This is a genomic window from Xanthomonas sp. WCS2018Noco2-27 (assembly GCF_031843525.1).
Classification (GTDB): Bacteria; Pseudomonadota; Gammaproteobacteria; order Xanthomonadales; family Xanthomonadaceae; genus Xanthomonas.
Genome location: NZ_JAVTIK010000012.1, coordinates 57672 through 115342 on the forward strand (window position 1 = coordinate 57672; position 57671 = coordinate 115342).

At 66.7% G+C, this 57671-nt stretch carries 42 protein-coding genes, 2 other RNA genes and 1 pseudogene (1 of these 45 only partly in view); 36 read left to right on the plus strand and 9 right to left on the minus strand.

The window, feature by feature from the left end:
* Positions 1–257 precede the first annotated feature (257 nt).
* The 3 genes from RQH86_RS17490 (at position 258) to RQH86_RS17500 (ending at position 2150) form a co-directional block, all read left to right on the plus strand.
* Complete coding sequence (locus RQH86_RS17490) at positions 258–644, plus strand: DUF4124 domain-containing protein (RefSeq protein ID WP_311239920.1); 387 nt, start codon at positions 258–260, stop codon at positions 642–644.
* Between the two features lie 99 nt (positions 645–743).
* Positions 744–1340, plus strand: coding sequence for a CPBP family intramembrane glutamic endopeptidase (locus RQH86_RS17495; RefSeq protein WP_311239926.1), 597 nt, complete (start codon positions 744–746; stop codon positions 1338–1340).
* Between the two features lie 75 nt (positions 1341–1415).
* Positions 1416–2150, plus strand: coding sequence for a hypothetical protein (locus RQH86_RS17500; RefSeq protein WP_311239919.1), 735 nt, complete (start codon positions 1416–1418; stop codon positions 2148–2150).
* 204 nt (positions 2151–2354) lie between these two features.
* On the opposite strand, the gene RQH86_RS17505 is transcribed toward RQH86_RS17500, so the two are convergent.
* Complete coding sequence (locus RQH86_RS17505) at positions 2355–2510, minus strand: hypothetical protein (protein WP_311239918.1); 156 nt, start codon at positions 2508–2510, stop codon at positions 2355–2357.
* A 97-nt stretch (positions 2511–2607) separates the two neighbouring features.
* Between RQH86_RS17505 and RQH86_RS17510 the strand changes: the two genes are divergently transcribed.
* The 10 genes from RQH86_RS17510 (at position 2608) to tagH (ending at position 13777) form a co-directional block, all read left to right on the plus strand.
* On the plus strand, positions 2608–3135 hold the full coding sequence (locus RQH86_RS17510) for a hypothetical protein (protein WP_311239917.1): 528 nt from the start codon (positions 2608–2610) through the stop codon (positions 3133–3135).
* A gap of 340 nt (positions 3136–3475) precedes the next feature.
* Positions 3476–3850, plus strand: coding sequence for a DUF2147 domain-containing protein (locus tag RQH86_RS17515; protein WP_311239916.1), 375 nt, complete (start codon positions 3476–3478; stop codon positions 3848–3850).
* 139 nt (positions 3851–3989) lie between these two features.
* A non-coding RNA gene (locus RQH86_RS17520) (sX9 sRNA) lies at positions 3990–4065 on the plus strand.
* 81 nt (positions 4066–4146) lie between these two features.
* Positions 4147–4686, plus strand: coding sequence for an ECF-type sigma factor EcfK (ecfK, locus tag RQH86_RS17525; protein ID WP_311239915.1), 540 nt, complete (start codon positions 4147–4149; stop codon positions 4684–4686).
* Positions 4665–7178, plus strand: coding sequence for a serine/threonine-protein kinase (locus RQH86_RS17530; protein ID WP_311239914.1), 2514 nt, complete (start codon positions 4665–4667; stop codon positions 7176–7178). The genes ecfK and RQH86_RS17530 overlap by 22 nt, the downstream gene beginning before the upstream one ends.
* A gap of 111 nt (positions 7179–7289) precedes the next feature.
* Positions 7290–7535 carry a PAAR domain-containing protein gene (locus tag RQH86_RS17535; protein ID WP_236699248.1) on the plus strand — a complete coding sequence of 82 codons (246 nt, stop codon included), beginning with the start codon at positions 7290–7292 and terminating at the stop codon, positions 7533–7535.
* Between the two features lie 315 nt (positions 7536–7850).
* On the plus strand, positions 7851–9203 hold the full coding sequence (locus RQH86_RS17540) for a tetratricopeptide repeat protein (protein WP_311239913.1): 1353 nt from the start codon (positions 7851–7853) through the stop codon (positions 9201–9203).
* A 150-nt stretch (positions 9204–9353) separates the two neighbouring features.
* The gene (tssI, locus tag RQH86_RS17545) at positions 9354–11318 is read left to right on the plus strand and encodes a type VI secretion system tip protein TssI/VgrG (RefSeq protein ID WP_311239912.1); all 1965 of its coding nucleotides are present in this window, start codon (positions 9354–9356) and stop codon (positions 11316–11318) included.
* Entirely contained in the window at positions 11315–11863 is a 549-nt protein-coding gene (locus tag RQH86_RS17550) for a hypothetical protein (RefSeq protein ID WP_115563340.1), read from the plus strand. The genes tssI and RQH86_RS17550 overlap by 4 nt, the downstream gene beginning before the upstream one ends.
* A 588-nt stretch (positions 11864–12451) precedes the next feature.
* Entirely contained in the window at positions 12452–13777 is a 1326-nt protein-coding gene (gene tagH / locus RQH86_RS17555) for a type VI secretion system-associated FHA domain protein TagH (protein WP_311239911.1), read from the plus strand.
* Between the two features lie 130 nt (positions 13778–13907).
* On the opposite strand, the gene RQH86_RS17560 is transcribed toward tagH, so the two are convergent.
* Entirely contained in the window at positions 13908–14789 is an 882-nt protein-coding gene (locus tag RQH86_RS17560) for a LysR family transcriptional regulator (protein ID WP_311239925.1), read from the minus strand.
* Positions 14790–15015: 226 nt separating this feature from the next.
* Between RQH86_RS17560 and RQH86_RS17565 the strand changes: the two genes are divergently transcribed.
* Both RQH86_RS17565 and RQH86_RS17570 read left to right on the plus strand, forming a co-directional pair.
* Positions 15016–15912: an aldo/keto reductase family oxidoreductase gene (locus RQH86_RS17565; RefSeq protein ID WP_311239910.1), complete on the plus strand. Its 897-nt coding sequence runs from the start codon at positions 15016–15018 to the stop codon at positions 15910–15912.
* A 208-nt stretch (positions 15913–16120) separates the two neighbouring features.
* Positions 16121–16196: non-coding RNA, sX9 sRNA (locus RQH86_RS17570), on the plus strand.
* 120 nt (positions 16197–16316) lie between these two features.
* Here RQH86_RS17570 and RQH86_RS17575 read toward each other — a convergent pair.
* Positions 16317–17342 (minus strand): hypothetical protein, encoded by a 1026-nt coding sequence (locus RQH86_RS17575; protein ID WP_311239909.1) that lies wholly within the window; start codon positions 17340–17342, stop codon positions 16317–16319.
* Positions 17343–17459: 117 nt separating this feature from the next.
* Here RQH86_RS17575 and tssK point away from each other — a divergent pair, with 117 nt between their 5' ends.
* The 10 genes and pseudogenes from tssK to tssA all read left to right on the plus strand — a co-directional run bounded on the left by tssK (position 17460) and on the right by tssA (position 39369).
* Positions 17460–18794, plus strand: coding sequence for a type VI secretion system baseplate subunit TssK (gene tssK, locus RQH86_RS17580; protein ID WP_055850177.1), 1335 nt, complete (start codon positions 17460–17462; stop codon positions 18792–18794).
* Positions 18776–20064 (plus strand): annotated as a pseudogene (icmH, locus tag RQH86_RS17585) (type IVB secretion system protein IcmH/DotU). The gene tssK and the pseudogene icmH overlap by 19 nt, the downstream one beginning before the upstream one ends.
* Entirely contained in the window at positions 20061–23591 is a 3531-nt protein-coding gene (gene tssM, locus RQH86_RS17590; protein ID WP_311239908.1) for a type VI secretion system membrane subunit TssM, read from the plus strand. Before icmH ends, tssM begins: the two are co-directional and overlap by 4 nt.
* Complete coding sequence (gene tagF / locus RQH86_RS17595; protein ID WP_311239907.1) at positions 23588–24163, plus strand: type VI secretion system-associated protein TagF; 576 nt, start codon at positions 23588–23590, stop codon at positions 24161–24163. The genes tssM and tagF overlap by 4 nt, the downstream gene beginning before the upstream one ends.
* A complete protein-coding gene (locus RQH86_RS17600) occupies positions 24160–24876 on the plus strand; it encodes a PP2C family serine/threonine-protein phosphatase (protein ID WP_055846949.1) in 717 nt (238 codons plus the stop codon). Before tagF ends, RQH86_RS17600 begins: the two co-directional genes overlap by 4 nt.
* Positions 24877–24880: 4 nt before the next feature.
* Positions 24881–28567, plus strand: a complete 3687-nt coding sequence (locus RQH86_RS17605; protein WP_311239906.1) for a bifunctional serine/threonine-protein kinase/formylglycine-generating enzyme family protein — start codon at positions 24881–24883, stop codon at positions 28565–28567.
* A complete protein-coding gene (locus tag RQH86_RS17610) occupies positions 28564–29001 on the plus strand; it encodes a hypothetical protein (RefSeq protein WP_311239905.1) in 438 nt (145 codons plus the stop codon). Before RQH86_RS17605 ends, RQH86_RS17610 begins: the two co-directional genes overlap by 4 nt.
* Positions 28998–30677 (plus strand): ShlB/FhaC/HecB family hemolysin secretion/activation protein, encoded by a 1680-nt coding sequence (locus RQH86_RS17615; RefSeq protein WP_311239924.1) that lies wholly within the window; start codon positions 28998–29000, stop codon positions 30675–30677. The genes RQH86_RS17610 and RQH86_RS17615 overlap by 4 nt, the downstream gene beginning before the upstream one ends.
* A gap of 11 nt (positions 30678–30688) precedes the next feature.
* Positions 30689–38278, plus strand: coding sequence for a filamentous hemagglutinin N-terminal domain-containing protein (locus RQH86_RS17620; RefSeq protein WP_311239904.1), 7590 nt, complete (start codon positions 30689–30691; stop codon positions 38276–38278).
* Positions 38279–38325: 47 nt separating this feature from the next.
* Entirely contained in the window at positions 38326–39369 is a 1044-nt protein-coding gene (tssA, locus tag RQH86_RS17625) for a type VI secretion system protein TssA (protein WP_115555161.1), read from the plus strand.
* 293 nt (positions 39370–39662) lie between these two features.
* Here the strand turns inward: tssA and RQH86_RS17630 are convergent, their stop codons facing one another.
* The gene (locus tag RQH86_RS17630) at positions 39663–39953 is read right to left on the minus strand and encodes a DUF2782 domain-containing protein (RefSeq protein ID WP_055846968.1); all 291 of its coding nucleotides are present in this window, start codon (positions 39951–39953) and stop codon (positions 39663–39665) included.
* A 78-nt stretch (positions 39954–40031) separates the two neighbouring features.
* Between RQH86_RS17630 and polA the strand changes: the two genes are divergently transcribed.
* On the plus strand, positions 40032–42812 hold the full coding sequence (polA, locus tag RQH86_RS17635) for a DNA polymerase I (protein ID WP_311239903.1): 2781 nt from the start codon (positions 40032–40034) through the stop codon (positions 42810–42812).
* 626 nt (positions 42813–43438) lie between these two features.
* On the opposite strand, the gene hemF is transcribed toward polA, so the two are convergent.
* The 4 genes from hemF to RQH86_RS17655 all read right to left on the minus strand — a co-directional run bounded on the left by hemF (position 43439) and on the right by RQH86_RS17655 (position 49110).
* Positions 43439–44338: an oxygen-dependent coproporphyrinogen oxidase gene (hemF, locus tag RQH86_RS17640; protein WP_311239902.1), complete on the minus strand. Its 900-nt coding sequence runs from the start codon at positions 44336–44338 to the stop codon at positions 43439–43441.
* Positions 44339–45061: 723 nt separating this feature from the next.
* Positions 45062–45622 carry a hypothetical protein gene (locus RQH86_RS17645; protein ID WP_311239877.1) on the minus strand — a complete coding sequence of 187 codons (561 nt, stop codon included), beginning with the start codon at positions 45620–45622 and terminating at the stop codon, positions 45062–45064.
* Positions 45619–46335 (minus strand): hypothetical protein, encoded by a 717-nt coding sequence (locus RQH86_RS17650; RefSeq protein WP_311239876.1) that lies wholly within the window; start codon positions 46333–46335, stop codon positions 45619–45621. The genes RQH86_RS17645 and RQH86_RS17650 overlap by 4 nt, the downstream gene beginning before the upstream one ends.
* Before the next feature lie 408 nt (positions 46336–46743).
* A complete protein-coding gene (locus RQH86_RS17655; RefSeq protein WP_311239878.1) occupies positions 46744–49110 on the minus strand; it encodes a prolyl oligopeptidase family serine peptidase in 2367 nt (788 codons plus the stop codon).
* 945 nt (positions 49111–50055) lie between these two features.
* Between RQH86_RS17655 and RQH86_RS17660 the strand changes: the two genes are divergently transcribed.
* The gene (locus RQH86_RS17660) at positions 50056–51399 is read left to right on the plus strand and encodes an AMP-binding protein (protein ID WP_193552641.1); all 1344 of its coding nucleotides are present in this window, start codon (positions 50056–50058) and stop codon (positions 51397–51399) included.
* Positions 51400–51540: 141 nt separating this feature from the next.
* Entirely contained in the window at positions 51541–51840 is a 300-nt protein-coding gene (locus RQH86_RS17665; RefSeq protein WP_311239875.1) for a hypothetical protein, read from the plus strand.
* Positions 51841–52018: 178 nt separating this feature from the next.
* Here RQH86_RS17665 and RQH86_RS17670 read toward each other — a convergent pair whose 3' ends face one another.
* Positions 52019–53026, minus strand: coding sequence for a pteridine-dependent deoxygenase (locus RQH86_RS17670; protein ID WP_311239874.1), 1008 nt, complete (start codon positions 53024–53026; stop codon positions 52019–52021).
* Between the two features lie 588 nt (positions 53027–53614).
* On the opposite strand from RQH86_RS17670, the gene xanC reads away from it, so the two are divergent.
* From xanC to RQH86_RS17710, 8 genes are all read left to right on the plus strand, one after another.
* A complete protein-coding gene (xanC, locus tag RQH86_RS17675; RefSeq protein ID WP_011260626.1) occupies positions 53615–53884 on the plus strand; it encodes a xanthomonadin biosynthesis acyl carrier protein XanC in 270 nt (89 codons plus the stop codon).
* 37 nt (positions 53885–53921) lie between these two features.
* Positions 53922–54605, plus strand: coding sequence for a ketosynthase (locus RQH86_RS17680; RefSeq protein WP_082473429.1), 684 nt, complete (start codon positions 53922–53924; stop codon positions 54603–54605).
* 53 nt (positions 54606–54658) lie between these two features.
* On the plus strand, positions 54659–55408 hold the full coding sequence (locus RQH86_RS17685; protein ID WP_311239873.1) for a lysophospholipid acyltransferase family protein: 750 nt from the start codon (positions 54659–54661) through the stop codon (positions 55406–55408).
* 71 nt (positions 55409–55479) lie between these two features.
* Positions 55480–55707, plus strand: a complete 228-nt coding sequence (locus RQH86_RS17690) for a hypothetical protein (RefSeq protein WP_236699212.1) — start codon at positions 55480–55482, stop codon at positions 55705–55707.
* Positions 55704–56678, plus strand: a complete 975-nt coding sequence (locus RQH86_RS17695; RefSeq protein ID WP_055847003.1) for an acyltransferase — start codon at positions 55704–55706, stop codon at positions 56676–56678. The genes RQH86_RS17690 and RQH86_RS17695 overlap by 4 nt, the downstream gene beginning before the upstream one ends.
* Entirely contained in the window at positions 56602–57249 is a 648-nt protein-coding gene (locus RQH86_RS17700) for a LolA-related protein (protein WP_311239872.1), read from the plus strand. Before RQH86_RS17695 ends, RQH86_RS17700 begins: the two co-directional genes overlap by 77 nt.
* 133 nt (positions 57250–57382) lie before the next feature.
* On the plus strand, positions 57383–57607 hold the full coding sequence (locus RQH86_RS17705; protein ID WP_311239871.1) for a hypothetical protein: 225 nt from the start codon (positions 57383–57385) through the stop codon (positions 57605–57607).
* A protein-coding gene (locus RQH86_RS17710) for an MMPL family transporter (RefSeq protein ID WP_311239870.1) crosses the window boundary here: on the plus strand, positions 57597–57671 show its 5' end (the start). The gene runs 2292 nt beyond the window's last position; only the first 75 of its 2367 coding nucleotides appear in the window; its start codon is at positions 57597–57599; its stop codon lies off the right edge, out of view. The genes RQH86_RS17705 and RQH86_RS17710 overlap by 11 nt, the downstream gene beginning before the upstream one ends.

Consider the following 57671-nt stretch of genomic DNA (forward strand, 5'->3'; position numbering starts at 1 on the left):
TCGTTTGCGCTTCCATCGCCGGATGGAGCTGTATTTGGCGCAACAAAGGGTGCATGCGACATTGGTCGGCAAGCACTCTGCTTCCGCTTCGCGCTGCCATTGGTAACGCACAGGCGTTGCGACTATCCAGGCCGGTCGGTAAAGCTGCCAGGTACGCTTTACCCATGCTGGCGATTGAATAGCCAACATGTACGACTCCGAGGAATGAAGCCTCATTCCCTGCTATCGGTAAGCTATGCCGTTCCGGGGAGGGGCAAATGAAAAGAAGTCTTGCGGTGGTGATCTATCTGTTGGCGTTGCCGGCGGCGGCGCAGTCTGCCTACAAGTGCAGCGATGCAAAGCTGGGGACTGTTTACCAGTCCACGCCGTGCGCCAACGGCGCCGAGCAGAAGCGTTGGACCAAGCAAGCCGCGACGGCTCCGATGGCAACGTCGGCGGCGCAGGCAGGTGCACAAACGGCATCTGCCACGGCCCAGGAATCGAACCTGGGTTTACGCCTGATCAGTTACGAGCGCCAGCCCAGCCCGGAGGCGTGTACGCGCGCCACCCATGTGCGCGATAGCGCCCGCGTCGACGCCACGATGCGTCGCGATTCCGATTTCATGCAGGCCGTCGAGCGGGCGGTCGTACAGACCTGTCGTTAAACGGTCTCTCTAACTCGGGCGTGGGCAATTAAAGCAATCCAGGGAGGATCGATGTAGGGACGTGAGGGTGCCTCTTTCAGGTGGGGCGAGTTGTTGATCGTGGTGAAAGGCGCGTTCGGGCTGTCGATCTGGTCCAGTGTTTCGGCGCTGGCGCGGGATGCCGTCGAGCCTGTCTTTTCCGACGCGAGTCTGTGGGGCATGGTGCTCTATGAACTGCTGTTGCTGGCGATCTTGCTGCCGGTGCTGCGGTTCCGCGGCTGGACGCTGCAGTCGCTGGGGCTGCAGTGGCAGCTGCGCGAGGTGGTGATGGGGCTTAGCTTGCTGGTGGGTTGCCTGGTGGCCACCTATCCGCTGACGCAATTGAACGGGCCCATGGGTGGAGCCGGGAGTTCATTCGGCGCGATGGTCGCCGGACAACTGTCGATCACGGCTGTGCTGGCGATCTCGCTGATCAATCCGATCTTCGAGGAAGTGTTCGTATGCGGTTACGTCATCCGCGCCCTGGAGCCGCGCCATGGCCGGGCGTTCGCGGTGAATGTGAGCGTGGCGATCCGCACGTCGTATCACCTCTACCAGGGCCCGATAGGCTCCATCAGCATATTGGTGATCGGGCTGATCCTGGTTGGCGGGTGGCCCGACGCGGGCGGCTGTGGCCGGCGATCCTGGCGCATGGAGCGCTCGATCTGCTGGGGTTGATGGTCTACACCTGACTGGCCTGGCGTCGCCGCGATGTCGCACACTTGCCACTCTGGTCGAACACAGGACGCGGCGATGGCACGGCAATATGGATGGAGCGGGATACTGGTGTGGCTGGCAGCCTTCGGTGCGGTGGCGGCCGGTCCGACGCCGGGCGAATACAGCACCAAGCAAGGCTGGGGCAGCCTACAGGTCAGCGACAAGGGTGGGGCGCGCCAGTTCGAAATTCTCACCATGGGCGCCAACGGCCACAGCTGCACGCTATCGGGCACCCTGCACGGCGACAAGGCGGAAGTGAGCGATGTTGTCGATGCGCCCTGCAAGCTATCGTTCGAACCTGTGGCGGGCGGCTTCACCATCGCCGCACTGACCCAGGACAGCTGCCGCGACTACTGCGGCATGCGTGCCCATTTTGAAGGCGACTATCTGCAGTTGCCGGCCGGTTGCACGTCCGCTGCCAGCAGCCGACGACGTGAGGCGTACCTGCGGGACTATCGCGGCAAGCGCTATGCCGAAGCGCTCGCCGGCATGCAGGCATTCGCAGGCGAGTGCGGCGAGTTTCTCACCTGGCTCGATCGCGACCGTTTCGCCAACGACAGGGCCCTCACCCTGCTGCGCCTGAACCGCCCGCAGGAGTGCCTGGCGGCGCTGGACCAGACCATGGCGGGTCGTAGCCACGACGAGGCCTCGTTCCAGGCGGAGCTGGATCAGAACAGCACGATGCTTCCGCCCAGCGACTGGGACGCCTACCTGCCGATCGCCAAGTCCACCTGGTTCAATCGCAAGCTATGCGAGGCGGCCAAGCGCTGAGCATGAGATGGGCTGTGTTGCTGCGCGTGGGTCAGCGCAGTCAGACGGCGTCGCGATGATTGAGACGTTGTGTCGGGTGTGTGTTCTACCGCTCGCTAAGGTTGGCTTGAGCCCTACCGGTGCTTGAGGACAGCATGAGCCCTGTTGCTAGATCAAGTTTCTGTCGATGCTCTCCGGTCACGTTTTATCGTGACTCTGGAAGCATCAATCAATGTCCCTGACGCTGTAGGCATGGATAAGACGGTGGCGTTGAGTTTCCGGCATCAGAGCTTCGGCATGGCGCTGGCCAACTGCTTCGGAAGGATATTGGAAATCAGATACGTCAGGAAATGTTGCGCTGAATAACAAGGTGTCACGCACGCTGCGTCCAACGTTGTGCCAGGGTGCCGGTTGATCGGTCATCCATGGCGAGAGGCGACTCGGGGCGGCCTTCCCAGCCCCCAAGAGGGTAATTATCATGGCTATCACGATCCTTTCCGCTGTGTACGGCACCAGCAAGGCAGGAGTCGATGTCACCCAGGTGTGCCAGAACGTCGTCGACACAGGCAACGACGATATCACCGCAAGCAATGCCTTCTTCGGAACGGACCCCGACCCGGGTACGGTCAAGAGCTTTGCGCTTCTGTATAAGAATCCCGCGTTGAACAACGGCAATCCCATCGCGCTCGGTTGCGCGGAAAATGGGCAGATCGATCTGGTTCCCAATCCGCCTACTGCCACGACGCCCGTTCCAGTGCCGGGTAAACCCAGCTTTACAGTCGTGCGTGCACTGTACGGCACCGGTAACAACGGGTACGACGTCACTGCCACATGCCAATGGCTGATCAACAACGGTGGTACCGCGATCACGGTGAGCAACGCAACGTTCGGCGGGGATCCCGATCCCAATGTCAAAAAGAACTTTGCCATCGTTTACACGGCTGTCGGCGGCGGCGCGCAGCAGTTTCGTGCCTGTGCAGAAGGCTCGACATTGAACTTGAGTTAGCCGGTTGCTGAGCAGAGTGCGTTGCGCTGATGTGGCCCAAGATTGGCCATGATTAGTAGTTCTCCAGTCCTTCTCCCGTCAGTGGGGAGGGACAGGAGATTATGTAGCGCAGAAGACGCTGAGGATGAAGATGGTGCCTTGTCGACCAAGTCGTGGCTAACCATGTCCCAAGATTGCGCCAATAAGATCGGATTAGCCGGCTCTGATTCTTTCATGAATCAATCGCCGGTCATCGGCCACTGCGGCAAGCCGCTTTGGTTTTCCCGTCTTGTTGAAGGTTGAACGAATCGTGCACCCGCCAATCTCTGCCGCACGCTGTCTCCTCCTCGCATTGGTTGCATTGAGCGCAACCGCATTCGCCGCCGAACCAATCACCGGGAAGTGGTTCACCGATAACCAACAGGCACTGGTCGACATCCAGCCGTGCGGTACATCGCTGTGCGGCACCATCGTCAAGGTGCTGCGTGTCAAGCCGGGTAGCGCAAAGATCGATGTGTTCAATCCGGATCCGTCAAAGCGCCACAACCCGATGGAAGGAACAGTGATTCTGAGCGAGCTGGTGGATGCGGGGGATCTGTGGAAAGGCAAGATCTACAACCCTGAGTCGGGCAAGCGCTATAACGCCAAGGTCAAACGCGATGCCGATGGCTCGTTGAAGGTGGAGGGATGTGTGGCCTTCATCTGCCAGGGCCCAACCTGGCAGCCTGCCAACTGATCGCCGCGCAGACGCACGGTCGGGGAAGCCAGCCAGCTCGATACAGCCAGCCCGTTGCAACCTGGGCCGGGCATCCAAGCGCGGCTAACCAAACGAGTGGGTAGCCGCCTGGCAGGCGCAGCCGATGTTCGACCTCGGCCGGCCCAACTCGGACACTACGGTTCCTGCGCGCCGTCCACGCTCACCTGATGCCTGTCCGGACGGCGTTGTGAGCCGTCTAAATCGTTACGTATTCAGCCGCCCACCCAGCCGCCAATGCGGGATACTGCGCTCCCACGCAGGCGAGATGGGCCCCGATGTCCGAGCTGCCGATCACCGAGTTGTTGCAGGCCTGGCAGCACGACGCGCCCGGGGCGGGCGACGCCTTGGCGCGGCAGGTCTACGAGGTGTTGCGCAGCACCGCACTGCGCGAGTTGCGCCGCGATGCACGCGGCGGGCTTCAGGCAACCGAGCTGGTGCACGAGGCGTGGATGCGGCTGGAGCAGGGCCAGCAAGGGTTTCGTTCGCGCGCGCATTTCTATGCGGTGGCGGCGCTGCAGATGCGCCATCTGTTGGTGGATCTGGCGCGGCAGCAGGCCAGCGCCAAACGGCTTGGGCAGGCGGTGACGCTGACGATCAGCTTGTCCGACGGCGCAGCGCGACCGGAAGCGTTGATGGTGGTGGCCGATGCCTTCGACAAGCTGGCGCGGGTGGATGAGCGCAAGGCCAAGGCGTTTGCGTTGACCGAGCTGGTGGGCTTGAGCGTGGCCGAAGCGGCCGAGCAGCTGGAGGTGTCGGTGCCCACGCTGGAGCGCGATCTGCGGTTTGCGCGGGTGTGGTTGGCGGCGCAGCTGTGAGCGTGGCGGCCACTGCCTGGCAGCGGCTGGAGGCGCTGTTCCATCAGGCCTGTCAGTTGCCGGTGCGCGAGCGCGAGGCCTTTGCGCATGCCCAGGCAAGCGACGATGCGGTGTTGCGCGATGAATTGCTGGCGATGCTTGCAGTGGAATCGCAGGCCACGCTGCGCGTGCGTGGGCCACTGAAACAGGCCGCCGCCGCATTGCGCGCGCCGTTGCCGGAGCTGCCGGCCGGCACGCGCTTTGGTGCGTGGGCGATCGACCGCCTGATCGGTGCCGGCGGCATGGGCCAGGTGTATCTGGGCCATCGCGCCGACGGTGCCTACGAGCGCGAGGTGGCGATCAAGCTGGTGGCCGCCGACGCGCTGGATGTGCAGGGCCGTGCATTGTTCGAGTTCGAATGCCGGTTGCTCGCGCAGATGGTGCACCCGGCGATCGCGCAGATTCACGATGTGGGCACCGATGCGCACGACCGCCCCTACCTGGTGATGGAGTACCTGCGCGGCGAGCCGATCACCTGGTGGTGCGATGCGCATCGGTTGTCGTTGCATGCGCGCGTGTTGCTGATGTTGCGGGTGAGCGAGGCGGTGCAACACGCGCATCAGAAAGGCGTGATCCATCGCGACCTCAAGCCCAGCAACGTGCTGGTCAGCGAGATCGATGGGCGGCCGATGCCGGGAGTGATCGACTTTGGCATCGCCATCGATGCCGCCAACCCGGGCGTGACCTCGGCGCATGGGCGCGGCACTCCCGGCTACATGAGCCCGGAGCAGGCGCGCGGCGCGCAGGAGGTGGACGCGCGCAGCGACATCTACGCATTGGGGGCGATGTTCTACGAACTCAGCTGCGGGCTGGTGCCAGTGGCCGGGCGTGACGGGTTGCCGCAGCCGCCATCGCAGCGCGTGGCAGCGGTGCCGCCCGATGCGCGTGCGCGCATCTGCGCGGCGCGTGCGACCACCCATACGCGTCTGCAGCAGCAACTGCGCGATGGCCTGGATGCGATCGTGCTGCGCGCGTTGTCGCCGGAGCCGGTGGAGCGCTACGCCTCGGTGTCGGCGCTGCTGGACGATCTGCATCGCTGGCTCGATGGCTACCCGCCGCGCGCGCTACGCGCTGGCCGGTTATTGCGGTTGCGCAAGTTCACCCAGCGCCATCGCAGTGGCGTGCTGGCCGGTGGATTAGTGGCGATGGCGGTGGTGACCGGCCTGGGCGCCACGCTGTGGTCGCTGCAGCAGGCCGCGCGCGACGCGCAACGTGCGCGCGTCACTGGCGATTTCATGGCCTCGGTACTGTCCAGCGTGGACCCGGCGATTGCCAAGGATCTGGACAAGACGCTGATGCTGCGTGTGCTGGAGCAAGCCTCGCAGCGCGCCGCGCGCGAACTGGCCAGCCAGCCCGATGCGCGCACCGATGTGGAAAAGACGCTGGGCGGCACCTTGATCGCGCTGGCGGATTTTCCGCAGGCGGTGCTGCATCTGCGCACCGCCCACGCACTGGCGCAACAGAGCATGGGCGCGGGCAGCAGGCCGGCGTTGAAGACGGCTTCCATGCTGGGCCAGGCGCTGCGCGGTGCAGGCAAGCGTGACGAAGCGGTGCAGGTGCTGCGTCAGGGCATTGCGCAGGCCGAGCGTGGCGATTTGCAACAGCAAGCCATTGGCAATGAAATGCGCGCCTGGCTGGGCTGGACGCTGCGCGATCAGGGCCGCATGGCCGAGGCCATGACCGAGAGCCGGCGCGCTTATGTGGCGGCGCTGGCCAATCCTGCGAGCAGCGCAGATCAACGCATCGATGCCGGCAATGTTTATGCCGCGCTGCTGGCCGATAGCGGGCAACTGCTCCCGGCGATCGCCTTGCAACGCAGCCTGCTGCGCGAGCGCAGCGCCCTGCATGGGGCCGAGCATCCGCTGGTGCTGTCGATGCGCAACAGCCTGTCGGTGTATCTGTTGATGCAACGCGATTTTGCCGGCGCCGAGGCCGAACTTGCGCCGCTGCTGCAGATCAATCGCAGGCTCTACGGGGATAACGCCATGGATACCTTGATGGTGGAAGGCAATCTGGCCGGCGCGCTGCGCCAGCAGGGCAAGGTGGCCGAAGCCGGCCCGCATTATCGGGGGGCGCTGGAGCGCACGCGCGCCGTGTTTGGAGACGATGCGCCCGCCACCATCAGCATGCGCAGCAATCATGCGTTCTGGCTGCTGGACGCCGGGCAGGCGGCAGCCTCGCTGGCCGAGCAGCGTGCCGCATTGGCCACCAGCCTGCGCGTGCTGGGCCGCGCGCATCCGCAGACGGCCGAGATTCTGCGCGGTATGTCAGAAGCCGAGCGCGTGCTCGGCCAGGCCGCCGCCGCGCGCGCGCATGCCCAGCAGGCGGTGCAGGTGCTTACCGGCATCTTTGGCGATGCCGAAGAGCCGCTACGTGCGGCGCGGCAGACCCTGGCGTTGGCGGAGCCGGCCGCCTCCAGCGTGGAGACGACAACGTCGGTGGCGCGGCGCTGAGACGAATCGTCGGGTAAGCCGCGCCACGCGGCGCGATAGTGCCCGCACTGCCAGCGCCGGAGCGCACCCGTGCAACCTGCCGCACGCCTGACCGATCTGCATGTCTGCCCGATGGTCACCGGTGTGGTGCCGCATGTGGGTGGGCCGATCATCGGGCCCGGCGCACCGACGGTATTGATTGGTGGCCTGCCGGCCGCGCGCATCGGCGATTCGGCGGTGTGCGTCGGCCCGCCGGACAGCATCGTGATGGGCGCGCCCACCGTGATCATCAGCGGCCAACCAGCCGCCCGCCTGGGCGACAGCACTGCGCATGGCGGGGTGATCGCCTTGGGCTGTTTTACGGTGTTGATCGGCTGATGACGTGGCCGGGGGATGTGCGCGGCGGTGGTTTGCATGGGCGTCACGCGAGGTCATTGCATGCGACACCTCAGTGATCTTCGATGCGTACTCAGCACTGCCATTGCACTGCCCGTTGCGCGCGCATGCAGCTGAGTGGCTGTAATGCAGCGGCCAATGCACAGCGTGAGAGTGGTTCAAACGCCGCTAGAAGCAGTCACGCGCAGCGATTGCAGATACCCATGCGCAGATGCATCGCCAGAGATTGCGCGCCACCGTTCCGTTCCGCCGTCATTTGACGCAGCCCCTGCGTCCAATCCTCCTAGGAGATGTCACATGCAGCCTGCCCGTCACGCGACCGCCGAGATGCACGCCGATCTGGATACCGTGCTGCAGACCGCGATGCAGGCGCATCGCGCCGGCAAGCTCGACCAAGCCGCGCTTGCGTATGCCCAGCTGCTGGAGGTGCAGCCCGGCCATGCGCAGGCATTGCATTACCAGGGCGTATTGCTGCATCAGCAAGGCAACAGCGCAGCAGCGGTGGAGGCCATCAGCCAGGCACTGCAACTGGCGCCTGCGCAACCAGATGCCTGCAACAACCTGGGTAATGTGCATCGCGAATGCGGCCGGCTGAGCGAGGCCGAGCAGTGCTATCGGCGTGCGCTTGCACTGGAACCTGCGCATGCCGATGCGCTGGCCAATCTGGCCGCCGTGCTTGAAGCGCAGCGCCGCCTCGAGGAAGCCTTTCTGACCTACGCCGCGTTGCTGCATATCTATCCCGAATCGGCGCATGCGCACTACCTGCTCGGCTTGTTTCTACGCAACAACGCGCAAGCCGCCGAGCACCTGCAGCAATCGGTGGAGTGCCTGCAACAGGCTTGCAGCCTGGCACCGGAGCATTTGCACGCCCGCGAAGCGCTGGGCACCGGGCTGTACCTGCTCGGCGAACATACCCAGGCGCAGGCGGTCTACCGTGCATGGCTGGCGCGCGACCCGGGCAATGCCGTGGCCGCGCACATGCTGGCGGCCTGCGGTGGCGCTGCACCGCCGCCACGTGCGGGCGACACCTATGTGCGCGAGCTGTTCGACGGCTTTGCTGACAGCTTCGACGAGCAACTGCTGCATAACCTGGAGTACCGCGCGCCGCAGCGGCTGACCGAGGCGCTGGCTGCGTGTCTGCCTGCGCCGCAGGCTGCGCTCACCATGTTGGATGCCGGCTGCGGCACCGGGCTGTGCGCACCGCTGCTACGTCCATATGCGCAGCAACTGGTCGGGGTGGATCTGTCACCGGGCATGGTCGCCAAGGCGCGGCAGCGCGGCGGTTACGACGTACTGGCCGTTGCCGAACTCACCGCCTACCTGAAGAGCCGGCATGCGCATTGGGATGTCATCGCATCGGCAGACACGCTGGTGTACTTCGGTGCGCTGCAACCGGTGCTCGGCGCTGCAGCCGCTGCGCTGCGGCCGGGCGGGGTGCTGGGCTTTACCGTCGAGGCGCTGGAGAGCGACGCCGATGCGGTGGAACTCGATGCCAGCGGCCGCTATCGGCATAGCCATGCGCATGTGCTGGCTGCGCTGCATAGCGCAGGTCTGCAGCCGATTGCCATCGCGTTGGATGTGCTGCGCAGCGAGCGTGGCCAGCCGGTGCATGGCTGGGTCGTGACCGCACGCACAGCTGCACAGACCTGAGACGAAATGTCGGCTTTGCCGGCTGCACGCGTGTGAGCATGACCCTGGCAGCAGTGGTCCGTTGCCGGCCCGCGGTGGTCTTTGCAGGCCGGTACTGCGGGGCTGCCGGTCAGCGCGTTGTGCGTTGCTCACTCACCTGTGGATGCTTCGATGCCGCGCACCATCACGCTGCACTCCGATCTTGGCGAGCGCCTGCTGCTGCACCGCATGCAGGCCAGCGAAGCATTGGGGCAGCTGTTCGAGTTCCGCATCGAAGCGTTGTGCACGGACGCGCAGCCCAACCTGCGCGCGCTGCTGGCCACACCGGTCGCCGTCCAGCTGGCCGACGACAACGGCGAGCAACGCTGGTACCACGGCATGGTGGCCACGTGCACGCAGGCCGGCTCCACCGTGATCGATGCGCTCCCCTACACCGTGCTCGAGCTGCACGTGGTTCCGCGGCCGTGGTTGCTCACACAACGCCGCGATTGCCGCATCTATCAGGACATGAGCGTGCCGGAGATCGTCAGCAGCGTGCTGGGCGAGAGCGGCTATAGCGACATCCAGCAGCGTCTCAGCGCGCAATACCCCAAGCGGGTGTATTGCGTGCAATACCGCGAAGATGACTTCAGCTTTATCAGCCGGCTGCTGGAGCAGGAAGGCATCTATTACTACTTCACGCATGCGCGCAACGCGCACACGCTGGTGCTGTGCGATGCGCTTGGCGCGCATGCGGTGCGCAACGGGGTGGACACCTTGCCGTACGTACCACCGGACATGCAGCACCGGCGTATCCTGCGCTCGGTGGTGAGCCAGTGGCGCAGCGCCCGTGCGCTGCATTCCACACGTCACGCACTCGCCGACTACGACCCGCAGCAACCACGCGCCTCCCTGGCGGCACAGGTCGCCGCCAGTGGCGACGATTTACACGGGGCCGACGGGTTGGACGTCTTCGATTATCCAGGCCCGCATGCGTTGCAAGCCGATGCCAGCCGCTACGCGCAAGTGCGCAACGAGGCGGTCAACGTGCAACGCGCCAGCCACCACGCCACCACCAATGCCTGCGGGCTGATGGTCGGTGCGCTGTTCACCTTGCGCGAGCATCCGTGCGCTCCGCTCAACCAGGAATATCTGGTGCTGTCGGCACACACCACGCTGGCCGCACCGGAGCACGGCGATGAGGCGCCGTTTTCCAGCACCGTGCAGGTGATGGAAAGCCGGCTGCCCTTCCGTAGCCTGCGGCGCACGCCCACGCCCAGCATCGCCGGTCTGCAGACGGCCGTGGTGACCGGCGAGACCGACGAAGACATCGTGGTGGATGCGCATGGCCGTGTGCAGGTGACCTTCCATTGGGCCAACGCTGCACGCCCGCACGCGGCGCCGTCCTGCTGGGTGCGCGTGGCCTCGATGTGGGCAGGCAAGGGCTGGGGCGCGATGAGCCTGCCGCGGGTGGGGCAGGAAGTGGTGGTGAGCTTTCTGGAAGGCGACCCGGACCGCCCGCTGATCGTTGGCAGCGTCTACAACGCCGATCACGCCGTGCCGTTCGCCTTGCCGGAAAACAAGACCCAGAGCGGCATGCGTAGCCGCAGCCTGCTCGGCGGCAGCGCGGATTTCAACGAGCTGCGTTTCGACGACAAGGCCGGCAAAGAAGAAGTCTATCTACGCGCGCAACGCGATCTGCGCGAAGAAGTGGAGAACGACCACACCGCCACGGTGACCAACGACCAGGTGCTCACGGTCAACCACGATCGCAGCGCACGTATCGACAACAACGACAGCGTGGACGTGGGCAAGAAACTGTTGCTCAAGGCCGGCGAAGAGATCGAACTGGTCACCGGCAGTTCGCGCCTGGTGATGAAGCGCAACGGCGACATCGTGCTCAGCGGCATCAAGATCCTGATCGATGCGACGTCCGAAGCCAAGACCACCTCGATGGCGATCAAGTTGATTGCCGATGCGCAGCTGCAGGCCACCTCGCCGGCCACCGAGGTGGTGGGCGACGGCACGCTCAAACTGTCGTCCGGCGGCATGCTCAGCGCCGAAGCCGGCGCGTCGGCCACCGTCAAAGGCCCGCTGGTCAACATCAAGGCCGACGCGCTGGTGCAGGTTGCCGGCGGCCTGATCATGATCGGATGAGCGCGCCCGATCTCTCGCTGGCGCAGGCGTGTGCGGACATGCAGCTGTCCGCACCTGCACGTGCGCAGCTGGGTGCGCCGATGGCGCCGCAGGCCGCGGTGCGTGCGTTACTGGCGCAGGGGTATGGCGAGGATGCGATCAAGCTGCTCGCGCGCCTGTTACCCAAGCGCTACGCGGTGGCCTGGCTGTGCCAATGCGCGCGCGGCGAAACGCTGGACGAGGAAGACCGTGTCGGCGCCGCGCTGGCCGAGAAGTGGGTACGCGACCCCAGCGAAGCGCATCGGCGCGCCGCGCAGGCGTTTGCGCATGCAGGCGGCTACGTCTCGTTGGGTGCCTGGCTTGCGGCGGCCGTGGCCTGGTCCGGCGGCAGCCTGGCGCCACCGCAGCAGGCCACGCCGGTGCCACCGCCCGAGCACCTGACCGCACGCGCGGTGGCCGCCGCAATCACCTTGCTTGCGGCACGTGAGCCGGCGCAGCTACAGGCGCGCCGCAACGGGTATGCCGCACATGCGCTGGAGTTGCTGACCAGTGCGCGCGCGCCATGACATCGCCCGTTGGTCATTGCGGCGTGTGCCAGGCAGACATGCCGTCCTTGAATACGCCGGCCACCTCTACCTATTCATTGTTCGCAAGGTTTTCCAGCCACTTGAACATCTTGAGATGTCGATTGTGTGTAGGGCGATGACTGCGCCGGTGGCAGAGCGGATGATCTGCGCCGCCGCTGCAGAGCCCTTGCCCGCCCACCATCGCAGGACATGCCGCACGTATGTCCTCGCAGGCTCTTACGCGGTATCCGTGCCGCGTAAGGTCCTGCGACGGGGGGCGGGCAATGAGCAGTCGAGACGGTCGGTGTGCGTAGATCTTCTTAACGCGGCCGACCTACTCCCTGGCGCGGTGTCCTCACCGCTTGCGGGACCGTGTGACGGCATGGATGCCGCCACCGAGCCTGCATGGATGGATCCAGAGCGTGTCCGGCGAGCGGTGAGGGCACCGCGCCCTCGACCAACCCCGCTCAGGACCACCTGGGTGACGCTGAGGATGGCTAAACAATCACTGCGTGGCCGCTCGCGACGTTCCATCAACCGCACCACGTTTTTCCCTGATATCGATCATCATTTGCAGGAGCCTGTGTCGTGTCCAGTTCGCAGTTGATCCTCACCGTCGGCGGCGCGCAGGCCGCGCAATTCGGGGCCAGCGCGCAGAAGCGTTTTGCCGGCAGCGGCGGCAGCATTGGCCGCTCCGATGAAAGCGATTGGGTGCTGGCGGCGCCGGGCATCTCGCGCACGCATGCGGTGGTGCGTTTTCTCAATGGCATGTATTTCATCGAAGACCGCAGCACCAATGGCATGTCGCTCAATGGCGTGGGGTTGACGCGTGCCGACCCATGCGCGCTGAGCGATGGCGACCGCCTGCAACTAGATAGCTTCGAGATCCAGGTACAGGTGCACTCACAGACCGCCGCGCCCGATCTGGCACCTGCGTTCGATCCGTTGCTGGACGCCATGGACGACCGTACGCAGGTCGCGCCGCCGCCATCGCCGATGCGCACCGCCGCGCCTGCCAACGCGCACGCGTTCGACCTGCTGGACTTCGGTGCCCCGCTTGCGGCGCATGCTGTCACCGACGACCCGCTGGACGGCCTGCTGCTCGGCAGCACGCCACGCGAGCTCGATCCATTACGTCTGCTCGACCCATTGCCGGCCCCACCGCCAAGCGTGGTGCCCAGCGCATGGAATCACAGCAACGCCAGCCACGATCACTTCCGCCCGCCGAGCAATGGCGACACGCGCGCCACGTTGCCGGAAAACTGGGACATGACGATGGGCGACTTTGCACCGCCATCGTCGGCGGTGCCCGCGCCCACGCCTGCGTCACCCGTTGCAGCGCCCGCGCCGCAGGCATCCGCCAGTGCGCCCGTCTCCACGCTGGCAGTGCCAGCGGAGCTGGATCGCATCTTCACCATCGTCGTCGATGGCGTCATGGATGTGCTTCGCGCACGCGCCGAGATCAAGAACACCTTCCGTTTGCCGGTGACGGTGATCCAGCGCTCGGAGAACAACCCGCTCAAGTTCGCCGCCACCGCCGAGGACGCGTTGCAGAAATTGCTGGCTCCGCCAAGCGCTTCGTTCTTGTCCGGTGTGCCTGCATTCGAGGACGCTTTCGACGACATCCGCTGTCACCAGATGGCGATGCTGGCCGGCATGCGCGCCGCCTTCGACGCGATGCTGTTCCACTTCAGCCCCGACCGACTGGAACAGGAAGTCGACGCCGGCGGCAAGCGCCTGAGCTTCGGCGGCAAGGGCCGCTATTGGGAGCGCTATCGCGACAACTTCGAGCAACTGCGCGGCGACCCGGACGACTGCTTCCGCCGTCTGTTCGGCGACGAATTCGCACGTGCGTACGAAGCGCAGTTGGCGCGGTTGAAATCGGCGCGGCGGCAGCCGGCGCGCGAGCGGTAACCCGATCCAGCAGCGGTAGGAGCGTGCCTGAGCGCGACCGAGCCATCCCGGTAACGCCCCGTCGCGCTCAGGCACGCTCCTACGAAACGCCGCCTGTTTGGCGACTAGTTCGCCCGCGCCTCGCGCACGCTCAGTCCGGCAGCTGCTTGACGAACTCGATGAACGCCCTGAGCGGCGGCGGGGTGAGAGTGCGATTGGGGTAATACAGGTGCGGTCCTTGAAACGGCTGCCACCACGGGCGGAGTACCGGTTCGAGCGCGCCCGAATCCAGATGCGGCTGTAGCCATTGCTCGAACAGATAGATGATCCCGCTGCCTGCGATCGCCGATTGAATGGCAAGCTCGATCCCTCCGCCGATTTCCACCAGCAATTGCCCGCGCGGCACAATGGTGATCACTTCACCGTTGCGCTCGAACTCCCAATCGGCGATCGCACCGCTTGGGAAGCGGGCACGGATGCAGTCGTGGTCGACCAGCGCGCGGGGATGCGTCGGCCGGCCGCGTCGCGTCAGATAGCCGGGCGCTGCGGCGGTGGCGCTGCGCTGCACACGTGGGCCGATCGGGATGGCAACCATGTCTTGCTGCAGTCGCTCGCCGTAGCGAATGCCCGCATCGCATCCGGCGGCGACGACGTCGACAAAACTTTCTTCGGTCAGGATCTCCACGCTGATATCCGGATGCGCCGCCATGAACGGTGGAATGATCCGCGGCATCACCAGGTTGGCGGCACTGATCGGCACGTTGAGCCGAAGCGTTCCCGTTGGCGTGTTGCGGAACGCGCTCATCACGTCGTTGGCGCCATCGAGTTCGATCAAGGCAGGCTCGACCCGCGCCAGCAATGCCTTGCCCGCGTCGGTCAGCACGACACTGCGCGTGGTGCGGTTGAACAGCCGCACGCCGAGCCAGGATTCCAGGCGCTTGATCGCATCGCTGAAGTTGGAGGCGCTGCCGCCCGCGCTCTTGGCGGCCTGGCGAAAACCGCCCGCCCGCGCTACGCGCACAAAGGCCTCCATCTCTGCCAGGCGGCTGCTCATTGTTCGAAATTCCGTACAGGCTGTCCAGTTTGTACCCGATTGTCGCACAGGCGCGGCGCCCGTAGATTGGCCATGCACCTCGCAGCCGAGGTCTTTCATCGCCGCAGTCAGCGCGCCGCAGTGGCTCGGTTTCGCAGCGCGTTGTAGCCCCGCTCCCGGGGAGATCCGGCACAGCCATTCCGCTCACGCAATCCAAGGACATCCCATGCACAGCACAACGCGTCTTGGTGGCAGCTTCACCCTGCCCGGCACACCCCTCAGCCTGAAGCGGGTGGGGTACGGAACCATGCAACTGCCTGGCCCGCACGTATGGGGGCCGCCGCGCGACAAGGCTGCAGCCCTGTCGGTCTTACGCCAGGCCATTGCGTCAGGTGCCAATCACATCGATACGGCCGCGTTCTACGGGCCGCATATCGCCAACGCACTGATCCGCGAGGCGCTGCATCCTTACAGCGACGAATTGGTGATCGTCACCAAAATCGGCATCAGCCGGGGAAGCGATGCCTCCTGGAACATCGATCTCTCGCCCGAAAGCCTGAAGCGGCAGGTGCACGACAACCTCGCCAGTCTCGGCCTGGAGGCGCTGGATGTCGTCAACTTGCGGCTGGGCGCACCGACGCAGACCGACGAGCGCTCCATCGCCGAGCCGGTTGCGTGCCTGGCCGAGCTGCAACGTGAGGGCCTGGTTCGGCATATCGGTCTGAGCAACGTCACTGCAGGGCAAATCGCACAGGCGCAGTCGCTGGCCAAGATCGTGTGTGTGCAGAACCACTACAACCTGGTCAAGCGTGACGATGACGCCTTGATCGATTCGCTTGCGCAACAAGGCATCGCCTACGTTCCGTTTTTTCCGCTGGGCGGTTTTTCACCGCTGCAGTCCGACCGACTGTCGGCCGTGGCCAAGCAGGTCGGCGCAAGCCCCAAGCAGGTGGCGCTTGCCTGGCTGCTGCAACGCTCGCCGAACATCCTGGTGATCGCCGGCACCTCCTCCGTGCCTCATCTGTGGGAGAACTTCGCGGCTTCCGAGCTGAGCCTGTCCGCAGAGCAGGTGGCAATGCTCGACGGTATTGCGAACGAGGCCGAGGCCAGCAGCTCCCCTTGAGAAAAACCGGATGCGTCGTCTCCAGTAGCGGTTTCAGAGACTGCAAGATGAGGCGCCAGGCGCGTCTTGGTGACGCGCTTAGCAGATGCCTGCAGCGCTGACGGTCACGACGGTGTCAGTGCGTTGCGGGCCAACGGTGGTCTTGCCAAGAGCGGCTAGCAAAAACTGTACTCACCGCCAGGCAGGCGCGGGTGGTGCTCGGTGCGGCATGGTCCACGCGTACGCGCCGGTTCCTCCGCGCCGTCCACACCCACCTGCCGACTGTTCGCGACGTATTCTTTGCCACTTTAAGTCGCAGCGCCATTCGAACGCAGGGGCAAGCTCACCGCGACACGCATCGAATCGCCAGCCGCGCTGTTGCTCCACCCGCAGCTGTCGCAATCAGGTCGGGCAACAGCGCGCCATCACGCCGGCCGCCGCCAGCGCGCATCCTCGTCGGCCGACGACGCCTGAATTTGCCCAGGCCACCTGGCGGGTGCAAGCAGCCGGGCAATCGTATCCAGCCAGGCAGGCGTGAGGCGACGCCAATGACGCAGCGGGCCGCTGCGATGGTCTGCCAGTGCGAGGGTCAGTTCTTCGCGGCTTGGGGAAAGCCCGGCAACGGCAAGTGCGAACGCCGGAAGAATCTTGCGTTCAAAAAACTGTTTGCGTGCCCGTCGAGATACCCACAGCACCAGCCCCACATAGGCAGTGAACGCGGCAAACGCGATCCACGGGCCAGTCTGTGCAATGGGGACGCCGACGCGTTCGAGCAGGAACTCGATGGGCAGCAGGAGCAGCAGCACGCATGGCAGGCCAAACACCAGTGCCGCCAGTTGCCGCCAATCGAGTTGGGTGGTCGCAAAGCGCTGATCAAGCTGCGGGGACAGCAGTACGAAAGGGGCGTGCAACAGGTCGGCGCGTATCGCTGGATCCAGCGACGCGGCCGAGTCGCGAATCTGCTCTTCGATCTTCAGCCGGCGCGCATGGCGTACGGCGAGCGCCGGCTGCGTGATGTCGATCAATCTGTCGACGGTCTCTGGCGCTGACGCGCGTTGGGTGAACCACGCTGGATCGTGCGGGAGTGCTTGCCGGCAGCGTTGGCACACCTGATGTTCATGCGTGTAGGTCGCCGCGCCAAGACGCAGACCAAACATCGACCACGCCAGGCCGACGCGCTGGACCTCGAATGCCCGGGCGGTGCGGCAGATCAAGCAGAAGTCCGCGATAAAGCCGCAGCCTTGCGTGACGGGACGCTTTTCGACAACAAACACCACGATCAAGGCGCTCTCCCCAGCGACGAATCCGCAGCGCATGGCACCTTTGGTGATGTCTGCCGTGCGGGTGCGACAGAGCGTACCGATATCTCCGATGGCAGTCGATTGCCTGAGACATTTTGACGGGTGCACCTGGCAGGTGCGCCGCAGAATCGCTCCATCGACGCGATCCATCGGGGCCTGGCGACTGCAGCCATCGCGATCGCCAGCGGCATGCAACCGACCAACAACATGACGATCGCGCATGGCACGCCGTGCGGTGGCGCGCGGCGTTTCCCTAGCGAGTGGATCATGCAGAACAACAAGGTCGTGTGGAGCGAGGGGCTGTTTCTGCGCCCTCAGCATCTGCAGCAGCAGGAGCGGTACCTGGAGCGCTACGTCGATCTGCGTGCGGCACGGTTGCGGCCGTATGCCTGGGGATTGAGCGAGCTGGAATGGGAAACCGATCTGTTGGCGGTGGGCAAGCTGGGCTTGCGGCGTGCGCGTGGCGTGTTTGCCGACGGCACGCCGTTTGCGATGCCCGGCGACGACCCGCTGCCGATGGCGCTGGAGGTAGACCCCAACTGCCGCGATCAGATCGTGTATCTCACGCTGCCGTTGCGGGTGCCTGCGCAGCCGGAACTGGGGCGCCCGGAATCGCCGGCCGATCAGCTGTTCCGCTACCGCGTACGTGAAACCGAAAGCGGTGACGCGTCGGGCAGCACCAGCGAGGCGGTGCTGATGGAAGTCGGCGGGTTGAGTACGCGCCTGCTACCGCAATCGCAGCCACTGGACGGGTTGGACCGCATCGCAGTGGCACGCATCATCGAATCGCGCTCGGACCGTCAGGTGATCCTCGACCCGCACTTCATTCCCAGCGCGATGGTGTGTCAGGCCGCCTCAAGGCTGACCACGTTTCTGACCGAACTGCTTGGCTTGTTGCATCAGCGCGGCGAGGCGTTGGCGGCGCGGGTTACGCTCACCGATCGCGGCGGCGCTGCTGACATCGCCGATTTCCTGCTGCTGCAAGTGGTCAACCGCTGGCAGCCGCAGATTGCGCATTGGGCTGCTGCACCACTGGCGCACCCGGAAGAACTGTTCCGTGCGCTGGTGGCGCTGGCCGGCGAACTCAGCACATTCACCGCACCGGGCAAGCGCCCGCCGGCATGGCCGGCCTACCGGCACGAGGCGCAGCAGGACAGCTTCGAGCCGGTGATCGGCGCACTGCGCTCCAGCCTGAGCGCAGTGCTCGAACAGACCGCCACCCCGTTGCCGATGCAGGCACGCAAATTCGGGGTGTGGGTGGCGATGGTGCCCGACCCGACCTTGCTGGACAGCGCCGCGTTCGTGCTTGCCGCAAAAGCCGACATGCCCAGCGAAGAGTTGCGCCGGCAGTTGCCTGCGCACGCCAAGATCGGGCCGGTGGAGCAGATCCGCGATCTGGTCAATCTGCAGTTGCCCGGCATCGTCGCAACGCCGATGGCGGTGGCCCCGCGGCAGATTCCGTACCACGCCGGCTATCTGTATTTCGAGTTCGACAAGAGCGCCGCGTTGTGGCGAACGCTGAAGACCTCTGGCGGCATCGCATTCCACTTCGGCAGCGAATTTGCCGGGCTGGACCTGCAACTGTGGGCGATCCGGAGTTGAACGCATGAGCCGTCCCGTTACCGACTTCGATGCCGCGTTGGTCGCGCCGCCAATGGCCAACCCGGTCGCTGCCGAACCGGTCGCTGTCGAAGACGCCGACATCAGCGAGCTGCTGGGCCGCAGCGTCAACCCGTTGGTGCAGGCGGCCACGCCGCTGTTGCTGCTGGCCGTGCAATTGCGCCACAGCGCGCAACTGCCCGACGTGGCCCGCCTGCGCGAGCAGGTGATGGCGCAGATCCGCCGTTTCGAGCAACGTGCCCGCGATGGCGGCGCGCCGGTTGAAGCGGTCACCGCCGCGCGTTATGTGTTGTGCGCCTTGCTCGACGAGGCGGTGCTCAATGCACCGTGGGGCGAGCGCAGCGGCTGGTCGCAGAAGACCTTGTTGGTGGTCTTTCATAGCGAATCGTACGGCGGCGCCAAGTTCTTCCAGATCCTGGAGCGGCTCTGCGCCGATGTGCCGCGGCATCTGGACCTGATCGAACTGATGTACCTGTGCCTGGCGCTGGGGTTCGTTGGCCGCTATCAGATCGAAGCCGGCGGGCTGGCCAAGCTCGGCGAGATTCAGGACGACCTGTTCCGCCGTATCCGCGCCGCGCGCGGCGCCGCGCCGGACAGTCTTGCGCCGCATTGGCGCGGGGTGGAAGACCGTCGCCGGCTGGGTCGCTTCTTGCCGCTGTGGGCCGCTGCGCTGCTGGGGCTGAGCGTGCTGGTGGTGGCCTTTGTGTGGATGCAGACGCGCTTGAACGCGTTATCGGCGCCGATCAGTGCGCAGGTCGCGCAATGGGGGCTGGCGCCGGCCACGCCACCGGATGCAACCCCGTTGCCGCCGCCGCAGGTGCGCCTCAAACAATTACTGTCGACCCAGGAGCGCGCCGGTCTGCTGAGCGTGGATGAGCAGGCCGATGGGCAGACGCGCGTGCGCTTGAGCAGCGCGGCGATGTTCGCCTCCGGCGGCGTCGAGGTGGAGCCGGATCAACGTGGCCTGATCGCACAGATCGCTGCGGCAATCGATCAATTGCCGGGCCGGGTGATCGTGGTCGGGCACACCGACGATGTGCCGGTGCGCTCGCTGCGCTTTGCCGACAACTACGCCTTGTCGGGGGCGCGTGCCGACGCGGTGGCGCAGCTGTTGCGCACGCATCTGCGCACGCCGGGGCGGGTGGAAGCGCTGGGCGCCGGTGACTCGCAACCGGTGGCGCAGCCGGTGCAATTGCCTGCCAATCGCGCGCGCAATCGCCGCGTCGAGATTCTGTTTCAGCCTGGGGAATGACGATGAAAACGCTGTTGTCCAAGCTGAGTGCCACGTTGGTGGTGAGCGTGCTGGCGCTGTGCCTGCTGTCGTTGCTGTTGTGGGTGGGCGGGCCGTATGTCGCCATCGATGGCTGGAGCCCGCTGACCGGTGTGGCGGCACGGCTGTTGGCAATCGTGACCTTGATCGGTGTGTGGCTGGGGGTGTTGGCATGGCGGCGTTGGCGCGCGCAGCGGCGCGCCGGCAGTTTGTCCAGCGCATTGGCCGCCCCGGGGCGCGATGACGACCGCGAACTGCGCAGCGGGCAGGAGCGCGCGCAGTTGCAGGCGCGCTTTCAGCAAGCCATTCAACTGTTGCGCAAGCGACGCGGCGGCAGCGATCTGTACACGCTGCCTTGGTATGCGCTGATCGGCCCGCCCGGCTCGGGCAAGAGCACCTTGCTGCAGCATTCCGGCCTGCAGTTTCCGCTGGCCGCGCGCATGGGCGATGCCGCGCTGCGCGGAGTGGGCGGCACCCGCGATTGCGAATGGTGGTTCACCGACGAAGCAGTGTTTCTGGACACCGCCGGGCGCTACACCACGCAGGATTCCGATCAAGCCGTCGATGCCGGCGCCTGGCGCGATTTCCTGCGCCTGCTGCGGCGCCATCGCCCACGCCGGCCGCTCAATGGCGTGCTGGTGACCATGAGCATGTCCGACCTGTTGCTGCTGGACGATGGCGAACGCGACACGCACATGCAGGCGATCCGGCGCCGCCTGGACGAGCTGGCCGAGCAGTTGCAGGCCAGCGTGCCGGTGTACCTGATCTTTACCAAGTGCGATCTGGTCGGTGGCTTCGGCGAGTTCTTCGACGATCTCACGCCTGCGCAGCGCAGCCAGGTCTGGGGCATGTCGTTTCCGCTGGCGCACACGCTCGATGGCCGCGCCGCGCGTGGTTTTGCCGACGAATTCAACCTGCTGCAGCAGCAGTTGAGCGCACGCCTGTTCGAGCGTCTGAATCTGGAGCGCGACCGTTTGCGGCGTGCAGCGATCCTGTCGTTTCCACAGCAGGTCGCCGCGCTCGGCGAGCGTGCACGGCAGTTTGTCGAAGGCACCTTCGCCGGCAACGTCTACGGGCCGGCACCGCTGCTGCGCGGGGTGTACTTCACCTCCGGCACGCAGGAAGGTACGCCGATCGATCGCATGATGGGCGCGGTGGCACGCACCTTCGGTGTGGACGATGCGCGGGTGCATGCTCCCGGCGCGCAACGCCGTACGTTCTTTGTCGAGCGATTGCTGCGCGAGGTGGTGCTGCGCGAATCCGGGCTGGCCAATACCCCGCCCACGCAGCAGCGCCGCATGGCGTGGTTGCAGGCGGCCGCCTATGTAGGCGTTGCGGTGTTGAGTGGTGCGCTGCTGGCCGGGTTGAGCGTCAGTTATCTGGGCAATCGCGCCTATCTCGACCAGGTGCGTCAGGCGCTGGATGCACGCCCGGCAATGCCCGACCCCAATGCCGCCACCGCCATGCCCGAGTACGTGGCGCGCACGCTGCAGCAGGCCGCAGCCACGCAGGCGGTGGTGCGGGTGGCACGGCAGTACCACGCGCACACGCCGTGGTCGCTGCGGATGGGATTGTTCCAGGGCGCCGCGCTTGGCGATGAAATGCAGGCCGGCTATCTGCGCCAGCTCAATGCCACCTTGTTGCCGGCGCTGGCGGTGCGCTTTCGCAACGGTCTGGTCGACAACGCGCAGGCGCCGCAGGCGTTGTACTACACGCTCAAGGGCTACCTCATGCTCGGCCAGCCGCAGCATCTGGATGCGGCACAACTCAGCGCGCTGGCGGCCATCGAGGCCGGCAAACTGTTTCCGCGCGATGTGGCGCAGCAGCAAGCGCTGAGCACGCAGTTGCAGGCCTTGCTCGATGCGCCCGAGCGCGTGCGTGCGCTGTCGCTGGACGGCGAGCGCATCGCACAGGCGCGCGCCAGCCTGCGTGCGGCCGATCTGTCTACGTTGATCTACGGCAACCTGCTGCTCACGCCGCCGGCCGGCACCCCGCTGCGGTTGGACAAGGCGTTGGGGTTGCTTGCCGATACCTTCGTGCGGCGCAGCGGCACCGCGCTGTCCACCGCGGTGCCGGCGCTGTACACCCAGCCGGTGTTTGCCGGTCTGCAGCGCGATGGCATCGGCCAGGCGGTGGAGCGCTTCGGGCACGACGATTGGGTGTTCGGCGGCGCGCCGCTGGATGCAGCCGCCAAGGCCGCGTTGGTGCGTGAGGTGGGCCAGCGCTACGCTGCCGACTACATCCGCTACTGGGATGCGCTGCTGGCCGATCTGCAATTGCGTCCGGCCGCCGATCTGGCCGCTGCCAGCGCAACCGCCGCCAAACTGGCCGGCCCCAGCTCGCCGCTGCGGCTGTTGCTCGGTGTGGTCGGCGAACACACCCAGGCGATGGACCGCGCACCGCCGGCAGACCCGGCGCAGCGCGCCGTGGCTGCAGCGGCCGGCAAGGCGGCTGCCAAGGCCAACGCGGCAGCGGCAAAGCTGCCGGGCGGCGCGGCGATGAGCGCGGCGTTGGCCACCCCGGCCGACCCTGCCGCCGCCAACGCACCGGTGCCGGGCGCGGCGATCAGCGAGCACTTTCTGGCGCTCAACGCGCTGACTGCCGGCGCACCTGGTGCCACGCCGCTGGATCATCTGCTGAGCGTGCTCGATCAACTGGGCAAGCAGTTGCTGGTGGTGTCGCAAGGCGGCGGCGATGCGGCGGCTGCCAACGCGCAGCTGGCAGTGGCCCGGCAGGAAATGGCGCAGCTGCCACCGCCGGTGACCGACTGGTTGCAAACCCTGGCCGGCAGTAGCGCCACCTTGATGACGCAGGGCGCACGCGCCGCGCTGGATGCGCAGGTGCGCCAATCGGTGGGAGAGGTGTGCAGCGATTTTGTGCGCGGCCGCTACCCGTTCGACCCAACGGCGCAGGTCGATATCCCGCTGCAGAATTTTGGCGAACTGTTCGGTACCGGTGGGCGCCTGGATGCGCTCTACACCGGCACCGTGCAACCGCTGCTGGACACACAGGCGCCGCAATGGCGCTGGAAACAAGGCCCGGATGCGGTCGTCGGCGCGCCCGGCCTGCCCGTACAGCTGCAACTGGCACAGCGCATCCGGCAGAAATATTTTCGCGGCGGGCCCACCCCGCAGATCGGCTTCACCGTGCTGGCGCCCACGCTGGGCGAGGGCGTCACCCGGCTGACGTTGGACATTGAAGGCCAGCGCTACGACTACCAACCCGGTGCGGCGCAGAGCATGCCGATGATCTGGCCCGGGCCGGTACCGGGGCATGTGTCGATTGCCGCCTTCGGCGCCGATGGCGTGGCGCTGGGCACGCTCGACTATCAAGGCGACTGGGCGCTGTTTCGCGCGCTGCAGGCCGGGCATCTGGAAAATCCGTCCGATCTGCGCTTCGTCGCCAGCTTCGCGCTCGGTGGCCACGACGTACAGGTGCCGCTGCGCGCAGGCAACCTGCGCCATCCGTTTCTGGACAGCGACGTCCAGCAGTTTGCGTGCGGCGGATGAACATGCCGGCGACCGATCAGATTGGTTTCCACGGCAAGTTGCCCGGCGTGGGCGACTTCGTGCAGCGGCGCTTGCCGGCCAGCTTCGTGCAGCCGTGGGACGCACACTTTGCCAGCTGCCTGGACACGGTGCGCCAGCAGCTCGGCGAGCATTGGCCCGGTGCGTATCGCAGCAGTAGCTTGCGCGCGTTCGCCCTGGGGCCGGGCGTGTGCGGCCCGCAGGCCTGGGCCGGCGTGTTTGGCCCAGGCGAAGACCGCGTGGGGCGTTGCTTCCCAATGGTCGTGGCGATGCCGTTGCCGCATGCCTGCCTGCCCACACACGCCTGGTTTGGCGCGTTGGCGGCGTGCCTGGGCCGTGCACTGCGCGCACGCGCCGATGCGGTGAGTTTCGACGCCGCCGTGCGCGCGCTCGCGGTGCCTGCCACGTCATCCACCACGCATGCACCGGTGCACGGCCAGTCGCTGTGGTGGCCACTGGGCGGCGCTGTGCAGGCGCTGGACGGCCTGCCCGCAGCCGAACGCTATCTGGACTGGCTGCTCGCCGATGCGGACATCACCGAGGTGACCCGATGAGCGCGTTCTATCAATCGGCCGGGCACACCGAAACCGGCAAGGTGCGCCGGCTCAACGAAGACGCGCTGCTGCTGCGCGACGACGCCGGGTTGTGGGTGGTGGCCGACGGCCTGGGCGGCCACAGCGCCGGCGATTACGCCAGCCAGTTGCTGGTGCAGCGGCTGGGAGCGTTGGTGCGCCCACCGGACCTGTGCGACTTTCTCGACGCCATCGACGACACCCTGGCGCAGATCAACGCCGAGCTGCTGCAGGTCGCGCGGCAACGCCGCGTGGACATGATCGCCACCACCGTGGTGGTGCTGGTGCACGACCCGGATTTCATGCTGTGCGGCTGGGTCGGCGACAGCCGCATCTATGCGCAACACGGCGGCCCGCTACGCCAGCTCACCCGCGATCACGTGCACGGCGTGCGCGAGGACGTCACCCAGTTTGGCAGTGCCCAGGCCGCCGCCGCCGCCGCCGGCGTGCTCACGCGTGCGGTCGGCGCGCAGGAGCCGTTGTTTGTCGATTGGGTGCTGCTGCCGAGTCTGCCGGGCACGCAATTTTTGTTGTGCAGCGACGGCATCAACAAGGAAATCCCCGACCCGGAGCTGGATGCCGAATGCCATCGCTTCGGCGATCCACGCGCGTTACTGGCGCGGTTGTTCGAACTGGCGATGGGCAGGGCGGCGCGCGACAACGTCACCGCCGTCGTCGTCCGCCTGCAGGAGTGAGCGCATGTACCAAGACACTGCCACCGTGACCGAACTGGTCACCGCCATGCGCACCGGCGCATTGAATCTGGAGGCCGTGCTGGCCGCGCTGGGCAAGCGCGCGGCCGTGCCGGATGCCGAATACCGCGACGGTGTGGAAACGCTATCGCAACTGCAGCGCCAGCAACTGCTGGACGATGTCACCGTCACCACATTGATGCATCGGTTGGATGCATTGCACGCTGTCGCATCGGTAGCGCCGCCAGCAACTTCGCCAACCGCTGCAACCGCCACGCCGCCAGCGGACGACGACGCCACCGTGGTGATGCCGCGCCGCGCTGCGGTGCCGGTCGAAGACGACATCACCCGTGTGCAACCGGCGCAGCCACTGCCCGGTGATGTGCCCAGCCTCACCAGCCTGGGCCTGGGTACCCAGACCGGTGTGGGCACGCAAACCGGCACCGGCACCGCAGGCACCGCCAGCCTGTCCAGTTGGCAACACCTGGCCGAGGCGGCCGGCGGCGACCACGCCAGCGTCGGCAGCTTGCTCAAGGGACGGTTCTTGCTGGAGCGCGAACTCGGGCGCGGCGGCATGGGCGTGGTGTATCTGGCACGCGACGAGCGCAAGGTGGAAGCGCGCGACCGCGACCCGTGGCTGGCCATCAAGGTGCTCAGCGACGAATTCCGCCGTCATCCCGATTCGCTGGTCGCGTTGCAGCGCGAAGCGCGGCGCTCGCAGAAGCTCGCACACGACAACATCGTGCGGGTGTACGACTTCGACAAGGACCGCACCCTGGTCTTCATGACCATGGAGTACATCGACGGCAGCGACCTGAAAACGTTGATCCGCGAGCAGGCCTACAACGGCATGCCGCTCAAGCAGGCGTGGCCGCTGATCGATGGCATGGGCCGCGCGCTGATCCGCGCGCATGCCGCCGGCGTGGTGCACTCGGACTTCAAACCCGGCAACGTCATGGTCACCCGCGAAGGCATGGCCAAGGTGTTCGACTTCGGCATCGCACGCGCCGGCAAACACGCCGCCGATGTGTCCGGCGAACAGACCGTGTTCGATGCCGCCACGCTCGGTGCGTTGACGCCGGCCTATGCCAGCCTGGAAATGATCCGTGGGCAGGCGCCCACCCCGGCCGACGATCTGTACGCGCTGGGTTGCGTGTGTTTTGAACTGCTCACCGGCAAGCACCCGTTCGACAAACTCAGCGCCGAAGTGGCGCTGCGCGATGGCCGCCGCCCGCCGCCGGTGCCTGGCCTGACTCGGCGCCAATACGCCACGCTGTGCGCCGCCGTCGCGTTCCCCGCCGGTCAGCGTCTCAAGCGCGTGGATCAGTTGCTCGATGGCCTGCGCCAGGTGCCGCTGCGCGAACGCGCACTGCCCATGCTCGGTTACGGCGCCGCCGCGCTGGCGGTGCTGGGCACGGGCGGGTGGGGCGTGCAGCGCTACCTGCATCAGCAGCATCTGGCCGAGGTGGTCGCCCGCTTCGGTGCGCAGGACCCGCAGCGCTATCGCGACGAAACCCAGGCCATGCAGGCGCTGTCCAGCCTGGAGCCGGACGACCGCCGCCGCCTGCTCACCGACCGCAGCGATCTGATCGAAGATTTCCTGCTGCGTCGTCTGGATGCAGTGTGGAATCCGTCCAACGGCCGCAACGATTATCGCGGCGCGTTGCAGGTGTTTGCGCTGCGCGACCGGCTGCGGCTGTATTCGCCGTCACTGGATGCGCGCCGGCAGACCATCGAGCGCGAAAAAAACGAGCGCCTCAATGCGCTCGACACCACGCTCAATCGCCAACTCGACGCCGGTCTGCTGTTCCGCAACCAGGCCGACAATGCGCTGGCCACGCTCGACCAGGTGCGTCGCATCGACCCGGCCAGCAGTCTGTTGCATCACGCCGCACTGGAAGTGCGGCTGGATGCCGCCATCGCACAGGCGGTTGCGGCAGGCCAGCTCAGCACCGCGCGGACCGAGAGCGATCAGGCACGTGCGGCCTTTCCCGACTCGTTGCGCCTGCAGTTGCGCAGCGCCGAGGTTGCAGTGGCCGAACAGCAAGCCCGACGCACGCCGGTGGCTGCGGCGCCGCGCGATGCCGCTGGCGCACATCAAACGCTGGCCGCCGCGCTGGCCCAGCCCGGCACCGATGCGGCGTGGCGCGACCGCGTGACTGCGGCATTGGCCGCCCTGCCGGCGGCCGAGCGCAGCACGCAACAGGGCGCAGTGGCCGAGGCCATCGCTGGCCTGGTCGCCGCCCAGTCCGACCCGGCGCAACTGCCGGGCGCGCAGGCACTGGTCAGCTTCGGTCTGCAGCTGGCACCGCAGTCCAGCGCGCTACTGGCGCAACGCACGCGCCTGCACACCTTGGAGCAACAGCTGCAGCAGGCGCTCGCCCGCGAAAGTGCCGAGGCCGAACTGGCCGGTCGGGTGGAGTCGCTGCGGCGTGCCGCCGCCGCCAACGACCTGGGCAAGACCGGCGATGCGTTGGCGCGTATCCGCGTGCTGCAGCCCAACCATCCGTTGCTGCGCAGCGAGGGCCCGCAACTGCTGTCGCAGGTGTATCGCAACAACGCCGGCGACGCCTTTGCGCAAGGACGCTATGCGCAGGCCGCCGACCTGCTCGCCCAGGGGGTGCAGACGCTGGGCCAACGCGCCGAGCTACGCAGTGCGCAGGCGCGTTATGCCGTCGCCGCCGCAGTAATGGCTGCAGGCACCTTGCCGGCCGCCGAGCGCCAGCAACTGGGTCAGCGCCTGCAGGCGCTGTATCGCAGCGATGCCACCGCAATGGCGCAACTGGAAGCGCAGATGAAAGCCGCCGGGCAACTGCCCGAAGGCACGTTGTCCGCGCGGCTGCAACGTGCGCCTGGCGTCGATGCGCCCGCATCCGACAGCGTGCCCGCCGGCAGCGCTACCGACGCACCGGCTGCGGCGTCGCCACCAAAATCGACGCGCGGCAGATCCACCGCCAAACCCACCACGGCCACCACCGGGGCGGCCCGCAGCACCACGGCCGCTGCCGCACTGCCCACCAGCGTGGATGACGACGCCAGCCTGCCTCCGGTGCCGACCGGCCCGGACCCGTGCGGCGGTGCCGGCCTGCCCGGCCGTGGCGCGGCCTGTTTCGACACGCTGGGCGACACCCGCGGCCCGATGCTGGTGGTGGTGCCCGGCATCGACGGCGGCACGCCGTATGCGTTGTCGCGCGGCGAGGTGGCGGTGGCCGATTTCAACCTGTTCTGCCAGGCCACCGGCCGCTGCACCGCGCAGGCCGCCAGCACGCCCGAGCTGGCGCGCGCGCCGGTGCGCAACATCAGCCTGACCCAGGCCCGCGCCTATCTGCGCTGGCTGACCATCGGCAGCGGCGGTTGGCGCTACCGCCTGCCCAGCGATGCCGAATGGCTGCATGCCGCGCAGGCCGCCAGCAATTGGCGGCAAGCCGAAGACAGCAACTGCGTACCGCCCACCGCCAGCGCCACCGATGCGGTACGCGCACCGGTGTCGGCGCGCGGCCGCGATGCCAACCCGTGGGGGCTGATCAACCTCACCGGCAATGTGTGGGAATGGGTCTCCAGTGGCGCCGGCGTACAAACCCGCGGCGGCAGCTTTGCCAGTTACTGGTCCGATTGCACCGTGCAGGCCAGCCGCGCCGACAATGGCTCGGCGCAGCCGGACGTTGGCTTTCGCGTGCTGCGGGAGCTGCCATGAGCGGTAGCACGCAGCACCCGGCCAACGCCCAGCTGCATGCGCTGGCCCAGGCGCACCAGCTTGGCCAGATCGATCGCGCGCAGTACCGCGCCCGTCGGCGCAGCGTGCTGGACGCCGCCCGCCAGGCGCAGGGCGCGACCTTGCGCAACCCGCAGCCGCGGTCGCTCGACGACCGCTCCAGCCCGCCGCTGCCGCGGGATCGCGCCAGCCGATTGCGCAGGCGTGCCGCGGCAATTGTCGTAACAGTGACCGTCGTCGCATTAATGTTGCTAACATTCCATAAATGTACGTCCGGGTTCGACCGGCGTTCAGTCAGGGGCGAGCGCAACCATGCCGATCGCCATGCGAGCGTGCACACGTCCGCATGCGCAGCGCGGCACGTCGGGCATGCGCAACAACGGATGTTTTCAGGGGTAAGTGACGTATGCGTATGACGTGTCTGGCCGCGGCGGTGTCTGCGTGCCTGTTGCTGGCCGCACCTGCGTGGGCGCAGGACCACAGCGCCTCCGATGGTGCGCCCGCAGGCGGCGCTGCGCTGCCGGCGATGAAGGACCGCGGCGATGCCGTTGTCACCTTGCCGGTACGCGGATTCCGCGTGCGCGATGTGGGCAACTATCCGGAGGCCGGCATCGACCCGGCGCGCGTGCAGGCGGTGGCCGATGCCGCGTTCGCCGCGTTGGCACAGGGCCAGCCGCTGGTGGCGCTGCGCTTCGACCAGCTGCAGGCGGTGGCCGACACCGTCACCCGCGCCTATCGCGAAGCTGGCTTCATCGTCAGCACCGCCTATCTGCCGGCGCAGACGCCCGGCCCGGACCAGCTGATCGAGATCCGCGTGCTCGAAGGCCGCATCGGCCAGGTCACCGTGCAAGGCGCCGCGCGCTATCGCGGCACCACCTTGTCGGCGCCGCTGCGCCAGTTGCAGGGCCGCCCGCTGCGCAAGCAGGACGTGGACACCGCGCTGTTGTACGCGCGTGATCTGCCGGGCGTGTCGCTGTCGTCGGTGCTGCAGCCGGGCCAGAACGCCGGAGAAACCGATGTGGTGCTGGTCGCCAGCGAAGCTGCGCGCCCGTATGTGATCAGCCTGGGCGGCAACAATTACGGCACCGAACTCACCGGCCGCTATCGTGCCCAGGCCGGCATCACCTGGAACAGCCCGTTGGGCTTGGGCGATGTGTTCGCCGCCAACTACGCCTACTCGCTGTCGCCGCGGCAGAGCCAGATCGGCGCGTTGTCGTATGCGTTGCCGGTGGGGCAGGTGTCCGGCCTGAGCGCGGTGGTCGGCGCCAGCCGCAGCGAGCTGGAAGTGCGCAACGGCGTGTTCGCCCGGCTCGGCCTCAAGGGCCCCACCTCGGTGGTGTATGCCGGCGCAGACTGGAAATTCATCAATCACGATCTGCTGCAGCTGCAAGGCTCGGCGCGGTATCTGCGCGAAAAATCGCGGCTGGATGCCGCCGGCATCACGCTGTCGGACCAATCCTTCGACGTGGCCGAACTCGGCGTCTCGCTGCGCCGCACCGATCTGCGCTGGCGCGGAGTGGACCTGCTGCAGCTCAGCGTGCGCCAGGCCTTGCGCGATGGCTCGGCCGACCCGGATCTGGTCAGCCCCGACCGCGACAGCCACTTCACCCTGACGCGGCTGTCGTACACGCGCCTGCAATACCTCACCCGCACCCAACGCCTGTATTTCAAGTTCAGCGGCCAATACAGCAGCGACACGCTGGCGCCGCTGGAGCAATTTGCGGTGGGCGGGCCGGACAGCGTGCGCGCCTATCCGGTGTCCGATGCACTGGGCGATCTCGGCTATTACACCGCGCTGGAATATCACGTCGATGCGCCCGGTTTTGCCGATGCCGCCTCGCCGTTCAATGGCCGGCCGTGGCGCGAGCTGCTGGAGCTGGACGTGTTCGCCGATCACGCCCGCGTGTTTGCGGCCAATGGCGTCGCTGCGCCGACCAGCTTCGACGCCGCCGGTGTCGGCTTCACCTTCCGCTTGCCGCAGTACGCCAATTTCGAATGGCGCCTCACGGCCGCCCTGCCGACCGGACGCCGCAATGCGTCCGATGGACGCGACGACGCCCGCATCTACACGCGTTTCGGCTTCACTTTCTGAGGGATCTGCGCATGCACGCCAACCACACCGCTTCCACCGTTGCAGCCCGCCCCTCCGAACGCCTGCTGCGTCGATCGCCGCTTGCGCTGGCGCTGGCCGCCGCGCTCATGCTCAGCGCGCCGGCGATGGCGCAGGTCGCCAGCACCCAGCTGCCCACCGGCGGCAGCATCGTGGGCGGCACCGGCACGATCAATGCGCCCAACGGCACAACGCAGGTGATCGACCAGACCGGCTCGCGCATGGCGTTGAACTGGACGAGCTTCGATATCGGTTCGGCCGCCACGGTGCGCTTCAACCAGCCATCTGCGAGCTCGGTGATCCTCAATCGCGTCATCGGCGGCAATCCCACGCAGATCTTCGGCAACATCACCGCCAATGGTCAGGTGTTCCTGCTCAATTCCAACGGCATCCTCTTCGGCAATACCGCGCAGGTAAATGTCGGCGGCCTGGTCGCCACCACCCTGGGGGCCCAGGACATCAACTTCATCAACGGCAACGACGTCTTTGATGCAAACGGTGGGATCGCCCGGGTGTCCAATGCCGGCACCATTACCGCCGCCGCCGGCGCGGTCAATCTGATCGGCGCCGAAGTGCTCAACAGCGGCACCATCACCGCCAACGCCGGCAACATCACCCTGGCCGGCGCCGACAAGGTCACCCTCAGTTTCGAGAGCGGTGGGTTTGGCGTGGTCATCGACAAATCGCTGGAATTCGCGCAAGGCACGTTCGCGGTGAATAACTCCGGCAGCCTGATCGCACCTGGCGGCACCATCTCCCTGAGCGCACGCGCAGCACAGGGCGTGTTCGACGCGCTGGTGAACAACAGCGGCGTCGTCCGCGCTGCAGCACTTGCCGGAGGCAGCGACGGCAGTGTCTCGCTGGTGGCCAACGGCGCCGGCAGCAACGGCATCGTCGGCAATGGCAGTATCGATGTCGGCAGCGGTGCCATCAGCTATGTCTCTGACGTCGCCGTACAGCAGGGCGGCGTGCTCACCGCCGGCAACGTGTCCGGCAGCATCGGCGGCAATGCCAGCTTCAGCGGCGCCAACAAGATCGCCAACCTCGGCTTCCTGCAGGTGGCCGGCAACCTGGGCCTGACCAACACCATCGGCCTGGCGCAACAGGGCGCGCTGACGGTCGGCGGCACCAGCACCTTTTCGCTGGGCAACCAGGCGCTGACGCTGAGCGATGGCGGCAATCATTTTGGCGGCAGTGTCGGCCTCACCAGTGGCGCCACCCAGATCACCGACAGCGGTGCATTGACGCTGAGCACGCTGACCACCGGCAACCTCACCGCCATCAGCACCGGCACGCTGAATCTTGGCAGCGGCACGGTGACCGGCGCGCTCAGTGCCACCAGCAACAATGGCGCGATCCAGCAGGCTGGCAACGCCGGCCTCACCGTCACCGGCACCAGCGATCTGCAGGCCGGCACGGGAGCCATCTCGCTGACCACTGCAGGTAACGATTTCCAGCAGGCGGTCAGCCTGCGCGGGGGCACCACCCAGATCAGCGACAGCGGCGCACTGACCCTGGGCACGCTGGCCACCGGCAACCTCACCGCCACCAGCAGCGGTGCGTTGAATCTCGGCAGTGGTGCGGTGACCGGGGCGCTCAGCGCCACCAGCAATGGTGGGCAGATCAGCCAGACAGGCGCGTTGACGGTGAACGGCACCAGCACGCTCGATTCCGGCAACGGGGGCACTGCGCTGAGCGATAGCGGCAACGACTTCGTTGGCGCGCTCACGCTGACCGGTAACGGTATCGCCGTACGCGATGCCAACGCTCTCACCATCGTCGGGCTCACCAACGGCAGCAACGGCGCCATTACGCTCACCGCAGGCGGCGCGCTCAACTTGCCCGCGCAGGCCATTGCCACCGGCAGCGGCGCGCTGTCGCTGAGCGCGCTCGGTGGCGGGCTCAGCACCGGGGGCGCACTGTCCGGCAACCAGGTGAGCCTGCGCGCGCGCGATGCGTTGAACCTTGGCCACAGCGTCCAGGCCGGCGGCAACCTGCAGCTGACCAGCGACACCGGAGCCATCACCCAGACCGCCGGCCTGCTCGCTGTCACCGGTACCACCAACGCCACGGCGGCAGCGGGCACCGGCGCCATCAGCCTTGGTGGTGCCGGCAACGATTTCGGCGGCGCGGTCTCGCTCACCGGCAGCACGGTGATGGTCAACGACAGCAACGCACTCACCCTGGGCGCCATCGCCACCAACACGCTCACCGCCACCAGCCACGGCAGCTTGAACCTGGGCCAGGGCAGCATCGGCGGCATCGTCACTGCCAGCAGCAACGGTGGCGCGATCACCCAGAACGGCGCACTGACCCTGACCGGCCCGGCAACGCTCAATGCAGGCAGCGGCGCGATTTCGCTGGGCAACGGCGGCAACGACTTTCAGGGCGCGCTGACTCTGGTAGGCACCGGCATCGCGGTCAGCGATCTCGACACGCTCAGCGTGACTTCGCTCACCGCCGGTAGCGGCGGGGATGTCACCCTCACCGCTGGTGCCGACCTGGTGCTGCCAGCGCAGGCCATCGACCTCGGCGCGGGCAATCTGCGGCTAAGCGCGCAGGGCGGCACGCTGGCGACCAAGGGCGCGCTCAGTGCCAATCAGATCAACCTGTCTGCTCGCGACGGGCTGACCCTGGACCACGACATCGATGCCACCAGCACGCTGGCGTTGACCACCACCAACGCCGCCATCACCCAGGGCGGTGGGGCGATCAGCGCTGGCGCACTAGGCACCGTCAACGCCGGAACCGGTGCGATCTCCCTGCTCGGTCAGGGCAACGATTTCACCGCCGGACTGGATGTGACCGGCGGCGCCATCGGCATCTACGATCGCAACGACCTGTCCATCGTCTCGCTGGTCAGCGCCGCCAACAGCGCGGTCGCGCTCACCGCAGGCGGCATGCTGAGCCTGCCGGCGCAATCGATCGACACCGGCAGCGCCACGCTGCAACTGCGTTCGGACAACAGCAGCTTGGCCACCAATGGCGCATTGCGCGGCGGCAATGTCAGCCTCAACGCGCGCACGGGCATCACGCTGTCGCATGACATCACCAGCAGCGGCAACCTGCAGCTGCGTACCACCAACGCTGCGCTCACCCAGCTCGCCGGCAGGCTCGCCATCGATGGCACCACCACGGTCAATACCGGCAGCGGCGCTGTGGCGTTGAACGGCGCGTCCAATGCCTTCACCGGCGCGCTGTCGGTGACCGGTGGCGCGGTGCAGATCAACGCGCTCAGCGCGTTGACCCTGGGCAGCTTCAGCGCCAACGCGCTCACGGTCAGCAGCGGTAGCGCATTGGATCTGGGGCAGGGCAGCGTGGCCACCTCGCTGACCGCCACCAGCGCCAGCGGCGGCATCACCCAGACCGGCGGGCTTGAGGTGGGTGGCGCGGCGCAATTCACGGCCGGCACCGACAACATCACCCTGACCGCGAGCGACAACGACTTTCGCGGTGTAGTGGGCCTGAGCGGCAACGCCGTGCAGGTGGTCGATCGCGATCGGCTCACCCTGGGCAACAGTAGCGTCGGCAGCCTGCTGGTCGACAGCAACAACACCGCCATCGACCAGCAAGGCGCGCTGACCGTCAGCGGCAGCAGCCGCTTCGATGCCGGCATCGGCAGCATCACATTGGCCGACAGCGCCAACAATTTCGCCGGCGCGGTGAATCTGGCCGGCGGCGCCGTGCAGGTGGTCGATGCCAACACGCTCACCCTGGGCACGCTCAACACCGGCGCACTCACCGTCAGCAGCACCGGTGCGCTGAATCTTGGCACCGGCAGCACCGGTGCCTTGACCGCCACCAGCAACAACGGCGCCATCACTCAGACCGGTGCGCTCACCGTTAATGGGGTTGGCAGCATCAACGCCGGCAGCGGCACGATTGCACTGACCGACATCGGCAATGATTTCAGCAACACGGTGAATCTCACGGGCGGCGCGGCGCAGATCGTCGATGCCAACGCGCTCACCCTGGGCAGCCTCAATACCGGCGCGCTCACCGCCACCAGTAACGGTGCGTTGAATCTTGGTCAGGGCAGCGTCAATGGCGCGCTGACCGCCACCAGCAACAACGGCGCCATCACCCAGGCCGGTGCACTCACCGTCACCGGCGCAAGCACCATCAACGCCGGCAGCGGCGCGATCGCGCTGACCGATGCCAACAACGATTTCCAGGGTGCCGTCAGCCTGACCGGCAACGGCATCGCCGTGACCGATCGCAGCGTGCTCAACGTCTCCTCGATCAATGGCAATAGCAACGGCGACATCGCGCTCACTGCGCAAACGCTCAACCTGCCTGCATCGGCGATCTCCGCTGGCAGCGGTAACTTGACGCTCACTTCCACCGGCAGCGCGTTCAGCACCGGCGGCGCGCTGAGCGGCGGCAACGTCGTGCTCACTGCACGCGATGGCCTGACCCTGGCGCACACCATCAGCGCCGGCAACGCGCTGACGCTGCGCACCACCAATGCCGCAATCAACCAGACCGGCGGTCAATTGCTGGTTGGCGGTATTACCACCGTCAACGCCGGCTCCGGCGCGATCGTACTGACCAATGCCAACGACTTCATTGGCGCGGTCGCCCTCACCGGCGGCGCGGCGCAGATCGTCGATGCCAACGCGCTCACTCTGGGCAGCCTCAATACCGGCGCACTCACCGTCACCAGTAACGGTGCGTTGAACCTGGGCACCGGCTCCACCGGCAGCTTGACCGCCACCAGCAACAACGGCGGCATCACCCAGGCCGGTGCGCTCACCGTCACCGGCGCAAGCACCATCAACGCCGGCAGCGGCACGATCGCACTGATCGATGCCAACAACGACTTCCAGGGTGCCGTCAGCCTGACCGGCAACGGCATCGCCGTGACCGATCGCAGCGTGCTGAACGTCTCCTCGATCAACGGCAATAGCAACGGCGACATCGCGCTCACTGCGCAAACGCTCAACCTGCCTGCATCGGCGATTTCCGCCGGCACCGGCAGCTTGATGCTCACTTCCACCGGCAGCGCGTTCAGCACCGGTGGCGCGCTGAGCGGCGGCAACGTCGTGCTCACTGCACGCGATGGCTTGACCCTGGCGCACACCATCAGCGCCGACAACGCGCTAACGCTGCGCACCACCAATGCCGCCATCAATCAGAGCGGCGGCCAATTGCTGGTCGGCGGCCTCACCACCGTCAACGCCGGCACTGCCGCCATTGCCTTGAATGGCGCCAATGATTTCCAAGGTGCAGTGAACCTCACTGGTGGCACCGTGCAACTCAACGACAGCGACGCACTGACCCTGGGCACGCTCAACACCGGCGCGCTCACCGTCACCAACACCGGCGCATTGAATCTCGGCCAGGGCAGCGTCAATGGCGCACTGACCGCCATCAGCAACGGCGGTGTCATCACGCAAACCAACGCGCTCAGCATTACCGGCGCCAGTACGCTCGATGCCGGCAACGGATCGATTGCGTTGAGCAATGCCAACAACGATTTTGTCGGTGCAGTCGCCGCCACCGGCGATGGCATTGGCCTGGTCGACCGCAACGACCTGCAGCTCGCCAGCGTGCAAAGCACCGGCAATGGCGCGGTATCCCTGGATGCCGGCGGTGCGCTGCTGCTACCGGCTACCACGATCGACACCGGTACCGGTGCGCTCAGTTTGATCGCGCGCGGCGGGACCCTCACCACGGTCGGTGCGCTGCGTGGCGGCGATGTGCAGCTGACCGGCGCCAACGGCATCGTGCTTGGCAATAACATCGCTGCGTCGGGCGATCTGGCAGTGCGCAGCACCAATGCGGCGATCACCCAACGTGCGGGCACGTTGCAGGTGGCAGGCAATAGCGTGGTCGATGCCGGCAGCGGCACGATCGTGCTCGATGCGGCCGGCAACGACTTCCAGGGCCTGCTCGCGCTCAGCGGCGGTGCCACGCGTGTGCGCGCTGCCACTGCGTTGACGCTGGATGCGCTTAATACCGGCGCACTCGATGTCGCCAGCACTGGTGCGCTCAACCTGGGCTTCGGCCTGGTCAATGGCGATCTGGACGCCGCCAGCAACGGCGGTGGGCTGTCGCAGACCGCTGCGCTGACCGTCACCGGCGTCACCCGCATCGACAGTGCCGGCGCTTCCATCGCGCTTGCCGATGCCGGCAACGATTTCCAGTCGGCAGTGAACCTCCGCGGTGGCGATACCCGCGTACGCGACCGCAATGCGCTGACGCTGGGCAACGTGGATGTCGCCGCGCTGGAGGCAAGCAGTGGCGAGGCATTGAATCTAGGCCAGGGCCGCATCGGCGGCACGCTGGTCGCGCGCAGCGGCGTTGCACCGGCCGCACGCGTTGTCGGGCAGGCGCTGCCCACGCCGGCGGCGACCGATGCCGGCATCACTCAGCAGGGTGCGTTGACCGTCGTCGGCAACAGCGTGCTCGATGCGGGCAGCGGCGCCATCGTGCTCACCGATGCCGGCAACGATTTCCAGGGCAGCGTGCAGGCCAGTGGCGGCAGCATCGTGCTGGTCGATCGCAACGACCTGGCCGTGGCGGCGCAGGCGAGCGGTGCGGTCGCGCTGCAGGCCGGCGGCCAGCTCTCCACCAGCGGTGCGATTGCCGGCAACGCGGTGGCGTTGAGCAGCGGTGGCGGCATGCAGCTGGGGCACGACATCAACAGCGCTGGCAACCTCAGCGTGCGCAGCGGCGGTGCCATTACCCAAAGCGCCGGCAGCCTGCGCGCAGCGCACCTCAGCGGCAGCGCCGCGGGTGCGGCCACGCTGACCAGCGCCGGCAATGCCATCGGCACGCTCGGCGACTTCCGTGCGCAAAGCCTGGACCTGTTCAGTGCCGGCGCATTGCAGGTGAGCGGGCGCGTGGATGGCGGCAACCTGTTGCGGCTGCGCAGCGGTGATGCATTGCTGCTGGATGGTCAGCTTAGCGCTGCGACCACCTGGCTGCAGGCGGTTGCCGGCATTCGCCAGCGTGCCGGCAGTGCCATCAGCACCAACCTGCTCAGCGGCAGCGCCGGTGGCCCGGTGCTGCTGGGCGATGCCACCACCTTCATCGACAACCGCCTGGTGCGGCTGGGCGATTTCACCGCCAGCAATGGCTTCAGCCTCACCAATGCCGGCGACCTCACGCTGGTGCTGGCCAACGGCAGCAGCTACAGCGTGGATGCCGGCAACAACGCGTTGTTGCTGTCGGTGCGCGGCGATCTGCTGCAGGAAGGCCGCGCCACCCTGCGCGATGGCACCGGCAATTTCTCCGCGACCGGCCGCATCGGCACCCAGCAGGACCCGATCTACCTGATCGGCACCGGCGCCCAGGTGATCGGCGCGGTGGGCGCGCCACCGGCGTACTTCAACGCCACCACCGTCGAGGGCGGGCTGCTCGAGTTGAGCGGCGGTTCCAGCTTCAACGTACCGGCCTCGGCGTTTGCCGGCCGCGCGCAGAGCTCGGCCAGCCGCACCATCGCCTTCGTCGATCTGTCCGCCAGCGGGACGCCGTATCGCGCGTTCGGCCTGGTCCGTCCCGGCCTGCGTCTGCCCGACGACCAGCAACCGGCCTGCGACGCCGGCGACCCGGACGCGGTCTGCACCCCGCAATAATCGCCTCGCCGCCGCCCACCGCGGCGGCTCTCCCGATGGAGCCTGCCATGCACGACGACACTTCCCTGCAGACCTTGCTGGCACCGATCAGCGACGACGCCCCGGCCGGCCCGGACCTGGAATACGACCCGGATTTCCTGCGCCTGGAGCGCGACTCGGCCGTCCGCGCCGAGCGCACCCTGGGCGAGAGCGTCATCGCCGCCGAAGAACCCGACTGGGACAAAGTGCAGGCGCTGGCGCTGGAGCTCAGCCGCCGCAGCCGCGACCTGCGCATCGCCAGCAAGCTGGGCGCGGCCTGGCTGCGCCTGCGCGGCCTGCCGGGCTGGGCCGACACCCTGGCGCTGATCCACGGCCTGCTGGAACAGCACTGGGACAGCGTGCACCCACAGCTGGATGCCGACGACGACAACGACCCGACCTCGCGCATCAACGCGCTGGTCGGCTTGAGCGACCCGATGGGCCTGCTTGGCGCGCTGCGCACCGCACCGTTCGTGCAATCGCCGCGGCTGGGCCGTTTCAGCCTGCGCGACCTGCGCGTGGCCAACGGCACCCTCAAACTGCCCGAGGGCCAAACCGGCCCCAGCCTCGCCGAGATCGAAGCCTGTTGCCAGGACTGCACCCCGGAAACGCTGGCCGCCTCCGCCCAGGCCATCAGCGCTGCAGCGGCGCATGCGCGCGCCATCGATGCCTTGCTCACCGAACACGTCGGCACCGCGGCGCCGGACCTGCGCCCGCTGCTGACCGACCTGCGCGAGCTGGAACGTTTCGTGCTGCCGCACTGGCAGGCGCGCGACAGCAGCGCCAACCCCGCCGCGCCGGACGCCGACGCTGCGCCGGCCGGCGAGGGCAACGACGGCGCGACCACCAGCGCCCGCCCGGCCGGCGCCATTGCCGGCCCGGACGATGTGCTGCGCCGTCTGGATGAAATCTGCGCCTATTACGCGCGCTGCGAACCTTCCAGCCCGGTGCCGATGCTGCTGCGGCGTGCGCAGCGCCTGGTGGGCTGCGACTTCCTGGCCTTGATGAAGGAACTGGCCCCGGCCGGCATCGACGACCTGCAACGCGTCACCGGCCCGCTGGAAAACGGCTGATCGCGGCGAACAATAGCTCGCGAGCAGTGGTCAGGTGAATGTAGACAACGCGCTCAGAACAGGAGTGCGGGTGGCACATGCCGGCACCGACGCCGGCCGCACCCGCTAGGCGATAAGCGCAGGCGTTCTGTGAGCGGCCCCATCCATCTGCTCAGTCAAACAGGCAGCCGCACAAGGCGCGCCCGCAACACCACCGACTACCCTATGGCGGCAGCTCAACCAGCCCGCCGCCCACCTCCGAACAAAACGCAGTCATACCGCGCTGTTGCAAATCCCGACTCCCAACTCCCCAATCACCAACGATACAACTGCCAATACACCTTGTTGACCTTGTCCTTCTCGGCATCGGTATGCCCGTCGTGGTCGCGGTCATACAGGAAGTAGGGCGCACCGCGGGCCGGCGTCACGCGCACCATTTCCAGCTGACCATTGACGCGGTATTCGTCGACCTTGTCGCCATTCCCCATGGTCTTGCTGGTGACATCTGCGCCGGCCGGAACATCGCCACCAGCGCGGCCACCGCCGCTCGTGGCACAGCCGCCAAGCAGCAGCAACGGCAGCAGCAAAAGACATGCTCTCTTCATCGTCGTCATCCGTTTTAGGTCGTCGGTCAGTATGCGCTGGCGCGGTGCGGCGCGGGCGTGCAGCGTTAGAATTGTCCGATGAGCAAATTAGTCCTGATCGACGGGTCCAGTTACCTGTATCGCGCGTTCCACGCGCTTCCGCCGCTGACCAATGCCCAGGGCGAGCCCACCGGCGCGTTGTTCGGCGTGGTCAACATGTTGCGCGCCACCTTGAAAGAACGCCCCGCCTACGTCGCGTTCGTGGTGGATGCGCCGGGCAAGACATTTCGTGATGACTTGTATGCCGACTACAAGGCCAACCGCCCCTCGATGCCCGACGAGTTGCGCGCACAGGTGCAGCCCATGTGCGACATCGTGCATGCGCTGGGTATCGACATCCTGCGTATCGACGGCGTGGAAGCGGACGATGTGATCGGCACACTGGCGCTGCAGGCCGCCGCAGACGGATTGAGCGTCACCATCTCCACCGGCGACAAGGACTTCGCACAGCTGGTGCGTCCAGGCATCGAACTGGTCAACACCATGAGCGGCAGCCGCATGGATTCGGACGAGGCGGTGATCGCCAAGTTCGGCGTGCGGGCCGACCAGATCGTCGACTTGCTCGCGCTGATGGGCGATGCCATCGACAACGTGCCCGGCGTGGACAAGTGCGGCCCCAAGACCGCCGCCAAATGGCTGGCCGAATACGACTCGCTCGACGGCGTCATCGCCAACGCCGACAAAATCAAAGGCAAGATCGGCGAGAACCTGCGCGCCGCACTGCCGCGGCTGCCGCTCAACCGCGCGTTGGTCACCATCAAGACCGACGTGGCGCTGGCCTGCGGCCCGCGCGCGCTGGAGCTGCGCGAGCCCAATGCCGAAACGCTGGCCGTGCTGTACGCCCGCTACGGTTTCAGTCAGGCCCTGCGCGAGCTGGGCGGCGCAGCGGCCGCTGGCGCGCAGACCGAAGCCATGGCCGTGGCCCGTACCGAACCCGGCCGCGCCCGCGGCACCGGCTTCGTCTCCGGCCCGGCGAGCGCGCCGGTGGATCTGGACCCGGCCCTGGCCGCGCCCGGTCAGTACGAGACGATTCTCACCCAGCAACAGCTGGACAGCTGGATCGCCCGCCTGCGCGCGGCCGGCCAGTTCGCCTTCGATACCGAAACCGACAGCCTGGACCCGCTGCAGGCCAACCTGATCGGCCTCAGCGTCGCCGCCGAGCCCGGCCAGGCGGCGTACCTGCCGTTCGGCCACGACTTCCCCGGCGCGCCGGCTCAGCTCGACCGCGCCCAGGCGCTGGCCCAGCTGGCGCCGCTGCTCACCGACCCTGGGCTGCGCAAGCTCGGCCAGCACGGCAAGTACGACCTGCACGTGATGCGCCGGCATGGCGTGGAGCTGGCCGGCTACAGCGACGACACCTTGTTGGAGAGCTTCGTGCTCAATTCCGGCAGCGCCCGCCACGACATGGACAGCCTGGCCAAGCGCTACCTCGGCTACGACACCGTCAAGTACGAAGACGTGTGCGGCAAAGGCGCCAAGCAGATCAAGTTCGCCCAGGTCAGCCTGGAAGATGCCACCCGTTACGCCGCCGAAGACGCCGATATCACCCTGCGCCTGCACCACGTGCTCGGCCCCAAGCTGGCTGCCGAGCCGGGGCTGGAGCGCGTCTACCGCGAGATCGAGATGCCGTTGGTGGAAGTGCTCGCCCGCATCGAGGCCAACGGCGTGTGCGTGGACGCGGCCGAACTGCGCCGCCAGAGCGCGGACCTGTCCAAGCGCATGCTCGCCGCCCAGCAAAAGGCCACCGAGCTGGCCGGGCGTACCTTCAACCTGGATTCGCCCAAGCAGCTGCAGGCGCTGCTGTTCGACGAGCTCAAGTTGCCCGCCGTGGTCAAGACGCCCAAGGGCCAGCCCTCGACGAACGAAGAAGCGCTGGAAGCCATCGCCGACCAGCACGAGCTGCCGCGGGTGATCCTGGAGTACCGCGGCCTGGCCAAGCTGCGCAGCACCTACACCGACAAGCTGCCGGAGATGATCCACCCGCAGTCCGGGCGCGTGCACACCAGCTACCACCAGGCCGGCGCCGCCACCGGGCGGCTGTCCTCGTCCGACCCCAATCTGCAGAACATCCCGATCCGCACCGAAGACGGCCGCCGCATCCGCCGCGCCTTTGTCGCCCCGCCCGGGCGCAAGCTGATCGCCTGCGACTACTCGCAGATCGAACTGCGCATCATGGCCCACCTGTCCGGCGACCCCGGCCTGGTGGGCGCGTTCGACTCCGGCGCCGACGTGCACCGCGCCACCGCGGCGGAGGTGTTCGGCCGCACCATCGACACCGTCAGCAATGACGAACGCCGCGCCGCCAAGGCGATCAACTTCGGCCTGATGTACGGCATGAGCGCGTTCGGCCTGGCCCGCCAGCTCGGCATCGGCCGTGGCGAGGCGCAGGACTACATCGCGCTGTACTTCAGCCGCTACCCGGGCGTGCGCGACTTCATGGAAACCACCCGCCAGCAGGCCCGCGACAAGGGCTACGTGGAGACGGTGTTCGGTCGCCGGCTGTATCTGGACTTCATCAATGCCGGCACCCAGGGCCAGCGCGCCGGTGCCGAGCGCGCCGCGATCAACGCGCCCATGCAGGGCACCGCCGCCGACATCATCAAGCGCGCCATGGTCAGCGTGGATGGCTGGATCGCCGACCACGCGCAACGCGCACTGATGATCCTGCAGGTGCACGACGAACTGGTGTTCGAAGCAGACACCGATTTCGTCGACACGTTGCTGAGCGAAGTCACCGCGCGTATGTCGTCCGCTGCCGAATTACGCGTGCCGCTGGTGGTGGATTCGGGCGTGGGCGATAACTGGGACGAGGCGCACTGACGCAGCACATCACGCTGATATGCTGAATGCGCAGACCAGACATAAGTTGGTCGAAACATAATGCGCGCGCAGCAGGATTGGAGGAATGAATAACCGTTAAATTCTACATTTTTTTAACAGTTATCTTCACGATCCATCAATGTGGAAAATGGTGTTATATCCCTCGACGGGCGCAACGCCTGTCGGCAGATCTCTCCCATCCCCTGGAGCAGATCTCGGAGCGGAAACTCCTCCCCAAGTTTCCGCTCCCTGGCCCCGCCGACCTCCCCCTGGTCTGCGGGGCTTTTTTATTTCCAGCGTTCAGAGTAGCCGGAAAGACTCGGCGCTGCTGGACAGCGTCCGCAGATTGCGCAATGGCTGCGTGAGCAATCACAAATTTAAATGGGGACGATTAACTCGCTCAATCAACACAGCGTTTCATTTCCGCAATTCAGGTTTAACTGTGGGCGATTCTGAATGCGTGAATATCTGTGGATGACCCAACGGATAAAGGCGCTGAAACCAATCCCCGCACGGAGAAGATTTCAGCGCCTTCGGATGCATCGGGCGTGGCGCACTGCCTTCGCAGGGCAGCAGCGCTGGCGGCCCCTTCACTCCGGCCCGCTCCGATCACGGCAACGTCAAAGTCAGCCCAGCCAGTCGCGCGGCACCAGGTAGTCCAGCAACCACGCCTCGGCGCTGCCGGGCTCGGCGGTGTAGCCGTATTCCCAACGCACCCGCGGCGGCAGGCTCATCAAGATGCTCTCGGCGCGCCCGCCGCTCTGCAGCCCGAACAGGGTGCCGCGGTCGTAGACCAGGTTGAACTCCACGTAGCGCCCGCGGCGGTACAGCTGGAACTCGCGCTCGCGCTCGCCAAACGGCGTGTCCTTGCGGCGCTGCACGAGCGGCATGTAGGCATCCAGGAAGCCATTGCCCACCGCCTGCTGGTAGGCAAAGTCGCGCTCGAAGTCCTGGCCCAGGTCGTCGAAGAACAGCCCGCCGACGCCGCGCGTTTCGTTGCGGTGGCGCAGGAAGAAGTACTCGTCGCACCAACGCTTGTGCGCGGCATAGCGCTCCTCGCCGAACGGCGCGCACAGCGTCTGCGCGGTGCGGTGCCAGTGCTGCACGTCTTCATCCACCGGGTAGAACGGCGTCAGATCGAAGCCGCCGCCGAACCACGCGGCAACCACCTCGCCATCGCGCTCGGCGCGGAAGTAACGCACGTTCATATGCGTGGTCGGCACGTGCGGGTTGTTCGGATGAAACACCAGCGAGACGCCGCAGGCCCGCCAGGTCGCGCCCGCCAGCTCAGGCCGGTGGGCACTGGCCGAGGGCGGCAAGCGCGTGCCGGACACATCCGAAAACCCAATGCCGGCCTGCTCGAACACCGCGCCGTCGCGCAGGATGCGGGTACGCCCGCCACCGCCTTCCTCGCGCTGCCACAGATCCTCGGAGAACCGCGCTCGCCCATCGGTGGCTTCCACAGCGGCGCAGATGCGGTCCTGCAGGTCGGTCAGATAATCGCGTACGCGGTCGAATTCGTTCATGGCCCAATTCTAAGCCGTGCATCGCGGCGGGTGCGCCCACCCGAACGTGGCCGTTTGTCGCAGGGCGATGTGGAAGGTGGAGAAGGTCCCGCAGCGGTTAGCGTGTCAGGGTCAGTCGAGTTGGTCTGTGTGTAACGTTTCAGCACAGCACAGCACCCACTAAACCGCACGACCCGGTGGTTTCCGTTCTTCAACAAAACCACCGACACACTGTCTGGTGCGGTGTCCTCGCCGCTTGCGGCATGGATGCCGCCATCGAGCCCGCAGGGACGGGTTGACGGCGTGTCCCGCGAGCGGTGAGGGCGTCGCGCACTCGATGTCTTCGCGTTTGCTGCAGGGCCCTTGCCCGCCCACCATCGCAGGACACGCTGCAAGTACGTCCATGTAAGCTCCGTGGCGGCATCCATGCCGCCAAGGGTCCCGCGACGGTGAGCGGGCAAGGGCCAGTCGCGTTGATCGGTGCCCAGGGTTTCGGCACAGCAACCAGCACCCCCCGACATCGCGCGACGCGGCGGTTTGGTTCTTCAGCAAAACCATCAGCAAACGGTCTGGTGCGGTGAGGGCACCGCGCCCTCGACTCACCAGGTTCGAAGATCGCCAGGCAACCGCAACAGGCAAGCTGTCAGTCTTCTCAACGTGATTGACTAGCGCGGATCATTGGTTGCAAGGCAGCCGATCTGCGCGCGGACTGCATTGCCCTTGCCTGCGCCAAAGTCACTAGACCTAGGCAAACTCCGCACGAACAGCTGGCTTACACAGTCGCCAGGCGAGTGCTGCATGCACGCAGCCGATGGCCAGAGCGCCCGCGCCGGTGAGCACCAGCGCCATCTGTTGCGTGGCCTGCAGGCGTGCCTGCATCTGCGGCCACTCCGGGCTGTGCAGTACATCGGCCGGCAGCATGGCCTGCACGCCGTCGAACAACGGCCCGATCAACGCCAGCCCGGCAAAATTGAGCAGCCCGGTGACGATCAACACCACCACAAACCCGATGCGCGCCCACTCGCGTCGCTGCAGTAGCGCCCAGCTCAGCCATGCGAACGCCACCGACAGCACCACCCCGATTACCGACAACGCCATGCCGTGGTCGATCACCCATTGCCACGACGGCGGCAAGGTCATGCCCAGGGGCAGGGCGAGTGTGGTGGCGTCGGGCACTGCCACCAGCACCACGATCTGAAACAGGTTGGCCAGTGCGCTGACCACGCCCAGCAACAACGAGACCCATGCCAGCGGCGAGACAAAGCCGCCGTTCGATTGGGGCGATGTGCGCGGCGCTGCGTTCATTGCAGCGACGCGATATGCGCCGCGACTGCAGCCTGCCCGGGTGGGTCCAGCGCGGGTTGCAGCTGTGCGTACCAGCCGGGCAGGGCATCGGCTGGCAGACACGCGCGCAGCAACGGCGTGCTGCGCTCAAGAAATTCCTCGAAGAACGGCAGGCCGCGGACATACAAAAAGTGGCTGTCGGTGATCGACATGCCGGCATAGGCTTCGCGCAGCCACTCCAGATGCGGCAGGGCATGCGCACCGTGACCGGCGCGGGTCAGTGCGGTCAGAAAGCCCGTCCGCGCCGTGGCTGGCGAGGTGGAGCGCTCCTGGGCGTTCAGATCGTCGAAGGTCAGTAGCCATTGCTCGCCGCGCTCGACCTCGTTGCACATCACCGAGGTGGTGGCCAGCTGCAGCGCGTTGTGCGCGGTCGGCTCCAGCTCGTACAGCGCCAGCCAATACGGATACGCCTCGTGGTAGCGGTCCAGTGCGCTCAATGCCAGCGCGCACAGGCGCTGCGCATCCGCACCGGCCTGCAACTGCGCTTGTGCCGCGTTGTAGGCGCCCACGTGATCGCCGCGCTGAAACGCGCTCAGCGCCGGCTGCAATGCGGGGTCGATCTCGGCAGCTGCCTCGCCGGCATCGTCGCCAGGCGCTGTCGCTGCGGTGGGTTCTGCCCGCGGCGGCTTCGCCACGGCGGTCTTGCGTCCAAACAAACGGTCCCACAGGCCCATCGCGTCTACCTTGTGTGCGCCAGCAATGAGTGGGAAGTCGCCGCGACGCCGGCGGCGCACCGGTTCTGCGGCAGACCGGTACAGAGGGCGAACACACGAACCCTCTGCTGGTCCTGCGCCAAGCTTAGAGCCACTTGCGTAGGGAGAGGTGAGTGCAACGCAACCAGCGTGCGTGCTGGCTGAGCGACGCGTTGCAGTCGACCCGATTGCCGCAGGCGTCTGCAGGCTGCGGCGATCGCTTCCGGACAAGACGGCGAGCATTCCTCGCCCACAACAAGCTTCAAATGCGCATCTGTGACGTCGCCAGCGATGTAGCGCCTGGAAACGCTGCACCCGGCATTGCAACCGTCTGTGGCCGCCGGTACAGGTGCCGGCAACGCCTACCTTGCAACGGGCACAGCGCGTCGGTCAGCGCTGTGGCTTCACCTGCTCGTTGAACAGCTTGAGGATGCGCTTGTACTCGTCCAACCATGCATCGGCCCGGGTAAATCCATGGCGTTCCAGCGGATACGGCGCTACCTGCCAGTTGTCCTTGTGCAACTCGATCAACTTCTGCGTCATGTCCACCGAGTCCTTGAAGAACACGTTGTCGTCGATCATGCCGTGCGCGATCAGCAGATGGTCCTGCAGCCCGTCGGCGTAGTTGATCGACGAGGAGGTCTTGTAGGCCTGCGGGTCGAGCTCGGGCGTGTTGAGGATGTTGGAGGTGTATTCATGGTTGTACTGCATCCAGTCGCCCACCGGCCGCAGCGCCGCGCCGGCCTTGAAGGTGCCGGGGCTGCGGAACAACGCCATGTACGTCATGAAGCCGCCGTACGACCCGCCGTAGATGCCGGCGCGTGCGCGGTCGCCCTGTTTGGTGGCGACCAGCCAGTCCAGGCCATCCAGATAATCCTCCAGCTCCGGATGCCCCATGTTGCGGTAGATCGCGGTGCGCCAGTCGCGGCCGTAGCCTTCCGATGCGCGGTAGTCCAGATCCAGCACGATGTAGCCCTGCTGCACCAACAGGTTGTGGAACATCTGCTCGCGGAAATACGGCGTGTAGCGCTGCGACACGTTTTGCAGGTAGCCGGCGCCATGCACGAACATCACGATCGGATACTGCTTGCCCGGCTCGGGAGTCTGCGGCCCGTAATACTTGCCCCAGACCGTGCCGGCGCCGTGTTTGGACGGCACCTGCACGTACTGCGGTGCGATCCACGTCTGCGCCTTGAAGGCCGGCGTGCGCGTGTCGGTGAGCACCGTGGCCTGACCGCCCGCGGCCGGCACCACCGCCAGTTGCGGCGGCAGATAGGCGCCGGAGTAGCGCACCAGCAACTGCTGCCCATTCGGCGACAGGCTGAAGCCTTCCACGCCGTTCAAGGCCGTCACTTCGGTGAGCTGGTCGGTGCGCAGATCCAGCTTGCACACCTCGTAATCACCCGGCCATTTCTGGTTGCACAGGAAATACATGCCGCTGCCATCGGCGCTGGGCACCGGCATCGACACTTCCCACTTGCCGCGGGTGCGCTGACGCGGCTTGCCGTTGCCTTCCACCGTGTACAGCTGCGAATGGCCGGATTCTTCGGAGAGCAGCCACAGCGTGCGGTTATCGGCTAACCAGCCGAAATCATTGAAGTCCCAGTTGATCCACGCGCTGTCGCTCAGCCGATGCCGCGGCTGCAGCTTGGCGCTGTCCAGATCCACGCTGGCGATCCAGCGGTCCTTGTTGTCCACCGCGCGGATTTCCACCGCCACGTTGCGGCCATCGTCGCTCCAATGCACCGCCGGGCCGCTGCCGTCGCCATCGCTTTCCACGCGCACCGCGCGATTGCCCTTGAGCGCGTCGCGCTTGGCGGCCTTGCGCAGTGCAGCCAGCGGGTCGGTGGCGATGCCGGGCAGCGCATCGAAGGACAGCTGGCGCGCGCTGCCTGCGGCCACATCGACCAGCCACAGTGCATGCGCCACCGGGGCATTGCGACCGACGCGGGAGCGGGTTTCCTGGAACTCCTCGTAACCGGATTCGGTCACGTACTTGGGCATCTTGCCGGCCTGGCCTTCGTCGGCGTTCTTGGCCTGTGTCACCACCAGCAGGTGGCGGCCGTCCGGCGACAATGCGCTGTCGACGATCTCCACCTCATCGCCCAGATACACCGGCGCTGCTGCGCGCGTGACGTCTGCGCGGCGCCAGGCATCTTCCTGCGTGCGCAGCGCATCGCGCTGTTCGCGATCGCGACGCAGCGTGGCCAGCGTGGCCAGTTGCTGCTCGCGCAGCACATCAGCCTTGGGCGCGGCCTTGGGGTCGCGCTCGGCCTTGACCACGGCCACCTGCGCGGTGCCGCCATCGGCCCGCCAGTGGTACCAGTTGTTGCCCGCACGCCAGATCGCACCGCCATCGCTGGCGAATTGCGGACGCGATTCGACTTCGTTGCTGCGGGTCAGCTGGGTCAGCGCGCCCGAGCGCAGATCACGCAGGAAAATATCGCCATTGCGTGCGAACAACATGCGCTGACGGCTGGCGTCGTAGCTGGGGTCGGCCGCATCCAGGCCGGCGCGCGCCGTGTCGGCCACGCGGTCTGCCGCTGTGCCGTCGATGCCCTGGCGATAGGTATCGCGCACCGGGCTGCCATCGCGCTTGAGCAGGTACTGCACCTGCTTGCCGTCCCACTGCCACCACGCCTGATCGACCGACGGCCCGATCCAGTCCGGATCGGCCATCACCTGTTCGATGGTGAGCGGTGCGGCGGACTGCGCATGCGCGGTGGCAGTCAGCAGCAGAAGGGTCAACGGCAGCAATCTGGGCATCGGAAACAACTGGACGCAAAGGAGAGCGCGCAAGCCTAGCAGTTCGTCTCTGCGGCAGGCTTGGGCCACAGGTCATGCGCGGGCGGCGTAACGCGGGGGTGGTTGCATAGCGGTGGTGCCAGACGGACGCGACTGTTATGTGTTTGCTGCACCTCATTGCAACCGCAGTGCGTGGCACTGCTGCGTTGCGCCGAATGACGCTGCGGCATGCACGGCGTCGCATGCGCGCATCGCTGTGCGCTTGTGGCGGGTTAAATGCTTCAGCGCCATCGTCGGCGGTCACTGCGTACGCTGCGTTGCGTCATGACGCGTTCTTTCTGTCTACCGCCTCTGTCTGCAGTAGGCGTTGCGAGAGGCTGAAAGGCCACTGGCGAATAAGCGCGCGTGGATGTTGTGGGCTGCGGACGTTGCACGTTGCACGTTGCCGATGACGGCGCTCGAGCTGCGCGCGTGCCCCGCCATTGGAGTCGCGGTTGTCACGGAGGCATGTCCAGAGCGCAATGAGCGAACGCGTCGTCCCCATACGCATAGGCCGAAGACCCACGGTGGGTCTGGTGCCGGAAGGCGGCTTTACCGTCGCATGCAATGCTTGGCCACACATGCATGGTCGCCAACACCAGACGGAGATTCTGCGCACCTCACCGCCCCATTGTTGAAAGGTGCTTGGCGTGCGATTGAGCTAACACAACAATGCAGTGGCGGTTTTGGTGATCAGTATCGAAGCCTGCGACGTGTGAGCTCCGACGTGAGCGCGCGCGTCAGATTACGCGGACCCATTGCAGGATTCATCGGCGCAGCCATCCAGGTGCCGCGGTTGCCCGTCTGCCATCTGCGCCAGCTACGCGTCGCGGCCCCGGACAGCGGCCGGAAACCTCCCGACTTGCCAGCAGCCCGGGGGGCGGCCAAGCTAGCGCGCTTTTGCGATTGTCGATGCACATGTCCAGCCTGCCTGCTCCCGTTGTGTCCCATCCCATGGCCGTCGGCGCGCCTGGCCGGCCGTTGGCGTGGCGCGCGGGGCAGTCGGTGGATCTGGCGACCTTCGTCGCGCATGTGCATGGCCTGGCGCAGCAGCTGCCGGAGGGCCGCCATGCGGTCAATCTGTGCGAAGACCGCTACCGCTTCATGGTGGCGTTCTATGCCTGCGCGCTGCGTGGGCAGGTGTCGCTGCTGCCGTCGTCGCGCGCGCCGGCGGTGGTGGGCGAAGTGCAGGCCGGTCACGCCGATGCCTACTGCCTGGGCGATCTGGCGTTGGAGCTGGCGCCGCCGCGCTACTGGCAACTGCCGGACGCGCTGCCGCAGGCGGACGGCCCGATTCCGCAGCTGGCCGACGACGCACTGGTGGCGATCGGCTTCACCTCCGGCAGTACCGGTCGCCCGCAACCCAATCCCAAGACCTGGGGCAGTTTTCTGACCAGCACCCGGCAGGATCTGGTCGCGCTGCAAAGCCTGTGGGCGCACACCGACGCAGTGCCGCACGTGGTGGCCACGGTGCCGCCGCAGCACATGTACGGCATGGAATTGTCGGTGCTGCTGCCGATGGTTACCGAGCTGGCAGTGCACGCGGGCCGGCCGTTCTTCCCGGACGATGTGGCACGCGCGCTGGCCGATATTCCCGCCCCGCGCGTGCTGGTGACCACGCCCGTGCATCTGCGTGCCCTGGTCGAATCCGGGGTGGCATTGCCGCCGCTGGCCGGCATCGTCTCGGCCACTGCACCGCTGGCACAGGAGGTTGCCGCCGCAGCCGAAGCGCGGTTTGGCGGTGAAGTGCGCGAGATGTTCGGCTCCACCGAAACCTGCGTATTCGCCGTGCGCCGCACCGCACTGGAAGCCGCATGGACCCCGCTACCCGGCGTGCGTCTTGAAACCCAGGCCGCAGGCACCTTGGTGCATGCGCCGCATCTGGCCACGCCGGTGTTGCTGGCCGACATGATGGACGTGGCCGACGACGGCACTTTCCAGGTGCGCGGACGCCAGGCCGATCTGCTGGAAATCGCCGGCAAACGCGCGTCGCTGGCCGACCTCACCCGCCGTCTGCTCGCCATCCCCGGCGTGATCGACGGCATCATCGTGCAGCTGGCACCGGACGCAGGTCAGTCGGTGGGCCGCATCGCCGCATTGGTGGTCGCCCCGACCCTGGACGACGCGCAGATCCTGGCCGCATTGCGCGTCAGCGTCGACCCGGTATTCCTGCCGCGCCGCCTGCGCAAGCTCGCCGTTCTGCCACGCAACGAAACCGGCAAATTACCGCGCGATGTGGTGTTGGGGTTGCTCAACGGCTGAGCAAGTTTGGGCAATGCCCTCTGCAGGCCGATGCCAACGGCTGCGTGAGTGGATTGCTTACTGGCCGGGTGCCGGATGAGCGCAGAGGTAGGCCGAGAAACGCGTCAGTAGCTGAGTTTTCTGCATCGCCTCCAGGGTCGCATGCACTTGGCAGGCCAATCCGTTCTGATCCGCACAGCGCGCATCTGCCGTGTTGGCCGCACTCAAGCGCATGCGATCACGCTGCGTCAGCTGCGCCTGAAACTCGTCCTGCGCAAAATCCAGATCACCTGGCGTGATCGATCTGATCCGTTGGGCTGGGCAGCGCCGATCTGCCTGATCTGCCAGCGCTTCGAACGCGCTTCTCCTGCGTATTTCTGCGTTCCGGCAGGGCTTGCGGCCGCCAGGAGGATTGCGAGAACAAGCATGCTGTCTCCGCGAGAGCGTCGTCTGCTCGACTGAGCGCACGATCTCACCGATGTCGACGGTCTGCCAGCGGCTACGCGCCGCATGATCAGTGGCGAGATAGGGAACAGCCTGGCCGCGAGCACGGCGGTATCTGCGCGATACGTGCCGCACCCGGTTTTCACGGAACTACCGGCGGCCACAATCTGCAGCACGCCGGCACGCACGGCATCACTCAGCCGTGCACACCATCGATCTCCACCGCCAGCTCATCGCGGCAGATCACTGCGTGCAGCAGCAGGCGCGGTACCGCGTCGCCAAAGCGGGTGTCCAGGGCCTGCGCGACCTTGGCCAGATCGTCCTGCTCGCGGACATACACCTTCAGGCGGGTGCCGGCGCCGAACTGCGCGGGCAGCGCCGGTGCGTGCGTGCGTGCGGCGCCGAGCAGGGCATCGAAGTTGGCGAAGGTTTCTTCCAGCTGCGCCAGCAGCTGGCCGGTATGCATCGAGGCATGGCCCACCACTGCGGCGGTGCCTGACAGCAGCAGCGGCATGTCGCTGCCGGCGGGCGGCAGCATGGCGCGCGCAAAACTCGGCGGCTGCGGGCCGTATTGGCGCGGGTAGTTGTAGGCGCTGACCTGACGCGGATTTTCCAGCGGCGTGCCGGCATCGGCGGCGGCCAGCCAGTAGATCTGGATGATGCGTTCGGCATCGCAGCGGCCCACCGCAGTGGCGGCCGGCAACTGCGCGACGTCGAAAGCGCCCAGGCCACGCGCGCGGCCCACGCAAAACTGGCGATAGCGCTCACGGTCGCCACTGCCCAGGGTGATGGCATCCAGGTAGTTCCAGATGCGCAGCAGGCGCGGTGTGGCGCTACCGCTGACAAATGCGGTCAGCTCTGCGTAGGCCTTGGCGGCGGCGTCTTCGATATCGACATCCTGCTCGTCGATTTCGATCACGCCAAACTGCAAATGCCCATCGCTGGACCAGGCGATGTTGCCGTCGCGGCCACTGCGCACCAGCGCATCGGTCCGCCACACCTCCAGCACATCGGCCTGATACGGCTGCAGCGGCACGCGCAGATAGCGCGGGTCGTCCAGGCGCGGGGCGGCATCGCCGAACCCAAACACGGCCAGCACCTGCGGATCGGTCAGCAGCGCCGCGGGGTCGGTCTGGTCGACATAATCGACCTGCAGGCGGGGATGGCGCAGCGGTTGCGCGGTCTGGGCCGGGGAAGCAGTCATTGAGTCTCTCGTTGCAAGGTGGTGCCGTCGAAGCCGTGCGTGGACAGGCGCCGACGTGGGCGCCACACCTGCCGCACGTACGGCATCGTCGATAGGAATGTCAGTGCTGGGATGGCGTGGACTGCGCGCAGAGACTCGCCGATAGGCAGGCGAGGGCGCAGCACCTGTACGTGCCGCAGCATCGCCCTACCGAAGCAGGCAGGCGTCAGCGCTGCTGTACAACCAGTCGGGCCGCCGCCCCTGATCAGAATAGCCGGACACTGCGGTCCGGGAGCCGGCCCGGCTGCCGGCTTGGCGGTCGGGGTGGGGCGCACAACGGTGGAAGTCATCCTGAAACGAACCTGCAGCGGGCGAGCGTCATGCAGTCATGATAGCCTGACCGGCGGCCCGGACATCTGTGCGGCCGCCGAGATCCACGCATGCCGACCAACGCAATGACAGGGCGATCGCCGGCCGCGACGCGGGCCCGGCGCTCGGAATCGACAGGTACGCCACGTACACTGCCGGCTCGACGCGCCGTCCGCCACCGGCCGCACGCTGTCGGTGGCCTGCTCCGACTTTGACCGACCCTTACCCTGGAACTTCTGGATGTCCTCGCAAACCGCTGCCGAACGTGAACTGGCCGAACTCCTGGTCGAAAGTCTGAACCTGGAAGACGTCCAACCCGCCGACATCGATCCGGAGGCGCCGTTGTTCAACACCGGGCTGGGGCTGGATTCGATCGATGCGCTGGAACTGGCGCTGGCGATCAGCAAGCGCTATGGCTTCCAGCTGCGCTCGGACAACGACGAGAACCGTCGCATCTTCGCGTCGCTGCGCGCATTGTCGGCGCATGTCGAAGCCAACAAGACCGTCTGAGGTTCCGACCGCCGCGCCCAGCGATGCCCCGCCGTGGGTGCTGGGGCTGGGCGTGCTGCTGGCGGTGGCGTACTCGCCGCTTGCCCACTGGGCCAACGCCAGCCATCGCTCCGACCTGGCCGTGATCGCCGGCGTCATGCTGGTGCTGATGGTGTTGATCGAACCGATGGTCGCGCGGCGCGCGTGGGCTTGGGCGCTGGCACTGGTGAGCCTGGCCGGCCTGGGCGCGTTGTGGCATTCGCCGCACGCCATGCTGGTGCTTGCGGCGCCGCCGGTGGTGTTCACCGGATGGGTCGCCTGGTTCTTCGGGCGCAGCCTGCGGCGCGGGCGCACTCCGTTGATCACCCGCATCGTGGAAGGCCTGTACGGCCGGGCCGGCATGGCAGTGACGCCGGCGCAATTGCGCTACACGCGTGGGCTGACGCTGGCCTGGGCGCTGCTGTTGTGCGGGCTGACCCTGCTCAACCTGGTACTGGGCCTGTGCGCCGAACCCAGTGGCGTGCTGGCGCAATTGGGTTATGCCTCGCCGCTGCCGATCAGCGACGAACGCGCCTCGTTGTTCGCCAATTTGCTGGTGTACGGCGTGGTTGGCGGGTTCTTTGTTGGGGAATATCTATTGCGCGGGCGCTGGTTTCCGCAGCGTCCCTATCGTAACCTGCCAGACTTCTTGCGCCAGATGGCGCGGCTCGGGCCGGACTTCTGGCGCGATCTGCTGCGCTGAGTGCGTGGCCAGGGGCAGCGACGTACGTGCACAGTTTCGGGGACAAAACAAAAATGCCGTTGGCAAGGATGCCGTCGCGCCTGGCGTGGGGTGTATTCAATCTGCTGCAATTGGCCTTCACGCTGACGTTTACCGCCGGCGGGATCGTGTATGCGTTGCTGCTGCTGGCGATCACCCGCGATGCCGATCGCCTGTTGCGCATGGGCGGCTGGATGTGGTCGCCGGTGCTGTTCCGCGGCGCGGGCGCCAAGGTGATCGTGGAAGGGCGCGAGCGGGTCGACTGGTCCAAGAACTATCTGTTCGTCAGCAACCACCAGTCCATCATCGATATCTGCGCCTTGTTCTACGCCTTGCCGGTGCCGCTGCGGTTCCTGCTCAAGGAAGAAATGCTCAAGGTGCCGTTCGTGAACTGGTATGCGCGCGCCACCGGCATGCTGTTCCTGGACCGCGACAGCCGCCGCGCCGGGGCGCTGGTCCGTCGGCAGGCGGCCGCGCTGCTGCGCGAGGGCAAACAGTTGTGTCTGTTTCCCGAAGGCACCCGTAGCCGCAGCGGCGAATTATTGCCATTCAAGGCCGGGCTACTGCAGGCCGCTATCGATGCTGGTGTCCAGGTTGTCCCGGTGGCGCTGGACGGTTGCGGCAAGGTGCTGCCGGTGGATGGTGTGTTCAGGGTGCGTCCCGGCATCATCCGCGTGCGCATCGGCGAGCCGATCGCGGTCACCGGGCCGGATGCACCGGATCGCCAACAATTGACCGAGCAGGCACACAAGGCCGTGGCTGCAATGCTTCAACCCAGGATCTGAGTTCCGCGCTTATGGATTTCGTCGTGCCGCATGATCATCCCTGCCTGCCCGGGCACTTTCCGGGTCGCCCCGTGGTGCCTGGCGTGGTCGTGCTCGACCATGTGCTGCAGGCCGTGGAAGCGCTGCATGGCCCGCGTGCCGCAGCACGGCTGCCGCAGGTGAAGTTCGTGCAGCCGTTGCTGCCCGGCCAGACCGCGTCGGTCATGCTGGAAGGCGACGGCCCGCGCTGGCGCTTCCGCGTGCAGCGTGCCGGCGAGGTGCTGGTCAGCGGCGAACTGGTGGCGGAGGCCGCGGCATGAACAAGCATTGGAAACAGCGTCCAGAAGGTGGCGGGCGCTTCGCGTTGTGGCTGATCCGCGGGATCGCACGGCATGCCGGGCGCTCGGTGGGGCGCGCGTTGCTGTACCCGATCACGCTGTACTTCCTGCTGGTGCGTGCGCCTGAGCGCGCCGCCTCGCGCGCCTATCTGGCACGTGTGCTGGGGCGTCCGGCCAAGCTGCGCGATGTGGCGCGGCATATCCATACGTTTGCATCGACCATCCTGGACCGCGTGTACATGTTGTGCGGGCAGATGCAGCGCTTCCGCGTCGACATCACCGGGCTGGATCAACTGCACACGCAGATGGACCGCGGCCGCGGCGTGCTGATCTTCGGCTCGCACCTGGGCAGTTTCGATGCGCTGCGCGTACTGGCCACCGAGCGCCCGGACGTGCAGGTCAAGGTGGTGCTGGACAAGGCCCACAACCGCGCGATGACCGACCTGCTGGGCGCACTGAATCCGCAGCTGGCCGCCAACATCATCGATGCCGGCATGGACGCGACCTCGATCGTCATGGCGATCAAGGACGCCACCGATGCCGGCGCGCTGGTGGCGCTGCTGATCGATCGCCCGCGCGAAGGCGACCCGGCGTTGCCGGCGATGTTCCTTGGCCGCAATGCGATGTTTCCGACCTCGCCGTGGTTGATCGCCGCCGCGCTCAAGGTGCCGGTGGTGCTGGCGTTTGGCCTGTATCGCGGTGGCAATCACTACGAGCTGGCATTCGAGACCTTCAGCGAAGGACTGGATGTGCCGCGCAGGCAACGTGCGCCGGTGCTGGCGGTGCTCATGCGCGATTACGCGGCCAGGCTGGAACATTACACACGCTACGCGCCGTACAACTGGTTCAACTTCTACGATTTCTGGAACACCCACCATGCCGATGCGCCGCACCCTGCCGTGGATGCTGATACTGCTGTTCAGCGCCGCACCGCTATGCGCCGCACCGCCTGAGGCCCTGGATGTCGGCCAGGTGCTGCAACGCCTGGCACGCCCGGTGCCAGCCAGCACCGAGTTCGTCGAACTGCGCGGCTCCGCGCTACTGAAAACGCCGCTGCGCGTGCAGGGCCATTACCGTCGCCCGGATGCGCAGACGTTGGTGCGCGAGGTGAGTGCGCCGTATCGCGAAACCACCACCTTGCGCGGCGACGAAGGCGTGCTCGAACGCGAGGGCAAAGCGCCACGCAAGTTCGCCTTGAGCCGGGTGCCCGAACTGGCCGGGTTGAAGTCCGGCTTCGGCGCGCTGCTGTCGGGCGATCGCGCGCTGCTGGAGCAGCAGTATCGCCTCAGCGGGCATGGCACAGCGCAGGCATGGCAACTGACCTTGCAGCCCAAGGACGCCGCAGTAGCCAAGCAGGTACGCGAGCTGCGTCTGTACGGCAGCAACGATGAGCTGCGCTGCATCGAAAGCGTTCCGGCGAAGGGCGATGCACAACGCACGCTGCTGGCCGGCGCGGCACGTGCGGCTGCCAGCGTCAACGACGCCGCAGCGCTGACCACGCTCTGCCACGGCCCGGACGCGTGACCACGCGCGGGCAGGTCTTGCTGCTAGCCGTCGTCAAATACGCCAGATCGCGCGCGCTCAACCGGATTGCCGTGTCACTGGGACCCGATGCCGTACGCGGCTCGGACCTCGCCCATTGCAGTGAGGCAGTTGCATGTCGTTTGAATTGAACGCAAACCGCCGCATTGGGCTTGCCTTGCTGTGGCTGGCCTTGCTGGTGGTGGCCGGATTCTGGTTGAGCGAGACGCTCAAGGTCACTGGCGATTTGCGCAAGTTCATGCCCGCCCTCCGCAGAAAAAAAGCGCTGGAGTTGCCCGATGCCGCGCGCGCGGCCGGTGGACGTCCAGCCATTGCAGTGAGGCAGTTGCATGTCGTTTGAATTGAACGCAAACCGCCGCATTGGGCTTGCCTTGCTGTGGCTGGCCTTGCTGGTAGTAGCCGGA

What these genes read in the sequence shown, in the direction of transcription:
- RQH86_RS17670 (WP_311239874.1), bottom strand. Translation starts at nt 53,026, where the DNA reads ATGACTGCTTCCCCGGCCCAGACCGCGCAACCGCTGCGCCATCCCCGC.
- RQH86_RS17510 (WP_311239917.1), top strand. Translation starts at nt 2,608, where the DNA reads ATGGCTATCACGATCCTTTCCGCTGTGTACGGCACCAGCAAGGCAGGA.
- RQH86_RS17550 (WP_115563340.1), top strand. Translation starts at nt 11,315, where the DNA reads ATGAGCGCGCCCGATCTCTCGCTGGCGCAGGCGTGTGCGGACATGCAG.
- RQH86_RS17535 (WP_236699248.1), top strand. Translation starts at nt 7,290, where the DNA reads ATGGTCACCGGTGTGGTGCCGCATGTGGGTGGGCCGATCATCGGGCCC.
- polA (WP_311239903.1), top strand. Translation starts at nt 40,032, where the DNA reads ATGAGCAAATTAGTCCTGATCGACGGGTCCAGTTACCTGTATCGCGCG.
- RQH86_RS17695 (WP_055847003.1), top strand. Translation starts at nt 55,704, where the DNA reads ATGAACAAGCATTGGAAACAGCGTCCAGAAGGTGGCGGGCGCTTCGCG.
- RQH86_RS17650 (WP_311239876.1), bottom strand. Translation starts at nt 46,335, where the DNA reads ATGGGCCTGTGGGACCGTTTGTTTGGACGCAAGACCGCCGTGGCGAAG.
- RQH86_RS17645 (WP_311239877.1), bottom strand. Translation starts at nt 45,622, where the DNA reads ATGAACGCAGCGCCGCGCACATCGCCCCAATCGAACGGCGGCTTTGTC.
- RQH86_RS17575 (WP_311239909.1), bottom strand. Translation starts at nt 17,342, where the DNA reads ATGGATCGCGTCGATGGAGCGATTCTGCGGCGCACCTGCCAGGTGCAC.
- RQH86_RS17560 (WP_311239925.1), bottom strand. Translation starts at nt 14,789, where the DNA reads ATGGAGGCCTTTGTGCGCGTAGCGCGGGCGGGCGGTTTTCGCCAGGCC.
- tssM (WP_311239908.1), top strand. Translation starts at nt 20,061, where the DNA reads ATGACGATGAAAACGCTGTTGTCCAAGCTGAGTGCCACGTTGGTGGTG.
- RQH86_RS17540 (WP_311239913.1), top strand. Translation starts at nt 7,851, where the DNA reads ATGCAGCCTGCCCGTCACGCGACCGCCGAGATGCACGCCGATCTGGAT.
- RQH86_RS17665 (WP_311239875.1), top strand. Translation starts at nt 51,541, where the DNA reads ATGCACTTGGCAGGCCAATCCGTTCTGATCCGCACAGCGCGCATCTGC.
- RQH86_RS17565 (WP_311239910.1), top strand. Translation starts at nt 15,016, where the DNA reads ATGCACAGCACAACGCGTCTTGGTGGCAGCTTCACCCTGCCCGGCACA.
- RQH86_RS17630 (WP_055846968.1), bottom strand. Translation starts at nt 39,953, where the DNA reads ATGAAGAGAGCATGTCTTTTGCTGCTGCCGTTGCTGCTGCTTGGCGGC.
- RQH86_RS17490 (WP_311239920.1), top strand. Translation starts at nt 258, where the DNA reads ATGAAAAGAAGTCTTGCGGTGGTGATCTATCTGTTGGCGTTGCCGGCG.
- tssI (WP_311239912.1), top strand. Translation starts at nt 9,354, where the DNA reads ATGCCGCGCACCATCACGCTGCACTCCGATCTTGGCGAGCGCCTGCTG.
- RQH86_RS17685 (WP_311239873.1), top strand. Translation starts at nt 54,659, where the DNA reads ATGCCGTTGGCAAGGATGCCGTCGCGCCTGGCGTGGGGTGTATTCAAT.
- ecfK (WP_311239915.1), top strand. Translation starts at nt 4,147, where the DNA reads ATGTCCGAGCTGCCGATCACCGAGTTGTTGCAGGCCTGGCAGCACGAC.
- RQH86_RS17660 (WP_193552641.1), top strand. Translation starts at nt 50,056, where the DNA reads ATGTCCAGCCTGCCTGCTCCCGTTGTGTCCCATCCCATGGCCGTCGGC.
- RQH86_RS17605 (WP_311239906.1), top strand. Translation starts at nt 24,881, where the DNA reads ATGTACCAAGACACTGCCACCGTGACCGAACTGGTCACCGCCATGCGC.
- RQH86_RS17615 (WP_311239924.1), top strand. Translation starts at nt 28,998, where the DNA reads ATGACGTGTCTGGCCGCGGCGGTGTCTGCGTGCCTGTTGCTGGCCGCA.
- RQH86_RS17700 (WP_311239872.1), top strand. Translation starts at nt 56,602, where the DNA reads ATGCCGATGCGCCGCACCCTGCCGTGGATGCTGATACTGCTGTTCAGC.
- RQH86_RS17610 (WP_311239905.1), top strand. Translation starts at nt 28,564, where the DNA reads ATGAGCGGTAGCACGCAGCACCCGGCCAACGCCCAGCTGCATGCGCTG.
- RQH86_RS17705 (WP_311239871.1), top strand. Translation starts at nt 57,383, where the DNA reads ATGTCGTTTGAATTGAACGCAAACCGCCGCATTGGGCTTGCCTTGCTG.
- tssA (WP_115555161.1), top strand. Translation starts at nt 38,326, where the DNA reads ATGCACGACGACACTTCCCTGCAGACCTTGCTGGCACCGATCAGCGAC.
- RQH86_RS17620 (WP_311239904.1), top strand. Translation starts at nt 30,689, where the DNA reads ATGCACGCCAACCACACCGCTTCCACCGTTGCAGCCCGCCCCTCCGAA.
- xanC (WP_011260626.1), top strand. Translation starts at nt 53,615, where the DNA reads ATGTCCTCGCAAACCGCTGCCGAACGTGAACTGGCCGAACTCCTGGTC.
- tssK (WP_055850177.1), top strand. Translation starts at nt 17,460, where the DNA reads ATGCAGAACAACAAGGTCGTGTGGAGCGAGGGGCTGTTTCTGCGCCCT.
- tagF (WP_311239907.1), top strand. Translation starts at nt 23,588, where the DNA reads ATGAACATGCCGGCGACCGATCAGATTGGTTTCCACGGCAAGTTGCCC.
- hemF (WP_311239902.1), bottom strand. Translation starts at nt 44,338, where the DNA reads ATGAACGAATTCGACCGCGTACGCGATTATCTGACCGACCTGCAGGAC.
- RQH86_RS17500 (WP_311239919.1), top strand. Translation starts at nt 1,416, where the DNA reads ATGGCACGGCAATATGGATGGAGCGGGATACTGGTGTGGCTGGCAGCC.
- RQH86_RS17600 (WP_055846949.1), top strand. Translation starts at nt 24,160, where the DNA reads ATGAGCGCGTTCTATCAATCGGCCGGGCACACCGAAACCGGCAAGGTG.